Source organism: Microbacterium sp. F2E (assembly GCF_020905435.1).
Taxonomy (GTDB): Bacteria; Actinomycetota; Actinomycetes; order Actinomycetales; family Microbacteriaceae; genus Microbacterium; species Microbacterium lacticum.
In genome coordinates this window covers 1-57552 of the sequence record NZ_JAJJIB010000003.1, presented here as the reverse complement: position 1 = coordinate 57552, position 57552 = coordinate 1, and the positions used below count along the sequence as shown (strand labels likewise).

Genomic DNA, 57552 nt, shown 5'->3' with positions numbered 1-57552 from the left:
GGAACGCGACGGCCTCCTCCACGGTCGCACCGGGGAGGATCTCGTTCGCGATCGACTCCTGCTCGGCGACCATGCGGGCGAGCTCCGCGACACCCCACTCGTACGTCTCGTCGAGGTCGATCTCCGCGCCGAGGAAGCGGCGCGAGTGCAGCGCGTAGAGCTCCCGACCGACGGCATCGTGCTCGGATGCCACCGGTGCCAGTTCGTCGCGCAGGAAGTCGGCCAGCTCGTCGTACGCGACGCGCGCGGCACCGGCGTGCTCGGCGACGGCGCGTGCGAGCGAGGCCGGCAGGTGCCCCTCGGCGGGCGCCGCCTCGTGCGCGAACGAGGCGAAGAATCCGTTGTCGGCCGTGTAGCGCGCGATCTGGGTGACGACCTCGCGCACCTGTCGGCGAGCCGGCACGACGCCCGCCTCGATGCCCGCGCGGAGGGTCTGCACGTAGCCGTCGAGCGCGGCGGGTACGGCACGCAGCCGATCGGAGATCAGCGTCCAGTCCTCGACCGTGTCGGTCGGCATGAGGTCGAACACGCTCCGGAGGTCCTGCGGCGGCGAGGCGATCACGTTGAGGTCGCGCAGGTGCGCGCCGGCCTCGTACAGCTCGAGCGAGAGGCGCAGATCGCCCGCCAGGTCGGCCTTCGTGACGACGTCGACCTCGTCGACGGGCTCCGCCGCCTCGAGAGCGGCGAGCGTCGCCTGAGCGGCACGGTTGCGGGCCTCGTGCCCCGCGGGCGAGAGGTCTTCGAGGCGTCCGTTGTGCTCGAAGCGGCCGATGTAGGTCGCGACGGTCGGCAGCATCTCGGCGATGTCGTCGACCCACGCCTCGGCGATCTGATCGATGGCCGTGGGGGTACGCGGAGTGGACTGTGCGTCGGTCATCCTTCGAGCCTAATCCCACGCCGGGCGCCACCGCGTGTCAGTGGATGCCGGTGCCCGTCGCGCCGGGTGGATGCCGGTCGCGCCGGGTCGCGCCGGTCAGTGCCCGGCGACGTCCCAGTTCGCGCCGCGCCCGATCTGCACGTCAAGCGGCACGGACAGCTCGGCGGCGTCGCCCATGCGCTGTCGCACGATCGCCTCCACCGCGTCCCACTCCCCCGGCGCCACCTCGACGACGAGCTCGTCGTGGATCTGCAGCAGCACGCGCGAGCGCAGCCCGTCGGTAATGAGCTGGTCATGGATGTGCAGGAGGCCGAGCTTCATGATGTCGGCCGCGCTCCCCTGGATCGGGGCGTTGAGCGCCGCCCGCTCGGCGTTCTCGCGGAGCACGCGGTTGGGGCTGGCGAGGTCGGGGAACGGCCGGCGGCGGCCGAAGATCGTCTCGGTGTATCCGTCGACGCGCGCCTGAGCGACCGACTCGCGCAGATAGTCGCGCACCGCGCCGAACCGGGCGAAGTACTCGGTCATCAGCAGCTTCGCCTCGGACTGGTCGATCCGCAGCTGCTTGGACAGCCCGAACGCGCTGAGCCCGTAGACGAGGCCGTAGCTCATCGCCTTCACCTTCGTGCGCATCGCGGGCGTGACATCGGCGGGGGCGACACCGAATACGCGCGCGCCGACGAAGCGGTGCAGGTCCTCGCCCGAGTTGAACGCCTCGATGAGCCCCGCGTCGCCCGAGAGATGCGCCATGATGCGCATCTCGATCTGCGAATAGTCGGCCGTGAGCAGCGTCTCGTATCCGTCGCCGACCTCGAACGCGGCGCGGATGCGGTGCGACTCCTCGTTGCGGATCGGGATGTTCTGCAGGTTCGGGTCGGTGCTCGAGAGTCGCCCCGTCTGGCTGCCCGTCTGCAGATACGTCGTGTGCGCGCGCCCGTCGGGTCCGATCGCGACGTCGAGCGACTCGATGATCTGGCGGAGCTTCGTCGCCTCGCGATGCTGCAGCAGCAGATCGAGGAAGGGGTGCGGGTTCGATTCCTGCAGATCGGCGAGCACCGCGGCATCCGTCGAGTACCCGGTCTTGGTCTTGCGCGTCTTCGGCAGCTGAAGCTGCTCGAACAGCACCTCTTGCAGCTGCTTGGGCGAGCCGAGGTTCACCTCGCGGTCGATCTCGGCGTACGCGCGCTGGGCGATGTCGTCGGCGCGCGCCGCGAGCTCGGCCGAGAACCCGGAGAGCTTCTCGTGCGAGACGGCGACCCCGGCGAGCTCCATATCGGCCAGCGCGCCGAGAGTCGGCAGCTCGATGTCGGTGAGCACTGCGGCGACCGACGCGGGCATCTCTTCGCGGATCCGCTCGGTCACGCGCAGGGCGTACCAGCCCAGCTGACCGGGTGTCGCGCCCTCGGTCTCGGGCACGAGCTGGCGCGGATCGGCCTCGGGCAGCTTCTCGTCGAGGTATCGCTCGACGAGGTCGCCGAGCGTCTTGTCTGGAAAGCTCGGTCGCTGCAGCCAGCCGGCGAGGATGGGGTCGAACGCGAGGCCCCCGAGCGCGATGCCCGACCGGCTGAGGGCCTTCACCTGAGGCTTCGCGTCGGTGAGGACCTTGGGCGCGTCGGACTCGAGCCACCCGCGTAGCGCCGCGGCGAGCCCGTCGCTCCAGTCCGCCTCGACAGCGGCATCCGACCCCGCCACGCCGATGCGGCGCGGCAGCCCGCCGTCGATCGTCACGGTCAGGGCGAGCTCGCCCTCTCGCGCCGCCACCCAGTCGGCCAGAGCCTGCGGATCGAGCTGCGCGGGGGCGGGAGCGGCCACGGCGGGCGCGGCCGAGGATGCCTCGTCGTCCCCTCCGCCCATCGCGTCGAACACGCGCGGCAGCAGTGTGCGGAACTCGAGCCGCGCGAAGATGTCGCGCACACCCTGCGCGTCGATCGGCTGCACCGCGAGGTCGTCGAGCCCGACCGGGAGCTCGACGTCGCGCAGCAGCGCGTTGAGCGAGCGGTTGCGGCGCACGTCGTCGAGGTGCTCGCGCAGGTTGCCGCCCACGACCCCGGTGATCTTATCGGCGTTCTCGAGCAGAGCGTCGAGGCTGCCCCACTGCGTGAGCCACTTGACCGCGGTCTTCTCGCCGACTTTCGGGACCCCGGGGAGGTTGTCGCTCGTCTCGCCGACGAGAGCCGCGATGTCGGGATAGTTCGCCGGCGGCAGGCCGTACTTCTCGACCACGGCGTCGGGGGTGTATCGCTTGAGCTGCGACACGCCCTGCACGCTCGGGTACAGCAGGGTCACGTCGTCGGTGACGAGCTGGATCGTGTCGCGGTCGCCCGAGCAGACGAGGACGTCGTAGCCCGCCGCCGCGCCCTCGGTCGCGAGCGTCGCGAGGATGTCGTCGGCCTCGATCCCCTCCTTGGTCAGCACGGGGACGTTCATCGCCGCCAGGGCATCCTGCAGCAGAGGGATCTGACCCTTGAACTCGGCGGGGGACTCCGACCGGGTCGCCTTGTACTCGGGGTACTCGTCGGTGCGGAAGGAGTGCCGCGAGGTGTCGAACGCGACCGCCAGATGCGTCGGCTGCTCGGCCTTGACGAGGTTCACGAACATCGACAGGAACCCGTAGATGCCGTTGGTGTGCTGCCCGTCCTTCGTGGAGAAGTTGTCGACGGGCAGCGCGAAGAACGCGCGGTAGGCCAGCGAGTGGCCGTCGACGACGAGAAGGGTAGGCTTTTCCGAGTCCGTCACCCCACCAGCGTAGTCAGGGGTCCGGACACTCCCGCCGCTCGATCTCGAAGGTGAACGATGAGCTCAGATTCCCCCGCCCTGGCATCCGACGGTCTCGACTGGGCACGGCGCCGCGGGATGGGCGCTCTCGCCGAGAAGATGGGCATCGAGTTCACGGAATTCTCGATCGAGCGCTCGGTGGCCACCATGCCGGTCGAGGGGAACACGCAGCCCGTCGGGCTCCTGCACGGCGGTGCGTACGTCGTGCTCGGCGAGTCGCTCGGCTCGATGGCGGCGAACCTGCACGCCGGGCCCGACCGCCTCGCGGTCGGTGTCGACATCAACGCGACGCACACCCGCTCGGCCACGAGCGGCATCGTCACGGGCGTCTGCACGCCCGTGCACCTCGGCCGCTCGATCACGGTGCACGAGATCGCGGTGACCGACGATCAGGGTCGCCGTTGCTCGACGATCCGCATCACCAACATGATCACCGACCGCCCCGGCGCCTGACCGAGGCATCCGCCCACCCGCACGCGGGGCGCGGCGGCGGGTCAGGCCTTCTTGGGCGAGAGCTGCTCGATGATCGCCTTGGCGACGTCCTGCATCGTGAGGCGACGGTCCATCGACGCCTTCTGGATCCAACGGAACGCCTCCGGCTCGCTGAGGCCCATCTTCTCGTTGAGGAGGCCCTTGGCCCGGTCGACGAGCTTGCGGGTCTCGAAGCGCTCGACCATATCGGCGACCTCGGCCTCGAGCGTGATGATCTGCTCGTAGCGGGCGAGGGCGATCTCGATCGCCGGCAGCAGGCCGTTCGGCGTGAAGGGCTTCACGACGTACGCGAGGGCGCCGGCTTCACTCGCCCGCTCGACGAGCTCCTTCTGGCTGAAGGCCGTCAGCAGCACGACGGGGGCGACGTGGTTCTTGCTCAGCTTCTCGGCGGCGGAGATGCCGTCCAGGACGGGCATCTTCACGTCCATGATGACGAGGTCGGGGCGCAGCTCGGTCGCCAGTTGGACGGCCGTCTCACCGTCGCCGGCTTCTCCGACGACGTCGAAGCCGTTGTCGCGGAGGATTTCGACGATGTCGAGGCGGATCAGCGATTCATCCTCGGCGACGACGACCCGGCGCGGGGCAGACGGGTTCGAGGCGGGGTTCAGTTCCTGCTCAGTCACCTGTCCATCCTAGAGCCAGCGAGAGGGCGCACCTGCGATAGTCTCTTCTGGACGTGCGCCGGTGTGGCGGAATGGCAGACGCGACCGACTCAAACTCGGTTGCCTGAAAGGGCGTGTGGGTTCGACTCCCACCACCGGCACGAGCGTGAGAACGCCGAAGGGCGGATGCGGGGTCTCCCCCGGCATCCGCCCTTCGTCATGTCTGTCGACCGACTACTTCTCCGACTGGTAGATGGGCGCGTTGCCGTTGACGGCGTCGCCGATCTTGTGGATGCGGATGTCGTTGGTCGATCCGATGATTCCGGGAGGCGAACCCGAGATCACGACGACCTTGTCGCCTTCCTTCGCGAGTCCCTGGCCGAGGAAGAACTCGTCGACCTGGATGAACATGAGGTCGGTGTGCGCGACGTGCTCGACGAGCGTCGACTGCACGCCCCACGTGAGCGCCATACGACGGCGGATCGCGGGGTCGACCGCGAACGCCATCATCGGGATGCCTGGGCGCAGGCGCGACATGCGACGCGCGGTATCGCCCGACTCGGTGAAGATGCAGATGAACTTCGCCCCGACGAACTCGGCGACCTCGTTCGCGGCCAGCGTGATGATGCCACCCTGCGTGCGGGGCTTCGCGCTGACCGGGGGGATGCGCTCGAGACCGTGGTCTTCCGTCGATTCGACGATGCGGGCCATCGTCTGCACCGTGAGGACCGGGTACTTGCCGACGCTCGTCTCGCCCGAGAGCATGACCGCGTCGGTGCCGTCGAGGACGGCGTTGGCGACGTCGGATGCCTCGGCACGGGTGGGCACCGGAGAGTACGTCATCGACTCGAGCATCTGCGTCGCGACGATGACCGGCTTCGCCATGCGGCGGCAGAGCTCGACAGCCTCCTTCTGGACGATCGGGACGGCTTCGAGCGGCAGCTCGACGGCGAGGTCGCCGCGGGCGACCATGATGCCGTCGAAGGCGTCGATGATCTCTTCGAGGTTGTCGACGGCCTGCGGCTTCTCGATCTTCGCGATGACGGGGATCTTGCGCCCCTCCTCCGCCATGATCTCGTGCACACGGGTGATGTCGGCGGCGTCGCGCACGAACGACAGGGCGATGAGGTCGGCTCCGGCCTGCAGCCCCCACCGCAGGTCTTGCTCGTCCTTCTCCGAAAGCGCGGGGACGCTCACGGCGACGCCGGGCAGGTTGATGCCCTTGTTGTTCGAAACCGTGCCCGGGACGGCCACCTTCGTCGTCACGACGGGGCCGTCGACGCTCTCGACCTGCACGCGTACCTTGCCGTCGTCGATCAGGAGGGAGTCCCCCGGCTTCACGTCGCCCGCGAGACCCTTGAATGTCGTGCCGACGAGGTCGCGGGTGCCCACGACGTCGTCCGTCGTGATGCGGAAGGTGTCGCCCACGGCGAGCTCGTGCGGTCCATCGCTGAACTTGCCGAGACGGATCTTCGGCCCCTGCAGGTCGACGAGGATGGCGACGGCGCGGCCCGCGTCGTCGGCAGCCTTGCGCACGTTGGCGAAACGGCCTTCGTGCTCGGCGTAGGAGCCGTGGCTGAGGTTCAAGCGGGCCACGTCGACACCGGCGTCGATGATCGCACGGATCATCTCATACGACTCGGTGGCGGGCCCCAGGGTGGCGACGATCTTCGCGCGTCTCACTGACTGATCTCCGGTCTGTGTTCGGTTTCGAGGGTGGATCCAGCCTACGCGGGCTGGAGACCGATTGCGATGTCCCTCGGCCCGACGGGCGAAGGCAGGTTGGTGCGACCCATGAGGTATTCGTCCACCGCCGCGGCCGCCGCGCGACCCTCCGCGATCGCCCAGACGATCAGCGACTGGCCACGGCCGGCGTCCCCGGCCACGAATACGCCGGGAGCGGTCGACTGGTAGTCGTCACCGCGCTCGACATTGCCGCGGCCCGTGAACACGGTACCCAGCTGCTCCTCGAGCGTGCCGCGCTCCGGGCCGGTGAAACCCATCGCGATGAGAACGAGGTCGGCGGGGATCTCGCGCTCGGTGCCGCTCTTGGGCACGCGGCGACCGTCGGGCAGGTACGCCGTCTCGGCAAGACGCAGACCGCGCACCTCGCCCGCCTCGTTGCCGAGGAACTCGACGGTGGATGCCAGGTACGTGCGTTCCCCGCCCTCTTCGTGGGCGGAGGAGACCTCGAACAGCGTGGGCATGGTGGGCCACGGCTGGTGGTCGGGGCGCGCCGTCGGCGGCTGCTTGCCGATCGCGAGATTGGTCACGCTGAGCGCGCCCTGACGGTGCGCGGTGCCGATGCAGTCGGCGCCCGTGTCGCCGCCGCCGATCACGATGACGTGCTTACCCTCGGCGTGGATCTGGTGCGACACCTGGTCGCCCGCGACCGCCTTGTTCGACTCGACGAGGTACTCCATCGCGAAGTGCACGCCGTCGAGATCGCGCCCCGGGATGGGGATGTCGCGGGCCTCGGTCGATCCGGTCGCGATGACGACGGCGTCGTAGCGCGCCCGCAGCTCGCTCCACGTGATGTCGACGCCGATCTCGACGCCCGCGCGGAAGCGCGTGCCCTCGTCCTGCATCTGGCGCAGGCGCGATTCGAGGTGGCGCTTCTCCATCTTGAAGTCGGGGATGCCGTAGCGCAGCAGTCCGCCGATGCGGTCGTCGCGCTCGAACACCGCGACGGTGTGGCCGGCGCGCGTCAGCTGCTGCGCGGCGGCGAGACCTGCGGGGCCCGAGCCCACGACGGCGACGGTCTTGCCGGTCAGGCGCCCCGGCGGCACCGGCTCGACCCAGCCGTTCGCGAAGGCCTCGTCGATCGTCGAGACCTCGATCTGCTTGATCGTGACGGCGGGCTGGTTGATGCCCAGCACGCACGACGACTCGCACGGCGCCGGGCAGAGCCGGCCGGTGAACTCCGGGAAGTTGTTCGTCGCGTGCAGCCGCTCGATCGCGGCCCGGCCCTGGCCGCGCCACATGAGGTCATTCCACTCGGGGATGAGGTTCCCGAGCGGACAGCCCTTGTGGCAGAACGGGATGCCGCAGTCCATGCAGCGTCCGGCCTGGCGACGGAGCACGGCCGAGTCGCCCGGCTCGTACACCTCTTTCCAGTCCATGATGCGCACGGGAACCGGCCGACGCGCCGGGAGCTCGCGCTCGGTGGTCTTCAGAAAGCCCTTGGGGTCAGCCACCGGTCACCTCCAGGATACGGGTCCAGACGACGTCGCTGTCGGGGTCGAGCCCCTCGGCGGCGGCGTCCTGTCGGGTTTGCAGCACGGCCGCGTAGTCACGCGGCAGCACGCGGACGAAGTTCTCGGCCTCCGCCTCGAAGTCGTCCAAAAGCGCGGATGCCAGGGTCGACCCCGTCTCGGCGACGTGGCGTTCGAGCAGATCACGGAGGATCTCCACGTCGCCCGACCCCAGCCCAAGGAGCTCCAGCTCGCCGCTGGCGAGCGCCTCACGATTCACCAGTTCGCGGTCGAGCTTGTAGACGTACGCGGAGCCGCCGGACATGCCGGCGCCGAGGTTCTGCCCCGTTGCCCCCAGGATCACGGCGAGTCCACCGGTCATGTACTCGAGGGCATGGTCTCCGACGCCTTCAACGACGGCGGTGGCACCCGAGTTGCGCACGAGGAACCGTTCGCCGACGATACCGCGCAGGAACATGCTGCCCTGCGTCGCGCCGTAGCCGATGACGTTGCCGGCGATGACGTTGCGGGAGGCGTCGAACGTGGCGCCCTGCGGCGGGCGGACGACGATCTGTCCGCCAGAGAGCCCCTTGCCGACGTAGTCGTTCGAGTCGCCCTCGAGGCGCAGCGTGATGCCGGCGGGAAGGAACGCGCCGAACGACTGCCCGGCGGACCCCGTGAGGTTGATCTCGATGGTGCTGGCCGGCAGACCGTGCTCGCCGTGGGCGAGGGTCACCCGGTTGCCGAGCATCGTGCCCACGGCCCGCTCGGTGTTGCGGATCGGCAGCGACACCTCGAAGTGGCCGCCGTGCGCAATGACGTCCTGGGCCTGCTCGATGAGCGGCACGTCGAAGTGCTTCTCGAGCTCGTGGTCCTGGTCGCGGGCGTGACGGCGTGGCACGTCGTCGGCGAAGGCGGGGCCGTCGAGGATCGGCGCGAGGTCGAGCCCCGACGCCTTCCAGTGCTCGATCGCCCCGTTCACATCGAGCAGGTCGCTGCGCCCGATCGCCTCGTCGAGCGAACGGAACCCCAGGTCGGCGAGGTACTCGCGCACCTCCTCGGCGAGGAACTGCATGAAGGTCACCACGAACTCGGGCTTGCCTGTGAAGCGGCTGCGCAGCACCGGGTTCTGGGTTGCGACACCGACGGGGCAGGTGTCGAGGTGGCAGACCCGCATCATGACGCAGCCCTCCACCACCAGCGCCGTCGTCGCGAACCCGAACTCCTCGGCGCCCAGGAGCGCGGCGATGATGACGTCGCGGCCGGTCTTCAGCTGCCCGTCCGCCTGCACGACGACGCGGTCGCGCATGTCGTTGAGCATGAGCGTCTGCTGCGTCTCGGCGAGGCCGAGCTCCCACGGAGTGCCGGCGTGCTTGAGGGAGTTGAGCGGGGACGCGCCCGTGCCGCCGTCGTGGCCGGAGACGAGGATGACGTCGGCGAGGGCCTTGGCAGTGCCCGCGGCGACCGCGCCGATGCCCGACTGGCTGACGAGCTTGACGTGCACGCGGGCTGCCGGGTTCGCGCGCTTGAGGTCGAAGATCAGCTGCTTGAGGTCTTCGATCGAGTAGATGTCGTGGTGCGGAGGCGGGGAGATGAGGCCCACGCCGGCGGTGCCGCCGCGGGTGCGGGCGATCCACGGGTACACCTTGCCGGGCGGCAGCTGGCCGCCTTCGCCGGGCTTCGCGCCCTGGGCGAGCTTGATCTGGATGTCGTCGGCATGCGTGAGGTACATGCTCGTGACCCCGAACCGGCCCGAGGCCACCTGCTTGATGGCGCTCCGGCGAGCGGGATCGAGCAGGCGGTCGACGTCTTCGCCACCCTCTCCGGTGTTCGACTTGGCGCCGATGGAGTTCATCGCGATCGCGAGGGTCTCGTGCGCCTCCTTCGAGATGGAGCCGTAGCTCATCGCGCCGGTGGAGAACCGCTTCACGATCGACTCGACGGGCTCGACCTCGTCGATCGGGACGGGCTGGCGCTCCCCCGTCTTCAGCCGGAACAGGCCGCGGAGCGTCTTGAGCTCGGATGCCTGGTCGTCGACGAGCTTCGTGTACTCGCGGAAGATGTCGTAGCGGCGAGCCCGCGTCGAATGCTGCAGACGGAACACCGTGTCGGGGTTGAACAGGTGCGGTGCGCCGTCACGGCGCCACTGGTACTCACCGCCGGTCCACAGCCGCTCGTGCGCACGGACGGCGCCGTTTTCGGGATAGGCGTAGTCGTGGCGCGCCTGGTTCTCGGCGGCGATCTCGCGAATGCCGATGCCGCCGAGCTTCGTCTCGGTGCCCGTGAAGTACTTCGCGACCACCTCCTCCGAGAGCCCCACGGCCTCGAAGACCTGCGACCCCGCGTAGGACGACACCGTGGAGATGCCCATCTTTGACATGATCTTCAGGACGCCCTTGCCGAGCGCGTAGATGAGGTTCTTGACCGCCTTCTCGGGCGTGACGCTGGCGATGAAGCCCGCGCGCACGAGGTACTCGACGGTCTCCATCGCGAGATACGGGTTGACGGCGGATGCCCCGTATCCGATGAGCGTCGCGACGTGGTGCACTTCGCGCACGTCGCCCGCCTCGACGACGAGACCGACCTTCATGCGGTTCTCACGGCGGATGAGATGGTGGTGCACTGCGGAGAGCATGAGCAGCGATGGGATCGGGACGAGGTCCTTGTTCGAGTCGCGGTCGCTCAGGATGATGAACTCGGCACCCTGCTCGATCGCCGCGTCGACCTCGGCGCACATCTCGTCGAGGCGGTGCTCCAAGGCATCCGGCCCCTTCGCGGCGTGGTACAGCCCGCGCACGGTCACCGACCGCCGGCCCGGCAGCGCCTTGTCGATGTTCTGCAGCTTCGCCAGTTCGTCGTTGTCGATCACCGGGAAGTCGAGGGTGATCGTGCGGGTGTGGTCGGGCCCCCAATCGAGGAGGTTCCGCTCCGGACCGAGACCGAGGGCGAGCGAGGTGACGACCTCTTCGCGGATCGAGTCGAGCGGCGGGTTGGTCACCTGCGCGAACTGCTGCACGAAGTAGTCGAAGAGCAGGCGCGGCCGTTCGCTGAGCACCGCGATCGGGGCATCCGACCCCATCGCGCCGAGCGGTTCGGCGCCGTTCTGGCCCATCGGCGTGAGGAGGATGCGCACCTCTTCCTCGGTGTAGCCGAACGTCCGCTGGCGGCGCGTGATCGAGGCGATCGGGTGCACGATGTGCTCGCGCTCGGGGAGGTCCTTCAGGCGCACCCGACCCGCGTCGAGCCATTCCTGCCAGGGCTGGAGGGCCGCGAGGTCGCGCTTGACCTCGTCGTCCTCGATGATCCGCTGCTGGGCGGTGTCGACGACGAACATGCGCCCCGGGCGGAGGCGTCCGCGGCGCTTGATGCGCTCGGGGGCGAAGTCGAGCACGCCCGTCTCCGAGCCGATCACGACGAGTCCGTCGGTCGTCTCGGTCCAGCGTCCGGGGCGCAGGCCGTTGCGGTCGAGGGTCGCGCCGACGAGGGTGCCGTCGGTGAAGATCAGCGCGGCGGGGCCGTCCCACGGCTCCATCTGCATCGAGTGGTACTCGTAGAAGGCGCGGAGGTCGGGCGCGATGCCGGTCTGCTTCTCGTAGGCCTCAGGCACCATCATCATGATCGCGTGCGGGAGGCTGCGCCCGGTGAGGGTGAGCAGCTCCAGCACCTCGTCGAACGAGGCCGAGTCGCTCGCGCCGCCCGTGCAGATCGGCAGGAGCGGGCGGATGTCGCCGACGAGCTCGGACTCGAGCTGCGACTGGCGGGCGCGCATCCAGTTGCGGTTGGCGCCGACGGTGTTGATCTCGCCGTTGTGGGCGAGCATCCGCAGCGGCTGCGCAAGCGGCCACGACGGGAACGTGTTCGTCGAGTAGCGCGAGTGCACGACGGCGAGCTCGCTCTCGAAGCGCTCGTCCTGCAGATCGGGGTAGAACGGCTCGAGCTGGAGGGTCGTGACCATGCCCTTGTACCCGAGCGTGCGGGCGCTCAGCGACACGAAGTAGGCGTCGTGCTCGCGGCGTGCACGCTTGCGCAGCCGGTAGACACGGCGGTCGAGGTCGATGCCCGCGAGCGCGGGCGCGTCGCCGACGGCGGGGCGCGAGACGAACAGCTGCTCGAATGCGGGGCGCGCGGCGTAGGCGAGCTTGCCGAGGTGCTCCTCCACCGTCGGCACCTCGCGCCAGCCGAGCACCGTCAGCCCCTCGGCGGCGGCGATCTGTTCGACGCCTGCCTTGACGGCGGCGCGCTCGTCGTCGTCGCGCGGCAGGAACGCCATGCCCGCCGCGTACTCACCCGCCGGCGGCAGGTCGAAGTGCGTGACCGCGCGGAGGAAGGCATCCGGCATCTGCGTCAGGATGCCGGCGCCGTCTCCCGTACCCGCGTCGGAGCCGATCGCACCGCGGTGCTCGAGGTTGCGAAGCGCCTCGAGGGCCAGCTGCACGATGTCGTGCCCCGGCTCGCCGCGGAGCGTCGCGACCATCGCGAGCCCGCAGGCATCCTTCTCGAAGGCAGGGTTGTACATGCCCTGCTTGACGGGGAACGCGGAGGCGTGCCGGGTGGTGTCTTCACGACGGGGGCTGGAGGCCATAGCTACCGTCCTCATAGTCTTGCTGAGACGGGGACGACGTCGGCCCTGATGTCCTGCGGGGTGTTACCTGGAGACGACTGTGCTTGTGGCGGTGTCCGCGGTGGATTCGGACGTCGGGGGTGCGCTGACGTCGACGAATGCATCGGTGTCCTGTGATTGTACATTCCCGCCGCCGGTCCATTCGCGCCCCGGGTAGTAGGGCGAGGGCTCGAGGCCCGGGTGGCGGCGCTTCTGCACGAAGAATATCACGAGACCGACCACGACGCCGATGATCGCGGCCCACACGTTCGTGCGCAGGCCCAGGAAGACCTCGCTCGGATCGATGCGGATGTTCTCCCACACGATCCGCCCGGCGCTGTACCAGACGAGGTAGAGCGCGAAGAGGCGTCCCCACTGCAGGGTGAAGCGCTTATCGGCCCAGAGCAGGAAGATGACGCCCAGCACGTTCCAGATGGCCTCGTAGAGGAACGTCGGGTGGAACAGGGTGCCCTCGGGCAGGCCGACCGGCCACGCGGCGTTCGGGTAGTCGATCTGAAGACCCCAGGGCAGGTCGGTGGGGAGGCCGTAGAGCTCCTGGTTGAACCAGTTGCCGAACCGGCCCATCGCCTGGGCGAGGAGGAGGCCCGGAGCGAGGGCGTCGGCGAACGTCCAGAACCGGATTCCGGTCCACTTGCAGCCGAGCCACGCGCCGATCGCGCCGCCGATGAGGGCGCCGAAGATCGCGATGCCGCCCTCCCAGATGCGGAAGACCGCCCAGAAGTCCTTGCCCTCGCCGAAGTAGAAGCCCCAGTGGGTGACGACGTGGAAGATGCGCGCGCCGATGATCGCCAGCGGCACGGCGAGCAGGCAGATGTCGATCACGACCCACGGCTCGGCGCCGCGCTTCGTGAGCCGGTGGTTCGTCATGATGGCCGCCGCGACGATGCCGGCGAGGATGCACAGCGCGTAGAAGTGGATCGTCAGCGGGCCGAGCTGGAAGGAGCTGACCGGCGGACTGGGGATCGACAGGGCCACGGAGGACGAAAAGAGCACGAACGGCAGTCTACTTCGCCCCGCGCACCACCCCACGCGCCCCGCCCCCCACGAGGCATCCCCCCACTTTCGCCGACCCGCCAAGCTTTGGCCGAGCCGGCACGATATGGCCCGCACAGAACGAGGCGGCTCGGCCGCGGGATAGCGGCTCGCGGGGATGGGTGGGGGGTCAGCGGGGGGTGCCGGATACCAGGGCGCGCGCCTCGGCGCGCAGGCCCTCGACCCCGCCGTCGCGGAGCGCGCGCACGAGCGTGGTGCCCACGATCGCCCCGTCGGCGTACTCGACGACGCCGGCGACCTGCTCGGGCGTCGAGATGCCGATGCCGACGCACGCACGCGGCACGCCGTGCTCGCGCAGACGTGCGACGAGACCGCGCGCCGCGGCATCCAGCTCGGCGCGCTCCCCCGTGATGCCCATCGTCGAAACGGTGTAGACGAAGCCGGTGGATGCCCGGGCGATCATCTCGAGGCGCTCGTCGGTCGAGGTCGGCGCCGCGAGGAACACGCGGTCGAGCCCGGTGCGCTCGGAGGCGGCGATCCACTCGGCGGCCGCGTCGGGAGTGATGTCGGGGGTGATGAGCCCCGCGCCGCCGGCGGCGAGGAGGTCGTCGGCGTAACGGTCGACGCCGTACTGCAGTACGGGGTTCCAGTACGTCATCACGAGGATCGGCACGTCGGTGCGCGCGGCGATCTCGCGGACCGCGGTGAAGGTGTCGCGCAGGCGGAAGCCGGCGGCGAGGGCCGCCTGGGTCGCCTCCTGGATGACGACGCCGTCCATCACCGGGTCGGAGTAGGGCGGACCGAGCTCGAGCACGTCGGCACCCGATTCGGCGAGGGCGACCGCGGCGTCGATCGAGGTCTGCAGGTCGGGGTAGCCGATGGGCAGGTAGCCGACGAAGGCGCCTCGGCCGGCGGCCTCGGCGGCGTCGATCGCGGCGGCGACGCGGCTCACAGCTCGATCCCCTCTCCGCGCGCGGCATCGTCGGCGGGAGGGGTCTCGACGGGCCGTTCGCCCTCGTCGTACAGCCCGAACCACGTGGCGGCGGTGTCCATGTCCTTGTCGCCGCGGCCGGAGAGGCTCACCGCGAGGATCGCGTCCGGCCCCAGCTCGCGGCCGATCCGGAGCGCCCCGGCGAGGGCGTGCGCCGACTCGATCGCGGGGATGATCCCCTCGGTGCGGCTCAGCAGCCGCAGGGCGTCCATCGCCTCGGTATCCGTCGCGGGGATGTACTCGGCACGCCCGATGTCGGAGAGCCAGGCGTGCGCGGGGCCGACCCCGGGGTAGTCGAGGCCTGCCGAGATCGAGTGCGACTCGACGGTCTGCCCGTCCTCGTCCTGCAGCACGTATGTCTTCGCGCCGTGCAGCACGCCGGGGCGTCCCCGTTCGATGGATGCCGCGTGCTTCTCGGTCTCGACGCCGTCGCCGGCGGCCTCGACGCCGTACAGGCGCACGCCCTCGTCGTCGAGGAACGCGTCGAACATCCCGATCGCGTTCGACCCGCCGCCGACGCAGGCGATGACCGCATCGGGGAGGCGCCCGGTCGTCTCGAGCAGCTGCGCGCGCGCCTCTTCGGAGATGATCTTCTGGAAATCGCGCACCATCGCGGGGAACGGGTGCGGGCCGGCGGCCGTGCCGAAGATGTAGTTCGTCGTCTCGACCGAGGCCACCCAGTCGCGATACGCCTCGTTGATCGCGTCCTTCAGGGTGCGCGATCCCGTCGTGACCGGAATCACCTCCGCGCCGAGCAGCCGCATGCGGGCGACGTTGAGCGCCTGACGCTCGGTATCGACCTCGCCCATGTAGATCGTGCAGTCGAACCCAAAGAGGGCCGCGGCGGTCGCCGTCGCGACGCCGTGCTGTCCGGCACCGGTCTCGGCGATGACGCGCGTCTTGCCGAGGCGCTTCGTGAGCAGCGCCTGGCCCAGCACGTTGTTGATCTTGTGCGAGCCGGTGTGGTTGAGGTCTTCGCGCTTGAGGAAGACGCGCGCCCCGCCGGCGTGCTCGGCGAAACGCGGCACCTCGGTGAGCGCGGAGGGACGGCCCGCGTACGAGTGCAGCAGCGCTTCAAGCTCGGCCGCGAACGCGGGATCGCCCATCGCCGTCTCGTACACCGCGGTGAGCTCATCGATCGCGGCGATGAGCGACTCGGGCATGTAGCGGCCGCCGAACTCGCCGAAGAACGGGCCGTGTTGGTCGCGCAGGCTCATCGGGATGCTCCTTCTTCGGCCGTGACATCTTCCGCCGCGAGCTCCCCCGCCGCGAGCTCCCCGGCCGGGACGTCGCCCGCTGCGAGGAACGCGTGCAGCGTCGAGACCGGGTCGTTCGTGACGAGCGCCTCGCCGACGAGCACGACGTCGGCGCCCGCCGCGCGGTAGTGCGCCACGTCGACGGGGGCCATGACCGCCGACTCGGCGATCTTCACGGCGTCCTCCGGGAACTCTCCGGCGAGCGAGCCGAAGAGGTCGCGGTCGAGCTCGAACGTCGACAGGTTCCGCGCGTTGACGCCGATGAGCGTCGCACCGAGGTCGGCGGCGCGGGACAGCTCTTCGCGCGAGTGCGTCTCGACGAGCGGGGTCATGCCGAGCTCGCGGACGAGATCGTGCAGCTGCTGCAGCAGGGGCTGCTCGAGCGCGGCGACGATCAGGAGCACGAGGTCCGCCCCGGATGCCCGGGCCTCGAGCACCTGGTACGGCGTGGCGACGAAGTCCTTGCGCAGCACGGGCCGCGACACCTGTGCCTTGACGGCTTCGAGATCGGCGAGCGAGCCCTTGAACCGGCGTCCCTCGGTCAGCACCGAGATCGCCGACGCACCGCCCTCCTCGTACCTCGCCGCCTGCAGGGCGGGATCGGGGATGTCGGCGAGGTCGCCGCGCGACGGGCTTGCGCGCTTGACCTCGGCGATGATCTTCGTGCGCTCCGCCGGAGCGAGCGCGGCCAGAGCGTCGAGGGCGGGAGCCTGCGCGAGAGCGTCGCGTTCGACGTCGGCGAGCGGCCGACGAGCGGCGCGGGCCTCGGCATCCTCCACCGCGCCGGCGGTGAGGTCTGCCAGCATGATCAGTGCTGCTTCGGCTGGTACTTGTCGCCGTAGGCGCCGTAGCCGGCCTTGGACATCGCCCATCCGACGATCGCACCGCCGACGAGGAGGCCGACCGATGCCCAGACGAGCGCGGGCATGTCGAGGACGAAGAACAGCGTGCCGAGCGTGACGGCCAGGAGCATGATCACCACGGCGGTCCAAGCGGCCGGCGAGTGTCCGTGGCCGGGGTCGTCGATGCTGCTCATGGTTCTCCTTCGGTGTGCCTCGAGGGCGCGTGGCGGGTCGCGATCAGTCTAGCGCGCGGTCGGATCGTCGCCGTGCGACAGGTCGTCCCACGAGTCGATCGCCCGGTCGCGAGAGGCGACCGGGGCCTCGCCGCGTCGGCTGGCCGCACCGGCGGGCGCCGAGGTCGACGCGTGCGCGCCGTCGCGCTCGAACCGGCGGCCGCCGCTGCGCCAGCGGTGCGCGGTGGCGAGCGTCCACAGGCCGCCGAGCGCGATCACGAGCCCCGCGAGAGCGACGACGACGGGCCACGCGGTCGCGGTGACCGAATCGACGAGGTCGGCGATCGCGTCGGCGCCCGACAGACCGGTCGCCTTCGTGACGACCGACGCCACGGCATCCAGGGGCCGCTCGATCGCGATCCGCGCCGAGCCGATCAGCAGCACGACGCCGATGGCGGTCGCGATCACGCCGAACACGTAGCGCAGCACACGGCCGACGACGGTCAGGGCGAGACCGAGCGCCAGCGCCGCGAGGCTGAGCGGGGCGAGCAGGGGCAGCGCCGAGGCGCCCGGCACCGCCAGCGCCTCGGTGGCGCCCGAGCGGAGCGTCACCTCGAGCCACGGCTGCGTCGAGCCGATGATGGCGACGGCGCCGCCCAGGATGATCGCGAGCACGCCGAGCATGCGTGCCCGTGCGATCACAGCGCGCCCTCGGACGGCGAACCGGCGGCGCCCGCGGCGGGCGCCAGGTCGTCGGCGTCGAAGCAGGTGTGGTCGCCGGTGTGGCAGGCGGCGCCGATCTGATCGACCGTCACGAGCACGGCGTCACCGTCGCAGTCGAGGCGCGCGCCCTGCACGTACTGCGCGTGACCCGACGTGTCGCCCTTGCGCCAGTACTCCTGACGCGAGCGAGACCAGAACGTCACGCGACCCTCGGTGAGCGTGCGGCGGAGGGCCTCGGCATCCATCCAGCCGAGCATCAGCACCTCGCCGCTGTCGTGCTGCTGGATGATCGCGGGCACGAGGCCGTCGGCGTTGAACGTGACGCGGGCGATGCGCGCCTCGAGGGTGTCGGACGTCGGCTCGGAGGTGGGCTCGGCGCTCATCGGCGCACCTCGATTCCGTCGGCGGCGAGAGCCGACTTGACGGCGCCGACGGTGAGCTCGCCGGAGTGGAACACGGATGCCGCGAGCACGGCGTCGGCGCCCGCGTGGATCGCCGGGGCGAAGTCGCTCACCGATCCCGCCCCGCCGGAGGCGATCACCGGCACCGACGAGACCTCGCGCATGAGCCCGACGAGCTCGAGGTCGAAGCCGTCCTTCGTGCCGTCGGCGTCGATCGAGTTGACGAGGAGCTCGCCCGCGCCGCGGTCGATCGCCTCGCGGGCCCAGTCGAGGGCGTCGAGCTCCGTCTTGGTGCGACCGCCGTGCGTCGTCACGACGAACCCGGAGTGCGCGCCGGGGGCGCGCATGACGTCGAGGGAGAGCACGAGCACCTGCGCGCCGAACCGGTCGGCGATCTCGTCGACGAGAGCGGGGCGGGCGATCGCGGCGGAGTTCACCCCGACCTTGTCGGCCCCGACGGCGAGCAGGCGCGCGACGTCGTCGGCGGTGCGCACTCCCCCGCCCACCGTGAGCGGGATGAAGACCTCCTCCGCGGTGCGCCGGACGACGTCGTACGTCGTCGCCCGGGCATCGACCGTCGCGGTGACGTCGAGGAACGTCAGCTCGTCGGCGCCCTGCGCGAAGTACGCCGCGGCGAGCTCGACCGGATCGCCCATGTCGCGGAGGTTCGCGAAGTTGACCCCCTTCACGACGCGGCCGGCGGCGACGTCGAGACACGGGATGACGCGGCTCGCGAGAGCCATGTCAGAGCCTCGCGTTGTGGATGGGCGTGACGAGGATCGCTCGCGCACCGATCGCGTACAGGGCATCCATCACCTGGTTGACGCTCGCGCGCGGCGTCATGACGCGCACGGCGACCCAGGCGGGGTCGCGCAGCGGCGAGATCGTCGGCGACTCGATGCCCGACGCGATCGCGACGGCCTCATCGACGAGGTCGGCGGGCAGGTCATAGTCGATCAGCACGTACCGGCGCGCGACGAGCACACCGCGCAGGCGCCGGAGCAGCGTCTCGGTGCCGGCGGCCTCGTCGGGAGCGCCGATCAGCACCGCCTCCGATTCGACCAGCACCGGACCGAAGATCTCGAGGCCCGCCTGGCGGAGCGTCGTGCCGGTCGAGACGACGTCGGCGACGGCGTCGGCGACGCCGAGCTGCACCGCGGACTCGACGGCGCCGTCGAGGGGCACGAGGTCGACCGCGACGCCGTGGTCGTCGAGGTAGGCGTCGACGAGGCCGGGATACGCCGTCGCGACGCGCAGACCCTCGAGGTCGCCGAGCGAGGCGAACGCGCCGGGAGGGCCGGCGAAGCGGAACGTCGAGGCGCCGAAGCCGAGCTGCTCGATCTCGCGGGCGCCCGGCATCCGGGCATCCAGCAGCAGATCGCGGCCGGTGATGCCGACGTCGAGGGCGCCGGAGCCGACGTAGGTGGCGATGTCCTTCGGGCGCAGGTAGAAGAACTCGACCTCGTTGATCGGGTCGATGACGTGCAGGTCTATCGGATCGCGCCGGCCGGTGTATCCGGCTTCGGCGAGCATCTCGGCGGCGGTGTCGGCCAGCGACCCCTTGTTCGGTACGGCGATTCGCAGCATGGTGCGGTGTCTTTCGGTGTCGGCGGTTGTCGGCGGGAGCGGCTCAGAGATGTCGGTAGACGTCTTCGAGGCTCAGACCCTTCGCGAGCATCATCACCTGCAGGTGGTAGAGCAGCTGCGAGATCTCCTCGGCCGTCTCGGCATCCGTCTGGTACTCCGCGGCCATCCACACCTCGGCGGCCTCCTCGACGACCTTCTTGCCGATGGCGTGCACCCCGGCGTCGAGCTGCGCGACCGTCCCGGAGCCTTCCGGGCGGGCCGCCGCGGTGGCGGTGAGCTCTGCGAACAGGCCGTCGAACGTCTTCACCCTGACAGGCTACCGGTCCCCCGCGCGCCCGGCGCCTCGATGACGCGGGCGTGCGGGTCGGATGACCCGATGACGCCGGCCGCGGCTCGCTAGGGTGGGAGGCATGGATCCCGTCCGCGAGATGCTCACGTCCGTGCTCGACGAGGTGCGCGGGGAGGATGCCGGGGAGACCGCCCAGTACATCCCCGAACTCGCCTCCGCCGATCCCGACCGCCTCGCGCTGGCGATCGCCGACCCGCACGGGCGCCGGATCGCGCTCGGCGACGAGGACCCGTTCACGATCCAGTCGATCTCCAAGCCGTTCGTCTTCGCCCTCGCCCTCGACGCCCTCGGGCGCGACGAGGTGCTGCGCCACGTGGGCGTCGAGCCGAGCGGCGAGCCGTTCAACGCGATCAGCCTGGAGGAGGGCACCGGCCGCCCCGCCAACCCGCTCATCAACGCCGGCGCGATCGCCACGACCGGCCTCATCCCGGGGCCGAGTGCAGGCGAGCGCGCGGCGCGGATCGTCGAAGGCCTCTCGCGGTTCGCGGGGCGGACGCTGCAGGTCGACGAGGAGGTCTACGCGTCGGAGGCGTCGACGGGCGACCGCAATCGCGCGCTCGCCCACCTGCTGCGCTCGTACGGCGTGATCGAGACCGACCCGCACGAGGTCGTGGAGGCGTACTTCCGGCAGTGCTCCGTGCTCGTCACCGTCGCCGACCTCGCCGTGATGGCCGGCACGCTCGCCTTCGGCGGGCGGCACCCGGTGACCGGCGAGCAGGTGGTGTCGGCGCGCACGGCGCGCGACGTCGTATCGGTCATGACCAGCTGCGGCATGTACGACGCGTCGGGCTCGTGGCTGATCCGCGTCGGCCTCCCCGCCAAGAGCGGCGTGTCCGGCGGGGTCATCGCCATCTCGCCGTCGCAGTTTGGGGTGGGCGTGTTCAGCCCGAGACTCGACGAGTACGGGAACAGCACCCGCGGTCAGCGGCTGCTCGAGCGCCTCTCCGACGCGCTGGGCCTCCACGTGTTCGAGCAGCACCAGAGCATCGCCACCCCGCACGTGGCCGTCTCGCACGGCGAGGACGGCACGGTGCGCGTCGCCCTCGACGGGGAGCTGTCCTTCAGCGGCGCGGAACGCGTGCTCAACGCGCTGCGGAACGTCGAGCTGCCCGCCGCGAGCGCGCCGCTCCTCGTCGATCTCACCCGCGTGACGCAGCTGCAGCCGGCGGCGCTCGCCGTGCTGCGCGAGCAGGTCGACGGACTCGGCGGCACGGTGCGCGTGGAGGCCTGAGGCGGGCGCAGACCGGGTGCGGGCGAAGGCCCCAAAACCCGGAATCAGTGCTGGTGCGCGGATGCCTCGCGGCGCAGCGCCTCGATCGCCTGGCCCGGGTCGTCGGCCCCGAACACGGCGGAGCCCGCCACGAACGTGTCCGCCCCCGCCTCGGCGGCCTGGGCGATCGTCGACTCGGAGATGCCGCCGTCGACCTGAAGCCACACCTGCGATCCGCGCCGACGGGCCTCGTCGTGGAGCCGCGCGAGCTTCGGCATCTGGTCGGCCATGAACGACTGGCCGCCGAAGCCGGGCTCGACGGTCATCACGAGGATCTGGTCGAACTCGTCGAGCACGTCGTAGAGTCCCTCGACCGGCGTGGCGGGCTTCACCGCGACGCCGGCGCGCGCGCCGAGCTGGCGCAGCCGGCGGGCCAGCGTGATCGGGGCGGTCGCCGCCTCGAGGTGGAAGGTCACCGAGGCCGCGCCGATCTCGGCGTAGCCCGGCGCCCAGCGATCGGGATCGGTGATCATCAGGTGCACATCGAGCGGCACGGGGCTCGTCTGCTGGATGCGCTCGACCATCTGCGGCCCGAAGGTGAGGTTCGGCACGAAGTGGTTGTCCATCACGTCGGCGTGCACGAAGTCGGCCGACGCGATCCGCTCGAGGTCGGCCTGCATGTTCACGAAGTCGGCCGAGAGGATGCTGGGGTTGATGCGAAGGTCGGGCATGAGCCCCATTATCGCGGCTTATCCCGGCGCCGGATGCCGGCGCCCGATGCGGCGCCTGATCCCGGCGCCCGGTGTCGGTCAGGGCGCCCCGCGCGGAGGCGTCCCGTCAGGCGCGCTGCAGCAGGGAGATCGACATCGCGTCGGTGCCGTGCCGGTGCGGCCACAGCTGCGCGCGCCCGGTGCCGGCGACATCGGGCAGATCGATCGGCGAGAGCGAGAGGGATGCCACGACGCCGCGGGCGTCGAGTTCGACGATCCCCTCGTTGCGGCGGAGCGCATCGGCGACGACGGCCGCGGTCTCGGCGAGGTGCGGCGAGCACGTCACGTACGCGACGATGCCGCCCGGGGCGAGGGCGCCGAGCGCCGCGTCGAGCAGTTCGCCCTGCAGGGTCGCGAGCGCGGGTACGTCGGCGGGCTGCTTGCGCCAGCGCGCTTCGGGGCGCCGGCGGAGCGCGCCGAGGCCCGTGCACGGGGCATCCACGAGGATGCGGTCGTAGCGGCCGCGGCCGGCGCGCGCACGTCCGTCCTCCTCCGAGACCGGCACCTCGAGCGGCACCCCGGCGACGGAGTCGCGCACGAGGCCCGCGCGGGCCGGGGACAGTTCGTTGGCTTCGAGCAGCGCGCCGTGGGCGAGGGCCTCGGCGGCGAGGACCGCCGTCTTGCCGCCGGGGGCGGCGCACAGGTCGAGCCAGCGCTCCCCCTCGCGCACCGGGAGCGCGCGAGTGAGTGCTAGTGCGGCGAGCTGCGAGCCCTCGTCCTGCACGCGGACGCGGCCGCCCGACGCGGTGACGAGCGCCGCCGGGTCGCCGCCGGCGGAACGGAAGCCGATCGGCGAGTAGGGCGTGGCCTCGGCGCCCGCCGGGATCTCGGCGAGCCCCGGGAGCGCGGCGAACGTGACGACGGGAGAGACATTGTCGGCTTCGAGGAGCAGCGCCAGCTCGTCGGCGCGGCCTTCGGCGTCGAGGGCGCGGCGGAAGGCGCGGATGACCCAGACCGGGTGCGCGTAGCGGACGGCGAGGCGCTCGTCGTCGGAGCGCGCGGCGGCTTCGAGCCGGTCGAGCCACTCGTCGCGGGTGCGCTCCGAGACGCGCCGGAGCACCGCGTTGGCAAAGCCGGCGGCCGGCTTGCCGGCGGCCTGCCGCACCTGGCGCACGGTCTCGTTCACGGCGGCGTGGGTGGGGATCCGCATCGCCACCAGCTGGTGCGTGCCGAGGCGCAGCGCGTCGAGCACAGCGGGGTCGATCGCCGAGACGGGGCGCGCCGCGGCGTCGGCGATGATCGCGTCGTAGGTGCCCTCGCGGCGGAGAGTCCCGTAGGTGAGCTCGGTGGCGAGAGCCGCATCGGGGCCGGAGAGGCCGGCGCGCGTGATCGCCCGCGGCAGCAGCAGGTTGGCGTACGCGTCGGAGGTGTGCACGGCGCGGAGGGTGTCGTACGCGACCCAGCGCGGGCCGCGGCCGGGTGCCGGACGCTCGGTGCCGCCCGTGGTGCTGTTCTTGTCGAACGGGCGGGCGGGGCCGCCCGCACGGTGGGGGCCGCTCTTTCCGATCGGATGCTGGGGCCCGCGCTTCGCGCCCGACCCGCGGGCGCCGCTCTTCCCGGCGCGGTCGCGTTCGTCGCTCATCGGGTCTCCGTTCCCGGGAGGACCGCGCGCGGAGCGTCGCCGCGCCGCCCGCGCCACCAGTCGGCCGCGGGCATCGCGCCCTTGCCGGCCGGCTGCACCGTCTTCAGCAGCACGGTGCCCTCCCCCGCTCCGACGAGCACGTCGCGGCCCGACAGGCCGAACTCGCCCGGCGCGAGCACCCCGGCATCCGCCGCGGTGTCGGGGCCGCGGAGCGCGGCGAGCACCTTGAGGCGCTGACCGTCGACGAGGAGGTGGGCGCCGGGCTCGGGCGTCGTGCCGCGGTACCGGTCGATGACGACGGCGGCGGGAGCGGTGAGGTCGAGCGCGCCGTCGGCGAGCGTGAGCTTCGGCGCGAGCGTCGCCTCGCCCCGCTGCGGCGTCGCGACCGCGGTGCCCGCGGCGATGTCGTCGACGACGCCGGTGAGAAGTCCCGCGCCGAGCTCGGCGAGCGTGCCCAGCACCTCTCCCGCCGTCGCCTCGCGCGGCACGTCGTAGCGGAGCTCGGCGAACACGTCGCCGGCGTCGAGGGCGGGCACGAGCTGGAAGACCGCCGCTCCGGTGGTGCGATCGCCCGCGATGAGAGCGTGCTGCACGGGCGCGGCGCCGCGCCAGCGCGGCAGCAGCGAGAAGTGCAGGTTGATCCAGCCGTGCCGCGGTGTCGAGAGCAGCGGCTCGCGCACGAGGCCGCCGTAGGCGACGATCACGCCGAGATCGGGCGCGAGCGACGAGATCGCGGCGGTGGCGTCGGCGTCGAGGCGGTCGGCCTTGATCACGGGCAGGCCGAGATCGCCCGCGGCCTGGGCGACCGGTGACGGGGTGAGCACGCGCTTGCGGCCGAGCGGCGCGTCGGTGCGGGTGACGACGCCGACGACCTCGTGCGCCGAGGCGGCCAGCGCCGTGAGGGACGGGACCGCGGGCGCCGGCGTTCCGGCGAAGACGATGCGCATGGGAGATCCTCGGTGTGGTGGGGCTTGCAGATCGCGCGTGCCGCGTGGACCTGACGTCGGACGGCCTCGACGGGGCCGCTCGCTCAGAGGTCGAGTTCGGGCACGTCGAGACGCACTTTCAGCGTAGTCCGGGGGGCGAACCGGTCGGCGCCCGCCCGTCGGTCTCGCGAGCGGCCGTGCAGCGCGTCGGCGACGACCGCGGCGCGGAGCGCCTCGGCGACCGGCCGGCCGAGCGCGTAGTCGAAGCGCACCAACGCGCGCACCCCGGCGCCGGTGCCCGCGCCGGTGCCCGCCGGTCGGCCGGAAGAGCCGCTGGTGGCCGTTCCCCCCGCGCCGCTGCCGTCGCGCGGCACCGGACCGAGCACGGCGCCGGCGTCGAGCGTCGGCACCGCCTCGCGGAGCGCGCCGAGCGCGGTCTCGACGCTCGTCGCCGTGCCCTCGACCGCGGCGACGCGGACGGTCGGCGGCATGTGCAGGGGTGCGCGGTCGGCGAGCTCGGCGCGGGCGTAGGCGGGTTGCGTCCACGTCGCGAGCGCGCGGGCGACCGGTCCGGTGACGCCGACGAGGTGCACGGGAGCGCCGGGCGCGGCGAGGGCGGCGGCGTTCGACCACCAGCGCAGGCACGACTCGCCGATGCGCAGCTGCTCGGCCAGCAGCATCCGATCCCCGTCGAGCAGGATGACGGCGCGGTAGCCGCCGTCGGCGTGCGGCTCGGCGCCGCGGGTCGCGACCACGAGCGCGGGCCGCGCGTCGACGCGGGTGACCGGGTGCTCGCCGTCGGCGACGATGACCCGCGTGTTCGGGAAGGCGCGACCGAGCTCGTCGGCGGTGCGCTCGCTGCCCGACGAGGCCATCCGCAGGCGCGTGCTCTGACAGTTGCCGCAGGCCCACGAGCCGATCGTCCGCCCGCACCAGGTGCACTCCGGCGCGGCGCCCGGCCGGCGCGAGCGCAGCGGACCGGTGCAGTGCGGGCAGCGGGCCGGCGTGCGGCAGTCCGCGCAGACGAGCACCGGGGCGTAGCCGGGCCGGGCGACCTGCACGAGCACCGGACCGTGGGTCAGGGCCTCACGCGCGGCGGCGAACGCCGCCGACGGCACCCGCTGGCCGCGCGCCTCGCCATCGCGGGTGGCCGAGAGCACGACGGTCGGGCTCTCCCGCCGGCGCGCCGTGACCTCGCGCACCCAGCCGAGCTGCACGAGGCGTTCGACGTCGGTCGTGCGGGTGTGCCCGGCGAGCACGAGGGCCGACCCTTCGAGCTCCTGCCGCACGAGCGCGGCGTCGCGCGCGTGCACGCCGGGACTCAGCTGCTCGGACAGCAGCGGATCGCCGTCGTCCCAGATGATCACGGTGCCGACGTCCGCCGCCGGCGCGTAGACCGTCGAGCGGTTTCCGACGACGATCGCCGTCTCGCCGCCGAGGAGGCGGAGGTACGAGGCGTAGCGCTCCGGCCCCGACCGGCGCGCGTCACCCTGCACGACCACGCCCTCCGGCGCATGCGCGGCGAGCACCGCGAGCACCTGGTCTTCATCGCGCTGGTCGGGCACGACGATGAGCGTGCTCTCCCCGCGGGCGAGCGTGTCGAGCGCGATCGCGCTGACGAGCTCCGCCCACGCGCCGTACGGGCCCGCCGCCGCGGGGCGGGGCGGTGCGTCGAGGGCGATCCGGGCGTGGTCCGCGAGAGCGGCGGGAAGGTCCGGGAAGTCGCTCAGGATGCCTCGCGCCCACGCGACGCCCGCCGCCGCAGGTTCCGTGGACTCGACGTCCGACGCCGCGGTGTCCGACGCCCCGGCGGCCGAAGCCTCGGCATCCGAAGCCCCCGCATCCACAACACCGGCATCGGCAGCCGCATCGGCATCGGCATCGGCAGCCTTCGCGGCACCGGCATCCGAAACAGCGGCATCCGCACCCGTCGCACCGGAATCCCCGCCACCCGAGACCACGGCGTCCGAGGCATCCGCCACCGCCGCCACGCGCGCGGCGAGCCACGCCTTCTCGGCGCGCACCATGCGCTTCGGGATGACGAGGCGGAGGATGTCGCTCGCCGACCCGGCGGCGCGGTCGGCGACGCGGCGAGCGAGGGCGTAGAGCTCCGGCGTGAGCACGGCGACCGGAGAGACGACCGCGTCGAGCTCGGACAGCGGCTTGCCCGCGACCGACGGCTCGGGCCGCTCGACCACCTCGACGAGATACCCCTCGACGACCCGCCCCGCGGTGCGGAGGGGAACCTTCACGCGCACGCCGGGCACGGCGTCTGCGCGCAGGGCGGGCGGGATCGCGTAGTCGAACAGGCGGTCGAGCTGAGGCAGCGGCGAGTCGATCAGCACGCGCGCGACGAGCGGCATGGGCTCGGACGGATCAGAGACCGGCGGCCGCGCGCAGCTCGTCGACCCGGTCGGTGCGCTCCCACGTGAACTCCGGCAGCTCACGGCCGAAGTGCCCGTAGGCGGCCGTCTGCGCGTAGATCGGCCGCAGCAGGTCGAGCTGGTCGATGATCGCTTGCGGGCGCAGGTCGAACACGTCGCGGATGGCGGTCGTGATCTGCTCGTCGGAGACGTGCCCCGAGCCGAACGTCTCGACGTAGAGCCCGACGGGCTCGGCGCGCCCGATCGCGTAGGCGACCTGCACTTCGAGCCGGTCGGCGAGGCCCGCGGCGACCGCGTTCTTCGCGACCCAGCGCATCGCATACGCCGCGGAACGGTCGACCTTCGACGGGTCCTTGCCGCTGAACGCGCCGCCGCCGTGCCGCGAGGCGCCGCCGTAGGTGTCGATGATGATCTTGCGTCCGGTGAGACCGGCGTCGCCCTTCGGCCCGCCGATGACGAACGGGCCGGCCGGGTTGATGACGTAGCGCACGTTCGAGACGTCGAGCCCGGTCGTCGCGAGCACAGGGTCGATGACCTCGGCCTGCACGGCGGCGCGGAGGGCAGGCAGCGAGATGTCGGGGTTGTGCTGCGTGGAGAGCACGACGGTGTCGACCGTGCGCGGCACGGCGCCGTCGTACCCGAGCGTCACCTGCGTCTTGCCGTCGGGGCGGAGGAACCCGAGCGCGCCCGAGCGGCGGGCATCGGTCAGGCGCTCGGCGAGGCGGTGCGCCGTCCAGATCGCCATCGGCATGAGCTGCGGCGTCTCGTTCGTCGCGTAGCCGAACATGATGCCCTGGTCGCCCGCACCGAGCGCGTCGATCGGGTCGCTCGACCCGCCCTCGCGGTGCTCGATCGCGGTGTCGACGCCCGCGGCGATGTCGCCCGACTGCTCGCCGATCGAGACGGTGACGCCGCACGAGTCGCCGTCGAACCCGGTCTCGCTGGAGGTGTAGCCGATCCGGTTGACGACGCTCCGGACGATGCCGGGGATGTCGGCGTAGCCGTTCGTGCGCACCTCACCGGCGACGTGCACGAGGCCGGTGGTCACGAGCGTCTCGACGGCGACGCGGCTGCCGCGGTCTTCAGCGAGGAGCGCGTCGAGGATCGAGTCGGAGATCTGGTCGCAGATCTTGTCGGGATGCCCCTCGGTGACGGACTCGGACGTGAACAGCCTCAGCCGGCTCATGGGACGCTCCTCAAGGTTCTTCGGGTTCCGACGCAATCATGCCCGCGGGTCCCGACACCCAGTGAACAGGCATCCCGGAGACGCGGGCATGAACGGTGCCACACGGCGTCACGCGCCGGCGGCCGGAGGAATCAGTCGACGTGGCGCAGGCGCAGCTTGTCTTCGTAGATCTCGTGCAGCGCGATGGTCAGCGGCTTGTCCTCGACCGACGAGTCGACGAGCGGGCCGACGTTGTCGAAGAGGTTTCCCTCGTGCAGGTCGGAGTAGTAGTCGTTGATCTGGCGCGCACGCTTGGACGCGTAGATGACGAGCTGGTACTTCGAGTCGACCTTCTCGAGCAGTGCGTCGATGGGCGGGTCGATGATGCCCTTGTCACGTCCAGCCATGGTGAACCTCCAGGATCGGATGGCGGTGGGGAAACTGTGGATGCCCGCGCTCGCGCCCTGGCATCCGTTCATTCTATCAGCGCGCGAGCGTCGCGACCTCGGCCGCCGCGCGGGCGACGTCGTCGTTGACGACGCGGTAGTCGAACTCGCCCTGCGAGGCGAGCTCGTGCTTCGCGGTGCGCAGGCGCCGGGCCCGCTCCTCCTCGCCCTCGGTGCCGCGCCCGACGAGCCGGTGCACGAGCTCGTCCCAGCTGGGCGGGAGGAGGAACACGAGCTTCGCGTCGGGCGCCGCGGCGCGCACCTGGCGCGCGCCCTGCAGGTCGATCTCGAGCAGCACGGAGCGGCCGTCCGCCAGCGCCCGCTCGATCGGCTCGCGCGGGGTGCCGTAGCGGTACTTGTTGTGCACCGTCGCGTGCTCGAGGAGCGCGCCCGTCTCCACCAGCCGGTCGAAGGCGGCGTCGTCGACGAAGTAGTAGTGCTCGCCGTCGACCTCGCCCGGTCGCGGGGGGCGGGTCGTCGCGGAGACCGACAGCATGATCTCGGGGTGGTGGTCGCGGATGTGCGCGGCGACCGTACCCTTGCCGACCGCGGTGGGTCCGGCGAGCACGACGAGACGGCTGCGGCCGGGCCGGGCGACCGGCTCGGGGAAGCGCTCGTCGAGCCACTGCGCGAGCGCGGCGCGCTGGCGGGCGCCGAGGCCGCCGAGGCGCTTGACCGGTGAGATCTCCAGGGCGGCGAGGATGCGGTCGCGCTTCCCCTCGCCGATCGCGGGGAGGGCCGTGAGGTACTCCGTGATCCGCATCGCGCCGGCGGGCGACTCGGGGTGCGCGAGGGCGCGCCGCAGCAGCTCCTGCGGCGTGATCACCCGCATCGCGACGTCGTGCTTGAGTGCCGCGCGTTCACGGCGGGCGGCGACGGCGCGCCGCGAAGCGGCGGCGCGGTCGACCTCGGGTGGGCGGCGCGTCTCAGTCATGGGTGGTTCCACGATACCGCCCGCCCGCTACCGCACCGTGCCGGAGCGCACCGTGCCGGATTGCGACGCGCCGTACAGCGCCGCACGCTCTTCGACTCGCCGCGCGAGGGCCGCGTCGCCGGCGGAGCCGGCCGCGAGGATGCTGCGGCTCTCGCTCGCGACCACCTGCGAGGCGACGTATCCGAAGAGCCGCTGCAGGTCGCCGGGCTCGGCGCCCTGCGCACCGAAGCCCGGCGCGAGAATCGGCGTGCCGGCGAGCACGATGTCGCTGAGACCGTACGCCCGGCGGTCGACGGTCGCGCCGACGACGAGCCCGATCGGGCCGAGTGAGCCGGGCGCGCCGATGTTCCGCGCGGCGACGTCGTGCGCGACGCTTTCGGCGACGCTCTCCCCCTCGTCGTCGACGCGGGCGCGCTGCAGCGTGGATGCCTCGGGATTGCTCGTCGCGGCGAGCACGAACACGCCCTTCTCGTGGGCGGTCGCCATGCTGAACGCCGCGCGCAGTGAGTCGGTTCCGAGGTACGGGCTGAGGGTCAGCGCGTCGCACTCGAGCGGGGCGCCCGGCGCGAGCCACGCGGCGGCGTAGCCGTCCATCGTGGTGCCGATGTCGCCGCGCTTGGCGTCGGCGATGACGAGCAGACCCGCCGCGCGAGCCGCCGCCATCACCTCTTCGAGCGCCGCGAACCCGGCCGCGCCGAAGCGCTCGAAGAACGCGACCTGCGGCTTCACGACGCCCACACGCCCCGCGGCGGCCTCGACCGTCCGCAGCCCGAACTCGCGGACGCCGGCGGCCGAGGCATCCACCCCCCACGCGTGCAGCAGCGCCTCGTGCGGGTCGATGCCGACGCACAGCGGTCCGTACACGTCGAGCGCGGCGCGCAGCCGCTGGCCGAATCCGGGGCGGCCCGGCTGCGGCTCGCTCACCGGGCGGCTCCGGCGAGGCGCTCGGCGCGGTCGTGGGCGTACTCCTGCAGGCTCCGCACCTCGAAGCCCGAGCGGAGCACCGGCAGCGCGCTCACCGCGGCGCCGAGCACCGCCATCGTGGTGAACAGGGCCTTGTCGGCGGCGACCGCGGCGGCGCGGATCTCGTAGCCGTCCGCCCGCGCGATGCCGCCCGAGGGCGTGTTCACGACGATGTCGATCTCGCCCGCGTTGATGAGGTCGACGACGTTGCGCTCCCCTGACTCCTGCGTCTCGGAGTACTTGTTCACCACGTCGACGCGGATGCCGTTGCGCGCGAGGATCTCGGCGGTGCCCTCCGTCGCGGTGAGGCGGAAGCCGAGCTCCTGCAGCCGGTGGGCGGGGAGGATGACGGCGCGCTTGTCGTCGTCGGCGACGGAGAGGAACACGGTCCCCTCGGTCGGCATGCCGCCGTAGGCCGCGGCCTGCGACTTCGCGAACGCCGTCGGGAAGTCGCGGTCGATGCCCATGACCTCGCCCGTCGAGCGCATCTCGGGGCCGAGCACCGAGTCGACGGTGTGCCCGTCGGCCGTACGGAACCGCTTGAACGGCAGCACCGCCTCCTTCACGGCGACGGGGGCGTCGAGCGGCACGCGCGAGCCGTCCTGCTCGGGAAGGAGCCCCTCTGCCTTCAGCTCGGCGATGGTGGAGCCCGCCATGACGCGGCTCGCGGCCTTCGCGAGCGGGATGCCGAGGGCCTTCGAGACGAACGGCACCGTGCGCGACGCGCGGGGGTTCGCCTCGATGACGTAGAGCACGCCCGCCGAGACGGCGAACTGCACGTTGAGCAGGCCCCGTACGCCTACGCCCTCCGCGATCGCGAGCGTCGCCTGACGCACGCGGTCGATCTCGGTGCGGCCGAGCGAGATCGGCGGCAGGGTGCACGACGAGTCGCCGGAGTGGATGCCCGCCTCTTCGAGGTGCTCCATCACGCCGCCGACGTACAGCTCGTGCCCGTCGTAGAGCGCGTCGACATCGAGCTCCACGGCGTCGTCGAGGAACCGGTCGACGAGCAGGGGCTTGCCCTCCTCGATGACGACCTCGCCGGCGGTGCGCACGAAGTAGTCGCGCAGGCTCTCGGTGTCGTAGACGATCTCCATGCCTCGACCGCCGAGCACGAAGCTCGGGCGCACGAGCACGGGGTAGCCGATCTCCTCGGCGATCGCGACGGCACCCGCCTCGTCGGTGGCGGTGCCGTGCCGCGGCGCGAGCAGACCCGCCCGGTCGAGCAGCTGCGAGAACAGCTCGCGCTCCTCGGCGATGTCGATCGCCGCGGGCGACGTGCCGAGGATCGGGTAGCCCGCCTCCTCGATGCCCTTCGCGAGCCCGAGCGGGGTCTGCCCGCCGAGCTGGCAGACGACGCCGAGGATCGTGCCGGACTGCGCCTCTGCGTGCAGCACCTCGAGGACGTCCTCGAGGGTCAGCGGCTCGAAGTACAGCCGGTCGGACGTGTCGTAGTCGGTCGAGACCGTCTCGGGGTTGCAGTTGACCATGATGGTCTCGTACCCGGCGTCCGACAGCGCGAACGACGCGTGCACGCACGAGTAGTCGAACTCGACGCCCTGCCCGATGCGGTTCGGACCCGACCCGATGATGACGACCTTGGTGCGCTCCGACGGGGTCACCTCGGTCTCGCGGTCGTAGCTCGAGTAGTGGTACGGCGTCAGCGCGGGGAACTCCCCCGCGCACGTGTCGACGGTCTTGTAGACCGGGCGGATGCCGAGACCGTGACGGATGCCTCGGATCTCGGCTTCGCCGACGCCCCGGAGCTCGGCGAGCTGCGCGTCGGAGAAGCCGTGCTCCTTCGCGACGCGGAGCGTCGCGGCATCCAGTTCGGGGGCCTCCGCGACGAACGCGGCGACCTCGTTGATGAGGGCCATCTGGTCGAGGAACCACGGGTCGATCTTCGTGGCCTCGAACGCCTGCTCGATCGTGGCGCCCTTCCGCATCGCCTGCTGCAGCACCACGATGCGGCCATCGGTGGGCGTCTTCGCGATCTCGAGGAGCTCCTCGACGGAGCGGTCCTCCCGGCCCCAGTGGAAGCTCGACCCGCGCTTCTCGAGCGAGCGGAGCGCCTTCTGCAGCGCCGTCGTGTAGTTGCGGCCGATCGCCATCGCCTCGCCGACCGACTTCATGGTCGTCGTGAGGGTCACATCGGCGTTCGGGAACTTCTCGAAGTTGAACCGCGGCACCTTGACGACCACGTAGTCGAGCGTCGGCTCGAAGCTCGCCGGCGTCGCCTGCGTGATGTCGTTGGGCACCTCGTCGAGGCGGTAGCCGATCGCGAGCTTCGCGGCGAGCTTGGCGATCGGGAAGCCGGTCGCCTTGGATGCCAGGGCCGACGAGCGCGAGACGCGCGGGTTCATCTCGATGACGATGATGCGCCCGGTCGCCGGGTCGACGGCGAACTGGATGTTGCAGCCGCCGGTGTCGACGCCGACGGCGCGGATGATGTCGATGCCGATGTCGCGGAGCTTCTGGTACTCGCGGTCGGTGAGGGTGAGCGCCGGGGCGACCGTGATCGAGTCGCCGGTGTGCACGCCGACCGGGTCGACGTTCTCGATCGAGCAGACGACGACCGTGTTGTCGGCGGTGTCGCGCATGAGCTCGAGCTCGTACTCCTTCCAGCCGAGGATCGACTCCTCGAGGAGCACCTCGGTGGTCGGCGAGTCGCGCAGGCCTGCGCCGCCGATGCGGCGGAGGTCCTCCTCGTCGTAGGCGAAGCCCGAGCCGAGCCCGCCCATCGTGAACGAGGGGCGGACGACGAGCGGGTAGCCGAGCTCTTCGGCGCCGGCGAGCAAGTCGTCCATCGTGTGCGCGATGACCGAGCGGGCGACGTCGGCCCCGGCGTCCAGCACGAGCTGCTTGAAGATCTGCCGGTCCTCGCCCTTGCGGATCGCGTCGACCTTCGCGCCGATGAGCTCGACGCCGTAGCGCTCGAGGATCCCCTGCTCGTGCAGGGCCATCGCCGCGTTCAGCGCGGTCTGTCCGCCGAGGGTCGGCAGGATGGCATCCGGCTTCTCCTTCTGGATGATCGTCTCGATGACCGCGGGCGTGATCGGCTCGATGTAGGTCGCGTCGGCGAAGTCCGGGTCGGTCATGATCGTCGCCGGGTTGGAGTTCACGAGGATGACGCGCACGCCCTCCTCGCGGAGCACGCGGCACGCCTGGGTGCCGGAGTAGTCGAACTCGCAGGCCTGACCGATGACGATCGGGCCGGAGCCGATGACGAGGACGGAGGTGATGTCGTCGCGCTTGGGCATTACTTGCTGGCCTCCATGGTCGGGCGGGAGGTGTGCGCGACGACGAGGTCGCGGAAACGGTCGAAGAGGTAGTTGGCGTCGTGCGGGCCGGCGGCCGCCTCGGGGTGGTACTGCACGCTGAAGGCGGGGATGTCGAGGGCGCGCAGGCCCTCGACGACGTTGTCGTTGAGGCCGATGTGGCTCACCTCGACACGGCCGTAGCCGTTCGGCGAGTCCACCTCCCCCTCGAGCGGCGCGTCGACGGCGAACCCGTGGTTGTGCGCGGTGATCTCCACGCGTCCGGTCTGCTTGTCGAGCACCGGCTGGTTGATGCCGCGGTGCCCGAACGGCAGCTTGTACGTGCCGAACCCGAGGGCTCGGCCGAGCAGCTGGTTGCCGAAGCAGATGCCGAAGAACGGCAGCTTCTCGTCGAGCACGGACCGCAGGAGCGCGACGTGATCACCGGATGCCGCGGGGTCGCCGGGTCCGTTGGAGTAGAACACCGCGACGGGGTCGATCGCGCGGATGCCCTCGATCGTGACGTCCTGCGGGAGGACGTGCACCTCGAACCCGCGTGCGGCGAGGTTCAGGATCGTCGCCTGCTTGACGCCGAGGTCGAGGACGGCGAGGTTGCCGATCCGCTCGACGCCGTCGGCGGCGAGGGTCACCTGGGCGGCGGCGACCGAGACCTCGGCCGAGAGGTTCTGGCCGCTCATCTCGGGAGCTTCGCGCACGAGGCGCAGCTGCTCGTCGGCAGCCAGCTCTGCGGCCTCGCCGGAGAACACTCCCCCGCGCATCGAGCCGGCCGAGCGGAGGACGCGCGTGATCGCCCGGGTGTCGACGCCGGAGATGCCGACGATGCCGTCGCGGACGAGCGCGTCGTCGAGCGATTCGTCGGCGCGCCAGTTGGAGACGACCCGCGAGGGGTCGCGCACGATGTATCCGGCGACCCAGATGCGGCGGGACTCCGGGTCTTCGTCGTTCATGCCGGTGTTGCCGATGTGCGGCGCGGTCTGCAGCACGATCTGGCCCGCGTAGGAGGGGTCGGTGAGGGTCTCCTGGTAGCCGGTCATGCCGGTGGAGAAGACGACCTCGCCGAGGGTCGTGCCGCGGGCGCCGTAGGCGCGGCCGGGGTGGCGGGAGCCGTCTTCGAGCACGAGGACGGCCGGATCGGTCGTGAAGGAGGTGGTGCGGGTCATGCGTCAGGTCCCGTCGGAGTGTCTGTCGGTGAGGTCGCGGGGGTGGAGGGCGTGGCCGGCGCGCCGGGTGCGGCGTCGTCCGGGGCCCCCTCGCGTCGTCGGAGGGTCGCGGCGATCGTGTCGGCGAGGGCGCGGGCGGAGCCGTCCTGCGGGCGCAGGTAGCTGTCGACGGCGACCGCGTCGGAGCCGTCGACGGTGCGCCAGCTGAGGCGCACGAGGCCGCCGGGCTCGACCACGCGGTCGATCGCGACCTGCGCCTGATCGACGGAGTCGATGCGGTCGACGGGCAGGAACAGGCGCGGCTGACCGGTGAGATCGAGCGCGACGCCGCGATCGGTGACCGTGACATCCACGCGGGAGCGGAACCCGAGCCCGCGGATTGCGAGGCGCTCGAGCGGCTCGCCGTGCCGCGTGGTCGCGACGTAGAGGCCCGACGCGCTCGCGACGGTCGCGGCGCCGGGCGGGATCTCGCCGACCGGGGCGGCGAGCCCTGCGTCGCGACGGGTGCGACGACGCCAGGCGATCACGCCGAGCGCGAGGAGCACGACGGCGACGCCGATCATGACGAGGAGGGCGCCTTCGCGGCTCATGCCGGCACCTCCGTCATCGACGCGGCGAGGACGCCGTCGGACACCGTGGGGCGCCCGTCGAAGAACGTCCAGCGCACCTCGCCCGGCAGCTCGCGGCCGAGGTAGGGCGAGTTGACGCTCCGTCCCCGCAGGTCGGCCGTCGTGAACGTCCGTCCGGGGCGCGGGTCGTAGAGGGTGAGGGATGCCGGGGCGCCGGCGACGAGCGGCGTGCCGGCCCGCTCGAGGCGGCCGATCCGTGCGGGGGCGGCGGACATCACACGGGCGACGTCGTTCCAGTCGAGCAGTCCGGTGTCGACGACGGCCTGCTGCACGACGCGGAGGGCGGACTCGAGGCCGACCATGCCGTTGGCGGCAGCCTGCCACTCGCACGACTTGCTCTCGTCGGGGTGCGGCGCGTGGTCGGTCGCGACGATGTCGATCGTGCCGTCGGCGAGGCCCTCGCGCACGGCCTGCACGTCCTCGTCACGACGCAGCGGCGGGTTCACCTTGAACCGCGGATCGTAGCCGCGCACGAGCTCCTCGGTGAGCAGCAGGTGGTGCGGGGTGACCTCGGCGGTGACGTTCACGCCGCGCTTCTTGGCCCAGCGGATGATGTCGACCGAACCGGCGGTGGAGAGGTGGCACACGTGCAGGCGCGATCCGACGTGCTCGGCGAGCAGCACGTCGCGGGCGATGATCGCCTCTTCGGCGACGGCGGGCCAGCCGGCGAGGCCGAGCTCGGCCGAGACGGTGCCCTCGTTCATCTGCGCGCCCTCGGTGAGCCGCGGATCCTGCGCGTGCTGCGCGACGACGCCGTCGAACGCCTTCACGTACTCGAGGGCGCGGCGCATGATGAGCGGGTCGAAGACGCAGAAGCCGTCGTCGCTGAAGACGCGGACGCGCGCGCGGCTGGATGCCATGGCGCCGAGCTCCGCGAGCCGCTCGCCCTTCTGGCCCACCGTGACGGCGCCGATCGGCTGCACGTGCGCGTAGCCGGCGGCCTCGCCGAGGGCGAGCTCCTGCTCGACGACGCCCGCGGTGTCGGCGACCGGCGACGTGTTCGGCATCGCGAACACGGTCGTGAATCCGCCCGCCGCCGCGGCGCGCGACCCGGTGAGGATCGTCTCGGATGCCTCGTAGCCGGGCTCGCGCAGGTGCGTGTGCAGATCGACGAGACCCGGGAGGGCGACGAGTCCGTCGGCGTCGACGACGGTGGCGCCCGCGCGGCTGAGGCCGGTGCCGACCTCGGCGATCACGCCGCCGTCGACGATGAGGTCCGCGGCATCCGCACCGTTCAGGCGGGCACCTCTGATCAGGTACGTCATCGCGCGTCCTCCTCGGGTCGACGGGCTCGGGATGCAGGCTCCGGCTCGCGGGCCGCTGCCGCGTCCCGCTCACCGGACAGCAGCAGGTAGAGGGCCGCCATGCGCACCGACACCCCGTTCGCGACCTGTTCGAGCACGGTCGACTGCGGCGAATCGGCGGCGTCGGCGGAGATCTCCAGGCCCCGGTTCATGGGACCCGGGTGCATGACGATGCTACCTTCCGGCAGCGCGTGCAGGCGCGCGGCATCCAGCCCCCACCGCCGCGAATACTCCCGCTCAGTCGGGAAATACGCGGCGTTCATGCGCTCCAGCTGGATGCGCAGCATCATGATCGCATCGGGGGCCGCGGCGATCGCCTCGTCGAGGTCGTAGACCACCTCGACGGGCCAGGCCGTCACGTCCTGCGGGACGAGCGTCGGCGGCGCGACGAGGGTGACTTCCGCGCCGAGCGCCGTCAGCAGCCAAACGTTCGAGCGCGCCACGCGCGAGTGCAGCACGTCGCCGACGATCGTGACATGCAGGCCGGCGAGGTCGCGACCCCGGCTGTCGTCGCCGAAGAAGCGCTTGCGGATGGTGAAGGCGTCGAGAAGCGCCTGTGTCGGGTGCTCGTGCGTGCCGTCGCCGGCGTTGACGACGCCAGCGGTGATCCAGCCACTCGTCGCGAGCGTGCGGGGGGCGCCGGATGCGTCGTGGCGGATGACCACGGCGTCCGCGCCCATCGCCTGCAAAGTCTGGGCCGTGTCCTTCAGCGACTCGCCCTTGCTGACCGACGAGCCCTTCGCCGAGAAGTTTATGACATCGGCCGAGAGGCGCTTCGCCGCCGCCTCGAACGAGATGCGCGTACGGGTGGAGTCCTCGAAGAAGAGGTTGACGACGGTCTTGCCGCGAAGCGTCGGCAGCTTGCGCATCTCGCGCGACTGGGTGTCGCGCATGTCCTCGGCGACGTCGAGGATCCGCAACGCGTCGTCGCGGGACAGGGTCTTGGTATCGAGCAGGTGCCTCATCACGCGATCGTCACCTCGTCGATGCCGTCGTCTTCGGTCAGGTGGACGTTGACCCGCTCCGTGCGCGCGCTCGGGAGGTTCTTGCCGACGAAGTCGGGGCGGATCGGCAGTTCGCGGTGGCCGCGGTCGACGAGGATCGCAAGCCGCACCGCGGCGGGGCGGCCGATGTCGTTCAGGGCGTCGAGCGCGGCGCGGATCGACCGACCGGAGAAGAGCACATCGTCGACGAGGACGACCGTCTTGCCGTCGATCCCGCCCGCGGGGATGTCGGTCGGGTGCGGCGTGCGGGTGGGGTTCCGGTGCAGGTCGTCGCGGTACATCGTGACGTCGAGCGCGCCCACCGGCACCGTCTCGCCCGAGATCGCGGCGAGCTGCGCGCCGATGCGATCGGCGAGGGTGACGCCGCGTGTGGGGATGCCGAGGAGGACGAGACCGTCGGGGCCCTTGTTGGACTCGAGGATCTCGTGCGAGATCCGAGTCAGCGCCCGGGTGATGTCGGCGGCGTGCATGACGGTACGCGTCCCGGTGTCGACAGCAAGGTCTTCTGCGGGGTCGGGCGTGGTCATCGGCTGCTCCCTTCTCCGCCTCACAGGACGGGGTTAAAGGTTGCGGGTTGCATGCATCAGCCTACCGGATCGACGACGCCGGCCGCCTCATGAGCAGAGGCGGCCGGCGGCGACGGGGCGCGCTCAGCGGCGCAGACCTCCCTGCTCGACAAGGGTCGTGGTGTTGCTCGCCGTGCGGATCGCGGCAGCGTAGAACTCGAGCGTGATGCGCGCGAAGATCAGGTAGACCAGGCCGACCAGCGGCCCGAGGATCAGCACGACGAGGCCGAGCCAGACATTCGAGGCGAAGGCGCCGATCACCGCGACGATGTAGCCGATCGCGATGAGCACGGTGACGAGGCCGTAGAGCACCCCGAGCACCTTCGTCGTGATCAACCGCGAGAAGCTGTAGTCGAACAGGCCCGCGAAGAAGCTCGGCGTACCGACGTCGGTGATCGTGTTCCCGAAGGACTGCGCCGCGCCGCTCGCGACGTTCTCCCACGGGTTGTGGCCCGGTGTCTGGCCGGGGTTCTGGCTCGAACCCGGCGGCGGGCTCGAGGGCGGGGGTGTCGATGATCCCGCCCCGCCCGTGCCGGGGGTGGGCGGGATCGGAGGCGGAGTCTGGTCGCTCATGGTCGTGTCCTCTGTCATCACGCGATCCGGCCGGTCGCCGGGTCGTCGTGGGGCCAATATAGCCCCGCCGCGCACGGGGCGGCAGACATGCGACGAGGTGTTACCGAGCGTGGGGAATCCGTTCGAGCAGCGCCCGCACGCCCGCACGTGCACCGGTGAGCGCGACGACGAGGAGGGTCACCGACCAGAAACCGCCGAGGTTCACGGCGTCGCCGAAGAACAGGTCTTCGAGCCACAGCAACACGAACTTGCTCGCAGGTAGGAGCAGCACGAGCGTCACGGTGGAAATCATGCGTCGTGCGGCGGTGGATGCGCCGGCTCGACTGGCGAGCAGACGCTTCTTCAGCAACAGCACACCTTCGAGCACGATCTTCAGCATGATCGCAGTCAGCAGCGAGGTCGCGAAGCTTTCGGAGATCACTCCCGGGAAGAACTCGACGAAAAGGTTCAACACCACGACGTAGATGAATACGTCGACAAGGTCGAGAGCGGTGATGCGCATGAGGACCTCAGCTCGCCGGACGGTCGCGCAGTCGCTCGAACAGCCCGCAGTCGATCATCAACTGCACGAGTTGGCTGCCGTCGAGCTTGCGGGCCGCCGCGAGCACCTCGGCGCTGGCCGATTCGTGTTTCCACAGCGCGTCTTCGAGCACGATCCGCAGCGCGGGAGAGTTGATGAAGTCGATCTTCGAGTTGTTGCGCGCCTGCTCGGACAGACCCGCGTCTTCCGCGGCCTCAGCAAGCACCGTCTCGATGAGTCCGACCTTGTATTCGTCCTTGGCGTCGAGGTCGCCCAGGTATTTGTTGACCTTCTCGATCAGCTCGGATGCCGACGCGCGCTCGCGCTCGCGGATCTGCGCGAGGCCCGCCTCGGTGAGGCCCTTCAGCCCGTCGGCCTCGCCGGACTCGAGTGCGAGGTCTTCGGCTTTCAGCTTCTCGAGCTTGTAGTGCGTGAGGACGATGTCCGACACGTCCACCGCGTCGGCGGCGGCGCCATCGTCGGTCAGCCCGCGCAGGCGCCGGCCGAGCAGATCGGCGAAGACCGAGAGCTTCTCGTAGCGCGGGTCGCCGAAGTGCAGGATCTGCGCGAAGAAGGCGTAGGCGGTGACGTACTGGGCGAGCGTGGAACGGAAGTCGGCGAGGCGGTCGTGCTCTTCGTCGTCGCCCGCCTGCAAGGCCGCCGTCCACCGCTGCCGGAATCGCTCGACGGCCGGGTCGAGATGCGCAGAGAGGGCGTTGTGTGCGGCGGTCGTGCGCGACCAGTCCGCCCACACACGGTCGACCTCGGCCCACGTGAAGATGCCGACGGCGTCGAGCTTCGCCAGCACGTTCGCCACGAGGTCGGGGTCGGACTCCGTCTCGATGCGGGCGTCTTCGTAGTACTCCTGGAAGGCCGCGCGAATGCTCTCCGGTTCGTTGACGAAGTCGAGCACGTAGGTGTTCGCCTTGCCGGGGCTCGTGCGGTTGAGGCGCGAGAGCGTCTGGACCGCAGAGATGCCGGAGAGTTGCTTGTCGACGTACATCGCAACGAGAAGCGGCTGGTCGAACCCGGTCTGGTATTTGTTCGCGACGATCAGCACGTGGTGGTCGGGCTGGGCGAACACGTCGGCGAGGTCACGGCCCTTGAGCGAGGGGTTCATGGATGCCTCGGTGACCGGCTTCACCGTGACGCCCGGCAACGGCGTCACGTCGGGGTCGGGAACCTCGCCCGAGAAGGCCACCAGGGCGCGCACCGGCATGCCGCGCTCGCCGGCGAGCTTCTCGAACGCGCGCGCATATCTCACCGCGGCCGCACGTGATGAGGTAACGACCATCGCCTTCGCGCGCCCGCCGAGCTCGGGCTGGACGACCTCGCGGTAGTGCGTGAGGATCTCCGACACCTTCGAGGTGATGTTCGTGGGGTGCAGCTCGACGAGCCCGATGAACGCGCGTGTACCTTTGCGCACGTCAATCTCGTCGCCGTCGTCGTGCGCGCCCTCGTCTGCATCGGCGGCGCGCTTCGCGATACGGGCGGCCATGTCGTAGGTCGTGTAGCCGCGGAGCACGTCGAGGATGAAACCCTCTTCGATCGCCTGCTTCATCGAGTAGAGGTCGAACGGGCGCGGCGTGCCGTCGGGGGCGCGCGTGCCGAACAGTTCGAGGGTCTTCGCCTTCGGGGTAGCCGTGAAGGCGAAGAAGCTGAGGCGCCGCGCGCTGTCGGCGTGCGCGGCCATCGCGACGAGGGCGTCCTGGTCGGCGCCGGGTTCGTCGTCGTCGATGTCGACGCGCTCGCCGAGGTAGAGAAGCTCCTTGAGCTTTCCGGCTGCGGCGCCGGACTGCGACGAGTGCGCCTCGTCGGCGATGACGGCGAACCGCTTGCCCGAGAGCGTCCCGCCCTTCTCGCGGATCTGCTGCAGCGCGTGCGGGAAGGTCTGCAGCGTCACGCCGATGATGGGCACGCCCGACGTGAGCGCTTCGGTGAGCTGGGCTGTCTTCGAACCCTCCGACCCGCGGGTGATCGCCTGGAACGTGCCCGTCGCGGTGACGAGCTGGTCGACGGCATCCTGCAGCTGCCGGTCGAGCACCTGCCGGTCGGCGATGACGAACACCGAGTCGAAGACCTTGTCGCCCGCGGGCGTGTGCAGGGCGGCGAGCCGGTGGGCGGTCCACGCGATCGAGTCGGTCTTGCCCGACCCCGCCGAATGCTGGATGAGGTAGCGATGGCCGGGTCCGTCGGCGCGTGCGGCGGCGGCGAGGGCGCTGACGGCGCGCCACTGGTGAAAGCGCGGAAAGCGGATCTGCGAGCGGTAGGTCACTTTTCCCGTGAGCGGATCGGTCTGCTTTTCGTGGTTCGTGTACACGAACTTCGTGAGGATATGCAGCCACGCGTCGCGGTCGAGCACGTCCTCCCAGAAGTAGGCGGTGCGGGGCTTCTCGCCATTCGGCGGGTTGCCTGCGCCTCCGTCGTTGCCGCGGTTGAAGGGCAGGAAGGTGGTCGCATCGCCGACGAGCCGGGTCGTCATCGCGATGTCGTCCTGCGTGAGCGCGAAGTGCACGAGTGCGCCGCGCCCGGCGGTCAGCAGCGGCTCGCCCTGCGGGTGACGGTCGCGCTTGTACTGCGCGATCGCGGCGGGCAGGCTCTGCGCGAAGTTCGTCTTGAGCTCGACGGTCGCCACGGGGATGCCATTGACGAAGAACACCAGGTCGAGCCGGTCATCCTTCTTGGTCGAGTAGCGCAGTTCGGGCACGACGCGCAGGATGTTCTGCGCGTAGAGCGCCGTCATCGCGGGGTTGCGGTCGTCGGCGGGCGGCTGCTGGATCATGCGGAAGCGCTTGGCGCCCACGACGTCGAAGCCCTTGCGCAGCACCGTGAGCGTGCCGCCGCCGTGCTGCTCGTCGGCGCCGAGTGCTGCCGCGAGCCGGTCGAGCACGCGCGCGCGGCCCTTCGTGTCGGCGTCCGACGTGACGATCCTGCGCAGGTTTTTCTCGTCGTCGAGTGCGAGCCACGCGAGCACGTCGTCGGGGTACAGCGCCCGCTCGCGGTCGTAGCGGTCGGACGTGCCGACCTCCCACCCGTGCGCCGCGAGATGCGCGACGATGAGCTTCTGAAACTCGGTCTCGGCATATTGCGTGCTCATCGCGACTCCTCGATGGCGGTCTGGATGCCGTCGACGGCGGGCGTCTGCGTCGTGGTGACATCGATCTGCCCGGTCACGGCCGCGGTGATCAGCGCCGCGCGCCGCTCTTTCGCGAGGGTGATCGCGGCGTCGAAGTCGCGTGACACCTCCGATGCCAGGCGCTGCTCGGCAGCCCACTGATCCACGGCTCGCTGCTGCACCTCAAGCTCAGGGACCTTGGTAGGAATGCGAATGAGATCAGCCACGGCGACACGCGGCGTGCGAACCTGACCAGACTCCTCGTTACCAATGCCGCGCAGTCTTCGTGTGATCTCGTAGACGAACCGCGGAGACTTGAGCAGGTTCGCCGCGAATTCAGGCAACAAGGTGCGACGGTCGCACCGCAAGACGGCATAGTCCGGGCTCGTGATGCCGTTGTTACGGGAGACTCCCACCGCCCCCTGAAATGCGCGCATCCGGTTCAGAACGATGTCACCGACTCGCACGACCTTGTACTTGGTCAAGTCGTCGGCGCGATGTTGGTCAGCCGTCCACTCTCCTCGTGGAGTGACGCCCGACGCGATGGAGACGGTGAGCAGATCCGCCGAATTCGCAGTCGCACTAGCACGCTCGTCGGACTCGGAGATCTTGCCACGCAGCTCAGCCACCGAGGCGGCAGCGGCGTAGTCGCCGAAGATCCGATCACGTTGAACGACGAGGCCCTCCTGGGAAAACGCCCGCGCGATCCCCAGATCCGCGATGAAGGCGTCGATCTCGGCGGTCTCGTGGTCGAGGTAGTCCGCGATCTGACGCTGCTCCTCGGCGGGTGGCGTCGGAATCAGGAAGTCTCGCGCCGCGGATTCCGGGACGCGGCGGAGTCCGCCCGCGCCGGTCATCGACGCGATCGCCGGTTCGCGGAACACGGTCGATTGCAGAACCCACCCCAAAAAACGGGGATCTATCCACGGGCGGGGCCGAAGGACTGTTACTTCGGTCGTTGCGAAGGCTTCCCCACCGACATCTCCGAACGCAACGCCCTTGCCGTTCTCGAAGCATGGAGTCACTTTCGCGTACGCGATGTCTCCCGCCCCTACGTATGAATAGTGACCGGAGAGCTCTGATATCGGACGCTGCTCTCCCTGCCGCGGCGGAGAGAACTCACCGATGTCATCCATACGGAGGAGCCGGCTGTACCGCGACCTATCGCCGTGAAGTCGATCGGGCACCGCGGGGTTGATCTCGGCAAGGAAGCGGAGACGCATACGCGGGAAGCTCACGCCTTCACCTGTTCCAGCCGCGCCCGGATGCGGCCGAGGACCTCGTCGAGGTCGCGATCGATCTCGGCGAGGGGGCGCGGAGGCACGTACTCGTAGAAGTGCCTTGTGAAGGGGATCTCGGCGCCCTCCTTGGTCTTGGCTTCGTCTATCCAGGCATCCGGCACGAAGGGTTTCACCTCGCGGTCGAGGTAGCCGTGGATGTCTTCGTCCCACGGGACGTTCTCGGTGTCACGGCGTGAGGCATCCGCGACGGGCTTGCCCGCCGACGTCACGAGTTCGCCCTCGTCGTCGGGCTCGCCGAGCTCGGAGACGAGGGTCTTCAGCTGCGCGGGGGTGAGGGTGATGTCCGCCTCGGTGAGGAGGCCTGTGAGCGCGGAGGTGAAGGCGGCGCGGGTGGTCTCGATACGCTCGCTGCGCTCGCTACTGGACCACCGGGCGGTCGCGGCGGCGAGGCGGTCGCGAAGCGCGGCATCCCACTTCTGCAAAGCTCTTGAGGCGAGGGCCTTCTCGACGCGGGGCTCGCTGAGCGCGTAGCTGAGGCGCAGCGGGCGCTCGACGGTGATGGTGCGGTAGAAGAAGTCCGTCGTGCGGAAGATCTTCGAGTGCTTAGATTCCTCGAACGCGGTGAACAGGCGGGTGATCTCGGCGATGTGGTCTTTCGACAGCATCCGACGCTTCGAGCCGATGGACTTCCGCATCTTGTCGTACATGCCGGTCGCGTCGATCAGCTGCACCAGGCCCCGCCGCTTTGCCGACTTGTCCTTGTTCAGCACCCACACGTAGGTCGCGATGCCGGTGTTGTAGAACATGTCGGTCGGCAGCCCGACGATCGCCTCGAGGTAGTCCGACTCGAGGATCCATTTGCGGATGTTCGACTCGCCCGACCCCGCCCCGCCGGTGAACAGCGGCGAGCCGTTCAGCACGATCGCGCCGCGCCCCGCGACGGCGTTCGGCTCCCCCGGCTTCGGCTCGCGCAGCGCCCTGACGAGGTGCATCAGGAACAGCAGCGACCCGTCCGACACGCGCGGCAGGCCGGGGCCGAACCGCCCCGCGAACCCTGCGACGGCATGCTCGGTCTCGATGCGTTTGCGGTACTGCTTCCAGTCGACGCCGAACGGCGGGTTCGACAGCCCGTAGTGGAACGTGCGGCCCTCGAATGCCGGATCGGTCAGGGTGTTGCCGAGCACGATGTTGTCGATCGGCTGGCCCTTCACGACCATGTCGGCCTTGCAGATGGCGTACGAGGCGGGGTTGATCTCCTGCCCCAGCAGGTTGACCTGCGCCGACGGGTTGAACGCATGGATGCGGTCTGCCGCGACCGACAGCATGCCCCCGGTGCCGGCAGTGGGGTCGTACACCTCGCGCACGATCCCCGGCGTAGCGAGGCTTTCGTCGCCGTCGACGAGCAGCGACACCATCAGCTCGATCACCTCGCGCGGAGTGAAGTGCTCGCCCGCCGTCTCGTTGCTCGCCTCGGCGAACTTGCGGATCAGCTCCTCGAAGATGTGCCCCATCTGCTCGTTGCTCACGGCGTCGGGGTGGAGGTTCACCTTCGCGAAGTGCTGCAGCACCTGCAGCAGCAGATCATGGGCCGCCAGGTCGAGGATCGTCTCTTCGATCTTGTACCGCTCGAAGATGTCGCGCACGTTCGGCGAGAACGCCCGCACATAGTCGCGCAGATTCTTCTCGAGATTGTCGGGGTCGCCCTGCAGCGTCGACAGATCGTGCTGCGACCGATTGAAGAACGTGTACGGATGCCCCGCCTTCGCCCGCAGCATCGCCTGCGGAATCTCGTCGTCGAGACCGTAGCCCGCGGTCGCCGCGAGCACCGCCGCCTTCGTCGGAGCGAGCACCGCGTCGAGGCGCGCGAGCACCGTGAACGGCAGGATCACGTCACCGTACTGATGCTGCTTGTAGGTGCCCCGGAGGATGTCGGCGGCGTTCCAGATGAACGTGGCGTGGTTGAGCAAATCTGGCCTTCTCATGGGTGCTGGCGGCGGTGCTTCTACTCTATGGTGTGACGCGATCTACGGATGAGAAGGCTCTCATGAGACACAGCCGGTTATGACGCCCGATCAGCCTTTTTCGAACCTGGCAATGTCGGAGGTGCTCGGCAGAATTGGGGGTATGGACCTCCTCGCTCAGCCCCTCGCAGACCTGCGGTCGCAGGTCTCTGCGGTGGTGCGAGCGGCCTCTGCGGAGCGGGCGTTCGAGCGTGGCGCGGAGGCGGAGCTTGCCGGGCAGGTCGCGGTGATCGCCGAGGTCGGCCGCCTGATCGAGGCGCTCCTCATCGACGCGGTCGGTGAGGTGGCTCGCCGGTCGGAGAACGCGGTCCGCGACGAGCGGATGACTTCGCACTTCGGATGCCGCGACGTCACCGAGCTACTGCAAACGCTGACGCGGCAAGAATCGCGGTCTGTCGCTCGGCTGCAGCGCGCCGCGAAGGCCGTTCGCCCCGACATCTCGGTCATGACCGGCGAACTGCTCGAGGCACCGTTCCCGTCGGTGCGTGATGCGATGACCGACGGGGTGATCGGCGTCGATGGCATCCTCGCGATCACCGCTCCCCTGCAGCAGGCCGCATCACGGGTGAGCGCCGTGGCGAGGGCCGACGCGGCGGACATCGTGGTCGCCGAAGCGCGGGGCGAGGGCCCCGACGGTGCACCGCCCGCGTGCGCGGAACTGCTCCGCATTCACGCGCAGACGTGGTCGCTCGCCCTCGATCAGGACGGCGCCGAACCCCGCGAGCGCGTCGCCGAGCGCAAGCGGTCATTGGCCCTCGGTGCGCCGACGGCGAACGGCGTGCCCGTTCGGGGAACCTTGCTGCCCGAAGTAGCAGCGCAGCTGCAGACAATCTTCGACGCGCACCTCGCCCCCACCGTCGCGTTCGATGACCCGTTCGCCGTCGATGAGGACGGCGAGCTCCCGGCGCTCCCCGCCGTCGACGAGCGCACCCGGGCGCAGAAGCAGCACGATGCGTTCGCCGCCGCGCTCGGGGTTGCGGCCGCCAGCGGCTTGCTTCCTACGATCGGCGGTCACGCCCCGACGCTCGTCGTCTCGGTCGACGCGGAAGACCTCGCCGCGGGCACCGGCTACGCGCACGCGCAGGGCTGCGATCAGCCCGTCAGTATCGGCGTCGCGCGGCACCTTGCCTGCTCGGGAGTCATCCAGCGTGTCACCAGCCGCCCCGACGGGCGGATCGTCGCGATCGGTACGGAGGAGCGCGTCTTCAACCGCCACCAACGCCGCGCGATCGCCTTGCGAGACGGGGGGTGCATCATTCCGGGGTGCGGCGTGCCAGCCGGGTGGTGCGAGATCCACCACGTCACCGAACATGCTCGGGGTGGTCCGACGCACACCGACAACGGGGTGCTGCTGTGCTGGTACCACCACCGGTTCCTCGACCGGATCGGCTGGCAGATCCGCATGAACGCGGGGGTTCCCGAAGTGCAAGCTCCGCCCTGGCACGGCACCGACCGCCGCTGGCGCGCGGTCACCACCTCACGGGTGAGGCTGAAGAAGCGACTGCTCAGAACGTGATGGGCCCGGTGCACGGACGGCACCGAGAGCGCGTCAGGAGGCGGCGGACGCCGTCTCGATGACGCGCGACGCGCGGATCGGATGCCCGGGCGTCGTCAGGCACTGCCCCGACGCGAGGTCCCACTTCCAGTCGTGCAGGGCGCAGGTGAGCACGCCGTCCTCGATCTTTCCGGTCTTGGTCAGATCGGCGCGCAGGTGCGGGCAACGGCGCTGCACGGTCCAGCCGTCGATCTCGGCATCCTCGGTCTGATCCGACTGCTCGGCGTACCAGTTCTCGACGTACTCGATCCGGTCGCGCGAGAGGCACTTCAAGAACGTCGTGAGGAACTCGTTGAACTTGCCCGAGCGCCCCACCTCGAACTGCATCGACAGGAAGATCGAGTTCGACCAGTCGATCTCGTGATCGGCGATGTTCGTCGAGACGAGGTCTGCGGGGATCGTGTACCAGTAGATGCACTCCTCCCCCGCGTACTCGCGCACCTTCGCCTTCGGGAAGTCGACGATCATGTCGAGCTCGCCGATCCGGAACCGCACGTTGCCGCCGACCCCCATGCGGATCGTGCGCGCGCGGCGCAGCAGCGGCTCCCACCACCCCTTGATCGCGGCGAGCATCTCGGCGGGCGGCAAGACCTCTGCTCGGCGCGCGATCTCGGCGGTCACCTCGTCTTGGCGGGAATCGCGCTGGGATGCCAGGTAGTCCCACTTCTCGTCGAAGATGTGGTCGATCTCCTCGGGCGTGTAGAGCGTCTGCGTCACCGTCAGCGCGCCGCCGTCGAGGTCGACCTGCGTGCCGGGCACGAACTCGTACCCCTTCTGGGCGGGGCGCTCGGCACGCATGTGCGCGAGGAACTGACGCTGGTCGGTGAAGATCGAATCGTTCTCGAGGCCGAGCCCGTTGTAGCGGAACAGGTCGTCGCGCAGGAACATCGGCGGCCCCGCCATCGGGAAGACGTGCTCGGCATCCACCTTCTCGATGTAGTACATCGCGCGCTTGTTCTGCGCGTCGCGCTTCAGCTGCGCGAAGTTCTGCTTCGCCTCCTGCTCGAGGTCGTAGACCATCGGCCACCAGATCGCCCCGGAGACCTGCGTGAAGTACGCGTCGGGCTTCGAGAACGACAGCAGCTTCTCGAGGTCGAGCGGGTGCGAGTCGTTCTGGTTCAGGATCGACGCGGTGCCGTCGTCGACCGACAGCGACGAGTCGCCGATCGGGCCGTCGCTCGGGGCGCGCAGCGGCGTCACCATGATCTTCAGGCCGCCCGGATACTCGAGCACCTCGCCCGGCTGCGTGTAGACGATGTTCTCGTAGCCGAGGCCGCGGAGGTCGACCTCGAGGTCGTCGGTCGGATACGCGGGCAGCAGCACGCGGATGTCCTTCGGCACGTAGCGCTCGAGCAGCGCCGGATCGAAATGATCGCGGTGACGGTGCGAGATGTAGAGGAAGTCGGCAGCGCCGAACCGCTCCCAGTCGAGCCCGCGATTGTCGGGGAACGGGAACCACGAGCCGAAGAAGCTCGGGCCGATCACCGGGTCGCAGAGGATGGAGCCCCCCGTCGTCTCGATGAACATACCGGCGTGGCCGAGACCTGTGACGCGCATGCGGATCCTTCCCGTTCTCGGGCGTCGAGTCTACGCGTGCCCCGGCGGCCCTCCCTGGCGACCGGCCGGGAAAAGGCGCCGCCGGTCGGGCATCCGTCAGCCGTCGAGGAGGCCTCGGATGTCGTCGGCGGTGAGGCTCCGCGCCAGCGTGTCGTCGTCGCCGAGCACCGAGCGGAACAGACGCGCCTTGCGCTGCTGCAGGGCGACGACCTTCTCCTCGATCGTGCCCGCCGCGATCATCCGGTAGACGTTGACGGGCCGGGTCTGCCCGATCCGGTGGGTGCGGTCGATCGCCTGCGCCTCCGCGGCGGGATTCCACCACGGGTCGAGCAGGAACACGTAGTCGGCCTCGGTGAGCGTCAGCCCGAACCCACCCGCCTTCAGGCTGATGAGAAAGACCGGCGCCGTGCCCTGCCGGAACGCGTCGATCACCTCCGAGCGGCGGCGCGTCGACCCGTCGAGGTACTCGTAGCCGATGCCGTGGGCGTCGAGGTCGGCGCGCACGAGGTCGAGGTACGACGTGAACTGGCTGAACACGAGCGCCCGGTGCCCCTCCGCGATCAGCTCGCGCAGGCGCTCACGCAGAGCCTCGAGCTTCGACGACGGGATGCCGGGGTCACCGGCATCCACCAGCGCGGGCGCCAGGGCGAGCATGCGCAGGAGCGTCAGCGAGCGGAAGACGATGAAGCGGTTGCTGTCGAGGTCGGTGAGCAGCCGCAGCACCTTCTGCCGCTCGCGCTGCAGCACGGTGTCGTAGATCGCGCGGTGCGCCGGCGTCAGGTCGACGCGCAGCTCCTGCTCCTGCCGGGCGGGCAGGTCGGGGGCGACGAGCTCCTTCCCGCGCCGCAGCACGAACGGGCGCAGCCGCGTGCGCAGTCGCTCGAGGCGCCGTTCGCGGTAGGGCGCACCCTCCTCGTTCTCGGGCACCTTGCCCTGCTCGATGGGCTTGACGTACTCCTCGCGGAAGCGGCGGGGCGAGGCGAACAGCCCGGGGCAGGTGAGCGAGAGGATCGCCCACAGCTCGGTGAGCGAGTTCTCCAGCGGCGTGCCCGTGACGGCGAGCACCATGCTCGCCCGGAGCTCTTTCACCGCACGGTGCAGGCGCGTGCGCGGGTTCTTCACGAACTGCGCCTCGTCGAGCACGACGATCGCCCAGTCGACCGCGGCGAACGCCTGCTCGTCGAGCCGCAGCACGGTGTATGAGGTGACGACGACGTCGGCGTCGCCCGGAATCGGGCCGCCCTTGCCGGTGGTCGTGTCACGGACGGTCACCGCGAGACCGGGCGCGAAGCGGGATGCCTCGTCGCGCCAGGTGCCGAGCACGGAGGTCGGCGCGACGACGAGCACGGGGCGGCGCTCGCCGCCCTCGCGCGCGTGGGCGATGAGGGCGAGCACCTGCAGAGTCTTGCCGAGGCCCATGTCGTCGGCGAGGATGCCGCCGAGGCGGTGCCGCCACCACAGCGCGAGGCGGTCGAGGCCCTCCTGCTGATAGGGGCGCAGTTGTGCATGAAGACCCGCGGGCGGCGGCACCTCGGCCGGCGTGCCGGCGGAGCGGAGCTCGCGGGCGGCGGTGCGCCAGGCGACGGCGGGCACCGTCTCGTCGGCGAGGTCTTCGAAGTCTTCCCAGAGCGGCAGCTGGTAGCGGCTGATGATCGGGCCGGCCTCCCACTCGGCGAGCTCTGCCGCCTCGACGAGCAGATCGCGCAGTCGGTCGAGCGCGGGGTGCGCGAGCGAGAAGTACGACCCGTCGGCGAGCAGCATCTTCTTGTGCCGGAGGACGAGCGCCGTGAACAGGGGCCGGAACGGGATGCTGCGCCCGTCGATCTCGACGAGGAACCCGAGGTCGAACCAGTCCGGGTCATCCGTCTCGACGGTCTTCACCGTGATGCGCGGGTCGCCGAGGAGCTCGCGGTACTCGCGCCGCCGCCCGTGCGTCTCGACGCGCACGCCGGGGGTCTGCTCGAGGGCGACGAGGACGCCCGAGACGAACTCCGCGGCATCCAGTCCGGTGAGTGACGCGGCGGCGGCGAAGGAGAGCTCGGGCGCGCCCTCCCAGGCGCGCTGCACGGCGGCGCGGAGGTCGCTCTCGCGCTCGTCACCCTCGACGTGCGCGCCCCACGGCACACGAGTGACGCCCTCGCGCACCCATTCGAGCCGGTAGTCGACGGTGTCGCGGGCGCCGAATGCGACGGTCGCGACGAGCACGGTCGGCTCGGGCTCGGGCAGCACGAGCCCGGGAGGCAGGAGCACCGGACCGCTCCGCCGCAGACGCGGGTAGGCCTCCCGGGCGAACGCGGCGGTGTCGGCCTCGGGCACCTCGATGCCGCCGCCCGCATCGAGCAGGGCGCGGACGCCGTCGCCGAGGGCAACGGGCGCGAGAGTGAGACGGATGCCGGTGCCGTCGGCCTCGGCGAGGTAGAGCCCGGTCTCCCCCACCGGCCGCACCGCCGCCGGGTCGACGATCTCGCCGTCGACGGTGATCTCGGGGCGGAGGCGCAGGCCGCCCTCCGCCGACGGGGTGACCCGCACGGCGGTGGTCGCGGCATCGGCGATCCGCACCGTCTGCTTCTTCGCGGCCGAGACGAGGGCGACGCCGTCGTCCGCCGCCGCGCGCAGGTGGCTCCAGAGGAGCCCGGAGGTGGCGGTGTCGAGGCTCAGCCAGTCGGAGTCGTCGCGGAGCCCGGTCAGCAGCCGCGCGTCGTGGGCGATGCCGTAGAGCTCGATGAGCCAGCGGCGCTGGGCGGCGCGGAATCGTCCGGCATCGCGGCGGAGGAGATCCCAGGACACCTCCGCGCGCACCCAGGCGCCGGTCGTGCGGCTGCGGGTCAGCGGGCGGAGCCCCACGCTCAGCTCGGCGCGCTCGTCCTGCAGGTCGGCGACGGTCGCGGGCCGCATGCGACGGGGACCCCAGTGCGCGACCGCGGCCGATTCGCGAAGGCGAAGTTCGACACCGAGGGCGAGGTCGAGGGCGTCCTGGCGCGCGGGCGGCAGGAGCACGGACCGCCACGTCGGGGCACCACGGTCCGGGGCGGCGCCGAGTGGGAGGGCCGGCTGGACGGCGAGGGCGGGCTCCGCGGAGGAGGCGACCTGCGGCGGAACGGGCGCGGCGGCGGCGAGGTGGACCGCTCCGACGGTTTCGGCGTTGCTGCGCAGGAGCGTCGCGATGACGTGCTTGCACTCGCTCTGCATCGGGCACGAGCAGCGGCTCGCCGCGACACGCACCGCGCCCTCGGTGACGAGGGAGATCGAGGTGCGGTAGAGCTCGCGCCCCGACCCGGCGACGAGCCCCGAGATCGTGCGACGCGGGGCATCCCACACGACCCGGCGCACCGCACCGTCCCGCGCGTACGCGACGCCGCGTTCGTACGCATACCCGAAGGCCGCAGCGCGCACGGCGGCGTCGGGCACGAGGGGCGCGGTCATGGCATCCATCCTGCCTCGCCCCTCCGACAGACGCGGCACGCGGGACACGCGGGGCACGCAGGACTCACGGCACACGCGAGACGCGCACCCGACGGGCGCACGAGCTGACGCCCTCGCTGCGCCGGCGGACGCCGCGGGGTGTCGCCGAGCGGTGTCCAGCTCAGCCGGCGCGGGCGATGCGGGCGAGCACGCCGTGCACGAACGAGCCCGAGTCGTCGGTGGAGAACTCCTTGGCGAGTTCGACCGCCTCGTCGATCGCGACCGCGGTGGGCACCTCGTCGTTGTGCAGCAGCTCCCACACGCCGATCCGCAGGATCGCGCGGTCGACGGCGGGCATGCGCTCGAGCTTCCAGTCGCGGGCGTTCGTGACGATCTGCTCGTCGATCTCGTCGCGCGCGTCGATGACGCCGTCGACGATCTCGCGCGCGTACAGCCACGAGGCTTCGCGCGCGGGCTCGGCGGCGGCGCGTTTCGCCTCGGCGGCGAGTGTCACCGCGAGGTCGTCACCGCGCACGTCCGACTGGTAGAGGATGTCGAGGGCGCGTTTGCGCGCCTTGGAACGGGCACTCATGGGCGATCGCGCCGCGGATCAGTTGACGCGGCCGAGGTAGTCGCCCGTACGGGTGTCGACCTTGACCTTCGTGCCCTGCTCGACGAAGAGCGGCACCTGGATCTCGTAACCGGTCTCGACGGTCGCCGGCTTCGTGCCCGCCGACGAGCGGTCGCCCTGCAGGCCCGGCTCGGTGTAGGTGATCTCGAGCACGACCGAGGCGGGCATCTCGACGTAGAGCGGGTTCTCGTTGTTGAGCGCGATCTGCACCTGCTGGTTCTCGAGCAGGAAGTTCGCGGCGTCGCCGACGGTCGCCGCGCCCACCGAGAGCTGGTCGTAGTTGTCGACGTCCATGAACACGAAGCTGTCGCCGTCGTTGTACAGGTAGGTGAAGTCGCGGCGGTCGACGTTCTCGATCTCGACCTTCGCGCCGGCGTTGAACGTGCGGTCGACGACCTTGCCGGTGAGCACGTTCTTCAGCTTGGTGCGCACGAACGCGCCGCCCTTGCCGGGCTTGACGTGCTGGAACTCCACGACGCTCCAGAGCTGCCCGTCGATGGAGAGGACGACGCCGTTGCGGATGTCTGCGGTGGATGCCATGAGTGTGGAGTTCCGTTCGTGAGGTTCGAGGACGCGGCGTGCACGCGGGCAGGCGGCCGACAGTAGATCTTAGCCCACCCGCTGCACCGCGCTCCGATCAGGCGTAGGAGTAGAAGCCCTCGCCGGTGGCGACGCCCATCTTGCCCTTGTCGATGTAGTTCTCCTTGAGCCAGGCGGCGATCTCGAGATCACCCTCCGGGCCGTGGGTCAGGATGTTGTACGGGGTGTTCAGTCCGATGACGTCGAGGATCTGGAACGGTCCGAGCGGCGCTCCGGTCGCGATGCGCCACGTCCAGTCGATGTCCTCGACCTCGGCGTAGCCGCCGGCGGCGAGCCCCATCGCCGCGTTCAGCAGCGGCACGAGCAGGGTGTTGAGCACGTAGCCGGCCTTCTCCTTGTGGATCGGGATCGGTACCATGCCGATGTCACCGGCGAAGCGGACGACCTGGTCGAACACCTCGGGCGAGGTCTCCGGGGTCCCCATGATCTCGGCGGTGTTGAACTTCCACACCCGGTTGGCGAAGTGCAGCGCCAGGAAGCGGTCGGGCCGGCCGGTCGAGGCCGCCAGGTCGCTCGGCAGGAGCGTGGACGAGTTGGTCGCGAAGATCGTGTGCTCGGGGGCGAGCTTTCCGAGCTTCTCGTAGGTCGAGCGCTTGAGGTCGGCGATCTCCGGGATCGCCTCGATGACGAGGTCGGCCTGCGCGGCCTCGGCGAGATCGGAGGTGGTGGTGATGCGGGCCAGCGCCTCGTCCGCGCGGCCGCGGGCCCCGCCCGGCACCTCGACCCGGTAGGTCGCGACGAGCCGCGAGAACCGCTCCTTCGCCGCGTCGAGCGCCGCGTCGTCGATGTCGTACGCGATCACCGGGAAGCCGTGGTAGGCGGTCTGGAACGCGATCTGCGAGCCGAGAACGCCCGTGCCGAGCACGGCGACGGTGGTGATGTCACTCATGGTCTTCTCCTTCTGGCGGTGTACCGCCTTCGTGTGCACTTTCGTGCCGTCGCGGCGGGGTGGCCGCGTGCGTGTGGGCCTCGGTCCGCGCGCCGGCGATGATCTGCGCGATCTGCGCGCGCAGTCCGGCGGCGTCGTGGCCGAGCCCGAGGCTCGGCTGGACGAGGAAGATATGCGTCGCTGCGAAGATCGAGCGCGCGGCGACGCGAGCGGGGACGCCGGCAGCGTACGGCTCGATGGCCTCGGCGATGCGCGCCTCGAGGTCGTCGATGACGCACAGGCCCTCGCGGCGATAGCGGCCGATGCCGCTCGCGCCCCGGTCGCCGAACATGAGCTCGCGCTGGTAGATCGCCGTGTCAACCGGTGTGCGAGCGGCCGACTGCAGGAGCGGCTCCAGGAAGGCTGTGACCGCGTCGACGGGGTCGGTGCAGGATGCCGCGGTCCGCGCGCCCTCGTCGACGGCGGCCGCGATGCGCTCGTTGAACACGGCGAGCAGCAGTTCGGCCTTGCTGTCGGCGTAGCGGAACACCGTGCCGGCGGCGACGTCGGCGCGCTCGGCGATCTGCTGAGTGGTGACGCCGGCGTAGCCGTGCTCGTCGAACAGGTCGGCCGCCGCGCTCAGGATGCGCCGACTCTTGTCGGCCATGTTGCGCTCGCGCCGGGAAGTCGATGCGCTCACATAATGATTGTACTCATTATTGAGCGCATTCAGTCCGTTCTGGGTGCCTCGCGGTCAGGGCATCACGGCGGCGCTGAGATCGGATTCGCGGTACCAGGTGGCGACGTATGGCGGGTTCTGCGTGGCGAATCTCGGTGGGCGTCGGCGACGCCGTGGCGGAGTGCGTCGGCGAGGCGGACGCCGACGATGCGGGCGGCGCGCTCGACGAAGCGGCGGGGGTGTCGGTGCCGGAGGCGCAGGCGGCGAGGGTCAGGGTGACGACGAGGGCCGCCAGGGCGGCGAAGGGTGCGGAGACGGAGGAATGACGAGTGCGCATGGCGGCGACGGTACTCGCGCGCCGCGCGCGGCCGTGACTCCCTTGCGCATGGCTCGGGTCGGTGCGACGCGCAGGGCGATGGCGCGCGCTTCGGGGGTGCGGCGCGGCGTTGCCGGGGCGGCGGGCGGGGTGGGGCTCTGAGCGATCAGCCCTCGGCGCTGCCCGAGATGACGTCGAGGAGGAGGGTGGTCGCGCGGGCGTAGCCGGCGACGCCCTCGCCGGTGACGTGCACGACCGCGACGTCGGCGACGTAGGAGTGGTGACGGAACTTCTCGCGCTCGGCGACGTTGGAGATGTGCACTTCGGCGACCGGCAGCGCGACGCCGGCCAGTGCGTCGCGGAGCACTACCGAGGTGTGGGTGAGGCCGCCGGGGTTGATGACGATGCCCGCGCACGTGGTGCGGGCGTCGTGGATCGCGTCGAGGAGCACGCCCTCGTGGTTGCTCTGTACGGCGGTGACCTCGACCCCGCGCGCGGCGGCGGCATCCGTGACGATCCGCTCGACGTCGGCGAGCGTCTCGTGGCCGTAGATCTCGGGTTCGCGGATGCCGAGGAGGTTCAGGTTCGGCCCGTTGACGAGCAGGAGGCGGCGCGGAGTGCTCACGCGCCCACCCTAGCGTCGAGCGCGCGGCGCATCTCGATGTGGCGTCCGATCGCGCTCGGGACCGTGACGCCGGTCGGCGCGAAGCCAAGGCGTCGGTACGCGCGTTGCGCGCGCTCGTTCTCGGGGTGGACGTCGAGGGTGAGCGCCGATGCACCGCGCAGCGCTGCGAACTCCGCCGCGGCTTCGAAGAGTGAATCGAGGATGCCCACGCCGCGGTGCCGAGGATCGACGTAGACCGCAACGACGTCGGCCCGTCCGGCGCACACGGAGGGCATTTCACCCGCGCTCTCCGCGTGGCGGCCGGGCTCCGCATCGCCGTCTTCGCGCAGCAGCACGGCCGCCGTGCCAACCCAGTCGGACCCGGCAATCGCGACGAACTGCGCGGCGTTCTCGCCGATCGCCGAGCCTGCGGCGCGCTCCTGCCAGAACGCGTCCGTGCGGGCTCGCTCCTGCTCGAGGGTCGTCAGGAACGCGATCTCCGCGACGGGATCTGCGAGTGCCTGGAGGCGAAGTGCGCGGATCTCGCGCCACTCCTGCACGCGCACGCGCCGCACGACCGGGCCGTCGCTCACGCCCGCGCCTTCCGGCCGTGCGCGCGGGAGGCGATGCCCTTCGCGTTCCGAGTGCGCGCGCGGTGATGCTCCGCGGCGCACGGCTCGTTGACGATCAACTGGCAGGGCGGGTAGCTGCTCACGGCCCAACCCTAACGTCGGGCTCGCCTGAACTCCTCGGCTCGCTCCTCGGGTCAGATCGACAAACGCTCGCTACTCGGCGCGGCTGCACTCCGGGCTCGCCCGTCAGTCGAGTCGACCCGAGAAGCGAGCGAAGTGTCAGAACGGTGGTGGTTCGTCGACCGCGGTGGTGCCGATGGATGCCGGGGTGAACGCGACCGGTGGTGCGGGTGCGTCTTCGCGGTAGATCCGTCCGGTGGGTGAAGTCCATTCGAGGACCCCGCCGGGGAGTTGTCTGACCTTCCAGCGGGTGAACTGCTTCATCGAATGATGCCGCTGACACAAGTGAGCGAGGTTCCACAGCGCGGTGGGTCCGCCCTTGGCGGCGTCGATGGTGTGGTCGATCTCGCACCGGATCGCCGCACGCCGACACCCGGGGAACCGGCAATGCTGATCCCGCGCCCGCAGGAACCGGCGTTGCGGCCACGGCGTCCGATACCGGTCCACCGCGAGCACCGTCCCCTCCACCGGGTCGGTCAGAACCCGAGCCCACGAATGCGTGTTCCCCGCGAGGCAACGGGCGGTGTCCGCATCGATCGGGGAACGGCCGACGAGGTCCGCGGGACCGTCATCGACACCGAGGAGAGTGAGAGCGGGGACGATCACCTGCACCTGCGCACGAATCGCACCCAGCGAGCCTTGACCGTCACCGGTGGCAGTGGGATCGAGTGCCGGCGCCCCGGCAAGCAGCAGATCGGAGAACACGTCCGCGCGGACCTGATCGATCCGACGCCGATCAGGCTCGGAGTCACCCGCACCGGACGCGTCACCCGTACCATTTGCGCCGAACGCACTGCCCGCGTCGCCCGGCTCGCGGGAGTCGATCACGGTCTGCGCCTGCTGGGTGAGCCGGTCGAGGATCCCATCGGCGATCACCGTCGGCAGCGTTGCGATCAGATCCGACATCCCCGCGCTGCCCGGCAC

The 57552-nt window shown here is 70.8% G+C and carries 49 protein-coding genes and 1 tRNA gene (1 of these 50 only partly in view); 5 read left to right on the top strand and 45 right to left on the bottom strand.

The genetic code is table 11. The features are described from left to right. Both LOK55_RS03540 and polA read right to left on the bottom strand, forming a co-directional pair. Nucleotides 1-877: the 5' portion of a DUF885 domain-containing protein gene (locus tag LOK55_RS03540; RefSeq protein WP_229934278.1), read on the bottom strand. Its footprint begins 806 nt before the window's first position; 877 of the gene's 1683 nt are visible here — the first part of the coding sequence; the start codon lies at nucleotides 875-877; the stop codon falls past the left edge of the window. A 96-nt stretch (nucleotides 878-973) separates the two neighbouring features. Continuing rightward, the gene (gene polA, locus LOK55_RS03535) at nucleotides 974-3610 is read right to left on the bottom strand and encodes a DNA polymerase I (protein ID WP_229934277.1); all 2637 of its coding nucleotides are present in this window, start codon (nucleotides 3608-3610) and stop codon (nucleotides 974-976) included. A 57-nt stretch (nucleotides 3611-3667) separates the two neighbouring features. Here polA and LOK55_RS03530 point away from each other — a divergent pair, with 57 nt between their 5' ends. Beyond that, nucleotides 3668-4102, top strand: a complete 435-nt coding sequence (locus LOK55_RS03530) for a hotdog fold thioesterase (protein ID WP_141379746.1) — start codon at nucleotides 3668-3670, stop codon at nucleotides 4100-4102. 41 nt (nucleotides 4103-4143) lie between these two features. On the opposite strand, the gene LOK55_RS03525 is transcribed toward LOK55_RS03530, so the two are convergent. Continuing rightward, nucleotides 4144-4764 carry an ANTAR domain-containing response regulator gene (locus tag LOK55_RS03525; RefSeq protein WP_229934276.1) on the bottom strand — a complete coding sequence of 207 codons (621 nt, stop codon included), beginning with the start codon at nucleotides 4762-4764 and terminating at the stop codon, nucleotides 4144-4146. 57 nt (nucleotides 4765-4821) lie between these two features. On the opposite strand from LOK55_RS03525, the gene LOK55_RS03520 reads away from it, so the two are divergent. Further along, a tRNA-Leu gene (locus LOK55_RS03520) sits at nucleotides 4822-4904 on the top strand. A 73-nt stretch (nucleotides 4905-4977) separates the two neighbouring features. Here LOK55_RS03520 and pyk read toward each other — a convergent pair. The 13 genes from pyk to LOK55_RS03455 form a co-directional block, all read right to left on the bottom strand. Continuing rightward, nucleotides 4978-6426 carry a pyruvate kinase gene (gene pyk, locus LOK55_RS03515; protein WP_229934275.1) on the bottom strand — a complete coding sequence of 483 codons (1449 nt, stop codon included), beginning with the start codon at nucleotides 6424-6426 and terminating at the stop codon, nucleotides 4978-4980. Nucleotides 6427-6470: 44 nt separating this feature from the next. Beyond that, on the bottom strand, nucleotides 6471-7940 hold the full coding sequence (locus LOK55_RS03510; RefSeq protein WP_229934274.1) for a glutamate synthase subunit beta: 1470 nt from the start codon (nucleotides 7938-7940) through the stop codon (nucleotides 6471-6473). Next, nucleotides 7933-12519 (bottom strand): glutamate synthase large subunit, encoded by a 4587-nt coding sequence (gene gltB, locus LOK55_RS03505; protein WP_229934273.1) that lies wholly within the window; start codon nucleotides 12517-12519, stop codon nucleotides 7933-7935. Before gltB ends, LOK55_RS03510 begins: the two co-directional genes overlap by 8 nt. A 63-nt stretch (nucleotides 12520-12582) precedes the next feature. After that, the gene (lgt, locus tag LOK55_RS03500) at nucleotides 12583-13551 is read right to left on the bottom strand and encodes a prolipoprotein diacylglyceryl transferase (protein ID WP_229934272.1); all 969 of its coding nucleotides are present in this window, start codon (nucleotides 13549-13551) and stop codon (nucleotides 12583-12585) included. Between the two features lie 169 nt (nucleotides 13552-13720). Next, nucleotides 13721-14503, bottom strand: coding sequence for a tryptophan synthase subunit alpha (gene trpA / locus LOK55_RS03495; RefSeq protein WP_229934271.1), 783 nt, complete (start codon nucleotides 14501-14503; stop codon nucleotides 13721-13723). Continuing rightward, nucleotides 14500-15759 (bottom strand): tryptophan synthase subunit beta, encoded by a 1260-nt coding sequence (trpB, locus tag LOK55_RS03490; protein WP_229934270.1) that lies wholly within the window; start codon nucleotides 15757-15759, stop codon nucleotides 14500-14502. The genes trpA and trpB overlap by 4 nt, the downstream gene beginning before the upstream one ends. Beyond that, nucleotides 15756-16604: an indole-3-glycerol phosphate synthase TrpC gene (gene trpC, locus LOK55_RS03485; RefSeq protein ID WP_229934269.1), complete on the bottom strand. Its 849-nt coding sequence runs from the start codon at nucleotides 16602-16604 to the stop codon at nucleotides 15756-15758. Before trpC ends, trpB begins: the two co-directional genes overlap by 4 nt. A gap of 2 nt (nucleotides 16605-16606) precedes the next feature. Further along, on the bottom strand, nucleotides 16607-16834 hold the full coding sequence (locus LOK55_RS03480; RefSeq protein WP_229934268.1) for a DUF6704 family protein: 228 nt from the start codon (nucleotides 16832-16834) through the stop codon (nucleotides 16607-16609). A gap of 48 nt (nucleotides 16835-16882) precedes the next feature. After that, nucleotides 16883-17515, bottom strand: a complete 633-nt coding sequence (locus tag LOK55_RS03475; RefSeq protein ID WP_229934267.1) for a Trp biosynthesis-associated membrane protein — start codon at nucleotides 17513-17515, stop codon at nucleotides 16883-16885. Further along, the gene (gene hisI / locus LOK55_RS03470; RefSeq protein ID WP_229934266.1) at nucleotides 17512-17919 is read right to left on the bottom strand and encodes a phosphoribosyl-AMP cyclohydrolase; all 408 of its coding nucleotides are present in this window, start codon (nucleotides 17917-17919) and stop codon (nucleotides 17512-17514) included. Before hisI ends, LOK55_RS03475 begins: the two co-directional genes overlap by 4 nt. Next, a complete protein-coding gene (gene hisF, locus LOK55_RS03465; RefSeq protein ID WP_196323188.1) occupies nucleotides 17916-18680 on the bottom strand; it encodes an imidazole glycerol phosphate synthase subunit HisF in 765 nt (254 codons plus the stop codon). The genes hisI and hisF overlap by 4 nt, the downstream gene beginning before the upstream one ends. 1 nt (nucleotide 18681) lies before the next feature. Further along, nucleotides 18682-19524, bottom strand: a complete 843-nt coding sequence (gene hisG / locus LOK55_RS03460; protein ID WP_229934265.1) for an ATP phosphoribosyltransferase — start codon at nucleotides 19522-19524, stop codon at nucleotides 18682-18684. A 43-nt stretch (nucleotides 19525-19567) separates the two neighbouring features. Beyond that, nucleotides 19568-19831, bottom strand: a complete 264-nt coding sequence (locus LOK55_RS03455; RefSeq protein ID WP_141379732.1) for a phosphoribosyl-ATP diphosphatase — start codon at nucleotides 19829-19831, stop codon at nucleotides 19568-19570. Between the two features lie 103 nt (nucleotides 19832-19934). Between LOK55_RS03455 and glsA the strand changes: the two genes are divergently transcribed. Further along, a complete protein-coding gene (gene glsA / locus LOK55_RS03450; protein WP_229934264.1) occupies nucleotides 19935-21104 on the top strand; it encodes a glutaminase A in 1170 nt (389 codons plus the stop codon). A gap of 44 nt (nucleotides 21105-21148) precedes the next feature. Here the strand turns inward: glsA and rpe are convergent, their stop codons facing one another. From rpe to LOK55_RS03355, 19 genes are all read right to left on the bottom strand, one after another. Then, nucleotides 21149-21823: a ribulose-phosphate 3-epimerase gene (gene rpe / locus LOK55_RS03445; RefSeq protein WP_141379730.1), complete on the bottom strand. Its 675-nt coding sequence runs from the start codon at nucleotides 21821-21823 to the stop codon at nucleotides 21149-21151. Between the two features lie 97 nt (nucleotides 21824-21920). Next, the gene (locus tag LOK55_RS03440) at nucleotides 21921-23435 is read right to left on the bottom strand and encodes an RsmB/NOP family class I SAM-dependent RNA methyltransferase (RefSeq protein WP_229934263.1); all 1515 of its coding nucleotides are present in this window, start codon (nucleotides 23433-23435) and stop codon (nucleotides 21921-21923) included. Continuing rightward, entirely contained in the window at nucleotides 23432-24382 is a 951-nt protein-coding gene (gene fmt, locus LOK55_RS03435; RefSeq protein WP_229934262.1) for a methionyl-tRNA formyltransferase, read from the bottom strand. The genes LOK55_RS03440 and fmt overlap by 4 nt, the downstream gene beginning before the upstream one ends. A gap of 83 nt (nucleotides 24383-24465) precedes the next feature. Beyond that, the gene (locus tag LOK55_RS03430) at nucleotides 24466-26724 is read right to left on the bottom strand and encodes a primosomal protein N' (protein WP_229934261.1); all 2259 of its coding nucleotides are present in this window, start codon (nucleotides 26722-26724) and stop codon (nucleotides 24466-24468) included. Nucleotides 26725-26737: 13 nt separating this feature from the next. Next, a complete protein-coding gene (gene metK, locus LOK55_RS03425; protein ID WP_229934260.1) occupies nucleotides 26738-27931 on the bottom strand; it encodes a methionine adenosyltransferase in 1194 nt (397 codons plus the stop codon). A 131-nt stretch (nucleotides 27932-28062) separates the two neighbouring features. Beyond that, nucleotides 28063-28317, bottom strand: coding sequence for a DNA-directed RNA polymerase subunit omega (gene rpoZ, locus LOK55_RS03420; protein ID WP_196323877.1), 255 nt, complete (start codon nucleotides 28315-28317; stop codon nucleotides 28063-28065). A gap of 76 nt (nucleotides 28318-28393) precedes the next feature. Then, complete coding sequence (gmk, locus tag LOK55_RS03415) at nucleotides 28394-29290, bottom strand: guanylate kinase (RefSeq protein WP_196323878.1); 897 nt, start codon at nucleotides 29288-29290, stop codon at nucleotides 28394-28396. A gap of 27 nt (nucleotides 29291-29317) precedes the next feature. Then, nucleotides 29318-30214 (bottom strand): orotidine-5'-phosphate decarboxylase, encoded by an 897-nt coding sequence (gene pyrF / locus LOK55_RS03410; RefSeq protein ID WP_229934259.1) that lies wholly within the window; start codon nucleotides 30212-30214, stop codon nucleotides 29318-29320. Then, nucleotides 30211-33513 carry a carbamoyl-phosphate synthase large subunit gene (gene carB, locus LOK55_RS03405; RefSeq protein ID WP_229934258.1) on the bottom strand — a complete coding sequence of 1101 codons (3303 nt, stop codon included), beginning with the start codon at nucleotides 33511-33513 and terminating at the stop codon, nucleotides 30211-30213. The genes pyrF and carB overlap by 4 nt, the downstream gene beginning before the upstream one ends. Continuing rightward, complete coding sequence (gene carA / locus LOK55_RS03400) at nucleotides 33513-34691, bottom strand: glutamine-hydrolyzing carbamoyl-phosphate synthase small subunit (RefSeq protein ID WP_229934257.1); 1179 nt, start codon at nucleotides 34689-34691, stop codon at nucleotides 33513-33515. The genes carB and carA overlap by 1 nt, the downstream gene beginning before the upstream one ends. Beyond that, nucleotides 34688-35281: a hypothetical protein gene (locus LOK55_RS03395; protein ID WP_196323882.1), complete on the bottom strand. Its 594-nt coding sequence runs from the start codon at nucleotides 35279-35281 to the stop codon at nucleotides 34688-34690. Before LOK55_RS03395 ends, carA begins: the two co-directional genes overlap by 4 nt. Then, nucleotides 35278-36585 (bottom strand): dihydroorotase, encoded by a 1308-nt coding sequence (locus tag LOK55_RS03390; protein WP_141379719.1) that lies wholly within the window; start codon nucleotides 36583-36585, stop codon nucleotides 35278-35280. The genes LOK55_RS03395 and LOK55_RS03390 overlap by 4 nt, the downstream gene beginning before the upstream one ends. After that, nucleotides 36582-37589 carry an aspartate carbamoyltransferase catalytic subunit gene (locus tag LOK55_RS03385; protein ID WP_229934256.1) on the bottom strand — a complete coding sequence of 336 codons (1008 nt, stop codon included), beginning with the start codon at nucleotides 37587-37589 and terminating at the stop codon, nucleotides 36582-36584. Before LOK55_RS03385 ends, LOK55_RS03390 begins: the two co-directional genes overlap by 4 nt. Further along, on the bottom strand, nucleotides 37589-38155 hold the full coding sequence (gene pyrR, locus LOK55_RS03380; protein ID WP_268252254.1) for a bifunctional pyr operon transcriptional regulator/uracil phosphoribosyltransferase PyrR: 567 nt from the start codon (nucleotides 38153-38155) through the stop codon (nucleotides 37589-37591). Before pyrR ends, LOK55_RS03385 begins: the two co-directional genes overlap by 1 nt. A 123-nt stretch (nucleotides 38156-38278) precedes the next feature. Further along, a complete protein-coding gene (locus LOK55_RS03375; protein ID WP_229934255.1) occupies nucleotides 38279-38767 on the bottom strand; it encodes a DUF4282 domain-containing protein in 489 nt (162 codons plus the stop codon). 100 nt (nucleotides 38768-38867) lie between these two features. After that, on the bottom strand, nucleotides 38868-39269 hold the full coding sequence (locus LOK55_RS03370) for a hypothetical protein (RefSeq protein WP_229934254.1): 402 nt from the start codon (nucleotides 39267-39269) through the stop codon (nucleotides 38868-38870). A 7-nt stretch (nucleotides 39270-39276) separates the two neighbouring features. Further along, nucleotides 39277-42384: a type I restriction endonuclease subunit R gene (locus LOK55_RS03365; RefSeq protein ID WP_229934253.1), complete on the bottom strand. Its 3108-nt coding sequence runs from the start codon at nucleotides 42382-42384 to the stop codon at nucleotides 39277-39279. Then, on the bottom strand, nucleotides 42381-43538 hold the full coding sequence (locus tag LOK55_RS03360; protein WP_229934252.1) for a hypothetical protein: 1158 nt from the start codon (nucleotides 43536-43538) through the stop codon (nucleotides 42381-42383). Before LOK55_RS03360 ends, LOK55_RS03365 begins: the two co-directional genes overlap by 4 nt. Nucleotides 43539-43636: 98 nt before the next feature. Then, nucleotides 43637-45625, bottom strand: coding sequence for an N-6 DNA methylase (locus LOK55_RS03355; RefSeq protein WP_374107612.1), 1989 nt, complete (start codon nucleotides 45623-45625; stop codon nucleotides 43637-43639). Nucleotides 45626-45767: 142 nt separating this feature from the next. Here LOK55_RS03355 and LOK55_RS03350 point away from each other — a divergent pair, with 142 nt between their 5' ends. Beyond that, the gene (locus tag LOK55_RS03350) at nucleotides 45768-47180 is read left to right on the top strand and encodes an HNH endonuclease signature motif containing protein (RefSeq protein WP_229934250.1); all 1413 of its coding nucleotides are present in this window, start codon (nucleotides 45768-45770) and stop codon (nucleotides 47178-47180) included. 33 nt (nucleotides 47181-47213) lie between these two features. On the opposite strand, the gene LOK55_RS03345 is transcribed toward LOK55_RS03350, so the two are convergent. From LOK55_RS03345 to LOK55_RS03320, 6 genes are all read right to left on the bottom strand, one after another. Next, complete coding sequence (locus LOK55_RS03345) at nucleotides 47214-48776, bottom strand: Rieske 2Fe-2S domain-containing protein (protein WP_229934249.1); 1563 nt, start codon at nucleotides 48774-48776, stop codon at nucleotides 47214-47216. Nucleotides 48777-48872: 96 nt separating this feature from the next. Further along, a complete protein-coding gene (locus tag LOK55_RS03340) occupies nucleotides 48873-52199 on the bottom strand; it encodes a DEAD/DEAH box helicase (protein ID WP_229934248.1) in 3327 nt (1108 codons plus the stop codon). A gap of 160 nt (nucleotides 52200-52359) precedes the next feature. Beyond that, on the bottom strand, nucleotides 52360-52770 hold the full coding sequence (gene nusB, locus LOK55_RS03335; protein WP_141381271.1) for a transcription antitermination factor NusB: 411 nt from the start codon (nucleotides 52768-52770) through the stop codon (nucleotides 52360-52362). Between the two features lie 18 nt (nucleotides 52771-52788). Continuing rightward, the gene (gene efp, locus LOK55_RS03330) at nucleotides 52789-53349 is read right to left on the bottom strand and encodes an elongation factor P (protein ID WP_141381272.1); all 561 of its coding nucleotides are present in this window, start codon (nucleotides 53347-53349) and stop codon (nucleotides 52789-52791) included. A gap of 97 nt (nucleotides 53350-53446) precedes the next feature. Continuing rightward, nucleotides 53447-54298, bottom strand: a complete 852-nt coding sequence (locus tag LOK55_RS03325; protein ID WP_229934247.1) for a 3-hydroxyacyl-CoA dehydrogenase — start codon at nucleotides 54296-54298, stop codon at nucleotides 53447-53449. Next, nucleotides 54291-54977, bottom strand: a complete 687-nt coding sequence (locus tag LOK55_RS03320; RefSeq protein ID WP_229934246.1) for a TetR/AcrR family transcriptional regulator — start codon at nucleotides 54975-54977, stop codon at nucleotides 54291-54293. Before LOK55_RS03320 ends, LOK55_RS03325 begins: the two co-directional genes overlap by 8 nt. 134 nt (nucleotides 54978-55111) lie before the next feature. Here LOK55_RS03320 and LOK55_RS03315 point away from each other — a divergent pair, with 134 nt between their 5' ends. Then, nucleotides 55112-55282 carry a hypothetical protein gene (locus tag LOK55_RS03315; protein WP_229934245.1) on the top strand — a complete coding sequence of 57 codons (171 nt, stop codon included), beginning with the start codon at nucleotides 55112-55114 and terminating at the stop codon, nucleotides 55280-55282. A gap of 156 nt (nucleotides 55283-55438) precedes the next feature. Here LOK55_RS03315 and aroQ read toward each other — a convergent pair whose 3' ends face one another. From aroQ to LOK55_RS03300, 4 genes are all read right to left on the bottom strand, one after another. Then, a complete protein-coding gene (gene aroQ / locus LOK55_RS03310; protein ID WP_141381275.1) occupies nucleotides 55439-55897 on the bottom strand; it encodes a type II 3-dehydroquinate dehydratase in 459 nt (152 codons plus the stop codon). After that, the gene (locus tag LOK55_RS03305; RefSeq protein ID WP_229934244.1) at nucleotides 55894-56469 is read right to left on the bottom strand and encodes a GNAT family N-acetyltransferase; all 576 of its coding nucleotides are present in this window, start codon (nucleotides 56467-56469) and stop codon (nucleotides 55894-55896) included. Before LOK55_RS03305 ends, aroQ begins: the two co-directional genes overlap by 4 nt. Next, nucleotides 56466-56591: a hypothetical protein gene (locus LOK55_RS14205; protein ID WP_255314040.1), complete on the bottom strand. Its 126-nt coding sequence runs from the start codon at nucleotides 56589-56591 to the stop codon at nucleotides 56466-56468. The genes LOK55_RS03305 and LOK55_RS14205 overlap by 4 nt, the downstream gene beginning before the upstream one ends. A 136-nt stretch (nucleotides 56592-56727) precedes the next feature. Beyond that, on the bottom strand, nucleotides 56728-57552 hold an 825-nt coding region (locus LOK55_RS03300; protein ID WP_229934243.1), incomplete at its 5' end, for an HNH endonuclease signature motif containing protein.

Coding starts and splice junctions, on each gene's coding strand:
- LOK55_RS03530 (WP_141379746.1), top strand. CDS start 3,668: ATGAGCTCAGATTCCCCCGCCCTGGCATCCGACGGTCTCGACTGGGCA.
- gltB (WP_229934273.1), bottom strand. CDS start 12,519: ATGGCCTCCAGCCCCCGTCGTGAAGACACCACCCGGCACGCCTCCGCG.
- trpB (WP_229934270.1), bottom strand. CDS start 15,759: ATGAGCCTGCGCGACCAACACGGCCCGTTCTTCGGCGAGTTCGGCGGC.
- trpC (WP_229934269.1), bottom strand. CDS start 16,604: ATGCTGGCAGACCTCACCGCCGGCGCGGTGGAGGATGCCGAGGCCCGC.
- LOK55_RS03480 (WP_229934268.1), bottom strand. CDS start 16,834: ATGAGCAGCATCGACGACCCCGGCCACGGACACTCGCCGGCCGCTTGG.
- hisI (WP_229934266.1), bottom strand. CDS start 17,919: ATGAGCGCCGAGCCCACCTCCGAGCCGACGTCCGACACCCTCGAGGCG.
- hisF (WP_196323188.1), bottom strand. CDS start 18,680: ATGGCTCTCGCGAGCCGCGTCATCCCGTGTCTCGACGTCGCCGCCGGC.
- hisG (WP_229934265.1), bottom strand. CDS start 19,524: ATGCTGCGAATCGCCGTACCGAACAAGGGGTCGCTGGCCGACACCGCC.
- glsA (WP_229934264.1), top strand. CDS start 19,935: ATGGATCCCGTCCGCGAGATGCTCACGTCCGTGCTCGACGAGGTGCGC.
- rpe (WP_141379730.1), bottom strand. CDS start 21,823: ATGGGGCTCATGCCCGACCTTCGCATCAACCCCAGCATCCTCTCGGCC.
- LOK55_RS03440 (WP_229934263.1), bottom strand. CDS start 23,435: ATGAGCGACGAACGCGACCGCGCCGGGAAGAGCGGCGCCCGCGGGTCG.
- fmt (WP_229934262.1), bottom strand. CDS start 24,382: ATGCGCATCGTCTTCGCCGGAACGCCGGCGCCCGCGGTCCCGTCCCTC.
- LOK55_RS03430 (WP_229934261.1), bottom strand. CDS start 26,724: ATGCCGCTCGTCGCGCGCGTGCTGATCGACTCGCCGCTGCCTCAGCTC.
- metK (WP_229934260.1), bottom strand. CDS start 27,931: ATGAGCCGGCTGAGGCTGTTCACGTCCGAGTCCGTCACCGAGGGGCAT.
- rpoZ (WP_196323877.1), bottom strand. CDS start 28,317: ATGGCTGGACGTGACAAGGGCATCATCGACCCGCCCATCGACGCACTG.
- gmk (WP_196323878.1), bottom strand. CDS start 29,290: ATGACTGAGACGCGCCGCCCACCCGAGGTCGACCGCGCCGCCGCTTCG.
- carB (WP_229934258.1), bottom strand. CDS start 33,513: ATGCCCAAGCGCGACGACATCACCTCCGTCCTCGTCATCGGCTCCGGC.
- carA (WP_229934257.1), bottom strand. CDS start 34,691: ATGACCCGCACCACCTCCTTCACGACCGATCCGGCCGTCCTCGTGCTC.
- LOK55_RS03395 (WP_196323882.1), bottom strand. CDS start 35,281: ATGAGCCGCGAAGGCGCCCTCCTCGTCATGATCGGCGTCGCCGTCGTG.
- LOK55_RS03390 (WP_141379719.1), bottom strand. CDS start 36,585: ATGACGTACCTGATCAGAGGTGCCCGCCTGAACGGTGCGGATGCCGCG.
- LOK55_RS03385 (WP_229934256.1), bottom strand. CDS start 37,589: ATGAGGCACCTGCTCGATACCAAGACCCTGTCCCGCGACGACGCGTTG.
- pyrR (WP_268252254.1), bottom strand. CDS start 38,155: ATGACCACGCCCGACCCCGCAGAAGACCTTGCTGTCGACACCGGGACG.
- LOK55_RS03375 (WP_229934255.1), bottom strand. CDS start 38,767: ATGAGCGACCAGACTCCGCCTCCGATCCCGCCCACCCCCGGCACGGGC.
- LOK55_RS03370 (WP_229934254.1), bottom strand. CDS start 39,269: ATGCGCATCACCGCTCTCGACCTTGTCGACGTATTCATCTACGTCGTG.
- LOK55_RS03365 (WP_229934253.1), bottom strand. CDS start 42,384: ATGAGCACGCAATATGCCGAGACCGAGTTTCAGAAGCTCATCGTCGCG.
- LOK55_RS03360 (WP_229934252.1), bottom strand. CDS start 43,538: ATGGATGACATCGGTGAGTTCTCTCCGCCGCGGCAGGGAGAGCAGCGT.
- LOK55_RS03355 (WP_374107612.1), bottom strand. CDS start 45,625: ATGAGAAGGCCAGATTTGCTCAACCACGCCACGTTCATCTGGAACGCC.
- LOK55_RS03350 (WP_229934250.1), top strand. CDS start 45,768: ATGGACCTCCTCGCTCAGCCCCTCGCAGACCTGCGGTCGCAGGTCTCT.
- LOK55_RS03345 (WP_229934249.1), bottom strand. CDS start 48,776: ATGCGCGTCACAGGTCTCGGCCACGCCGGTATGTTCATCGAGACGACG.
- LOK55_RS03340 (WP_229934248.1), bottom strand. CDS start 52,199: ATGACCGCGCCCCTCGTGCCCGACGCCGCCGTGCGCGCTGCGGCCTTC.
- nusB (WP_141381271.1), bottom strand. CDS start 52,770: ATGAGTGCCCGTTCCAAGGCGCGCAAACGCGCCCTCGACATCCTCTAC.
- efp (WP_141381272.1), bottom strand. CDS start 53,349: ATGGCATCCACCGCAGACATCCGCAACGGCGTCGTCCTCTCCATCGAC.
- LOK55_RS03325 (WP_229934247.1), bottom strand. CDS start 54,298: ATGAGTGACATCACCACCGTCGCCGTGCTCGGCACGGGCGTTCTCGGC.